The following is a 57,671-nucleotide window of genomic DNA, read 5'->3' as shown; positions in this document are numbered from 1 at the left end:
CAGGTCATGCCATGGTCACGGAGCGATTGATCGCAGCCACCCCACGGGCGCGCTGACGACCATCAAACCGTCACAGTCCCATTTTCATCCATTGCGCGATCGGGCGCCACGGGAGACGCATGCCATGCGCTTACCAGATACCAGTTTCATGGTCGCGGCGGCAGTCCTGCCGCTGTTGGGCAACAGCCCCTTATTGGCCAAGGCAGCCGGAAGCGCGGCGCCAGCCCATGCGAGTAGCACTGCGGCGTCCAATATCATCATCCAGGGCAGCACCGGCTTCGTCATCCAGAAGGCGACTACCGATGCGGAGATCGCTCCTGTGATCGGCCTCGGTCGGACGATCAAGCTCGATAGCCGACTGGTTCGCCGTTCGGCCCCCATTATCGCAGGAGGCGAACATGCGCTGGGCCAGTGAATTTATCGCAACGTCCCTCGCCTGTGTGGCCATTCCAGCGATCGCGCAGGCACCGAAGGTTGAACCCCTCGCCAGCGCCGCAGCTTTGGCTGAGCAGGAACTCAAACAGAGCTTCACGAACCTTCAATTTGAGGATTTCGGCCCTTCCCCCGTCAAGGGTCCGATCTACCAGGCTCTGGCAGGCGGGCGCGTCATCTATTTCGCACCGGAAAGCGAGCATCTGCTGTTCGCCGCAGTCTATGACAGGAACGGGACCAACCTTACCGCCCTCGCCCAGGATGCAGGTGCCCGCAAGCGTCTTGCCGCGATCGATCCCGCCGACGCGTTGGTGATCGGCCCAGTGGGTGCGCCCAAGGTCATCGAATTCACCGATCCTGATTGTCCCTATTGCAGGGCGCTCGATCGCTTCTGGATGACCAAGGCGGCGGAAGGGAAGCCGGTCCAGCGGCTCATCTATTTCGTGAGCGGCATCCATCCCGAGGCGGCCGCGAAGGCCGAGCATATTCTCTGCTCCCCCGACAGGGAAGCGACCTTCAAGGCCATCTATGCAGGCGCGAAGCCCGCCAATTTAAGAAAATGCGATGCGGGCGCGAAGAAGATCGGGCGCGACGCCGAAGCGGTTCGCAAAATGGGCGTTTCCGGCACGCCGACGCTCATCGTCGATGGCAAGCTGGTGTCGGGCTTCCAGCAAGCCGAGCTCGAGGCATTCCTCGATAGCGCGCCCAAGCGCCCACCCTCCTGATCCGATCTACGGCACGGGCGCCGCAGCCGGGCTGGCGAGCGCGCCTGATATCGAATGCCGGCGGACGCGCCATCCGAGCCGTCCAGCACGCCCGTCGGCCGGGACGATCCTGAAAAGTCGCCACCGGCAAGCATCGGATGGCTCCATTCACGAAGGAGACTGCACATGATGACATTGCTCCGGGGAAGGACGTTCCGCACGATCGACGCGGCTGTCCTTTTCCTCCTGGCCGCGATCGCCGCGACCGGGATCGCCCACGCCTTCCAGGCGCCGGCTGCCGGCGATCTCGGCTACGACATTTACGACATCGTCGTAAACCAGGGCGTCAAAGGCCCGTTGGGTTTCGTCGGCGGGGTCGCGGCCTTTCTGTTCGGCGTCTCGCGCCTGTTCTCGAACATCATGATCGGCATCCCGACGATCGTGGCGGCGGTCTGCCTCATCAAGGCGGACTCGATCCTCCAGACCTTCGGCATGGTCATCTGAACCTCGGCGTCACCGGCGCCGGCCCTCCCGGCGCCGGTGACGCCAACCAAGACCGAGGGCGATGGTCGCCTTTGGGAGTTCACGCGAACGCGTGACGAAGCAAGGGAGAAGAGCGTTGGACGAACGTCTGCCCCAGTTCCTGCATCGGCCGGTCCAGATTCTCTGGTTCGACAGTCAGGAGTTCATCATGGTGATGAGCACGATCTTCGTCGCCGTCATCGTCGGCGGGATCATCGGATGGGCGTTCATCGGCGCTCTTCTCCTCTTCATTCCCTGGAAGCGCACCAAACCGAGAGGGTTCATCCAGCACCTTGCCTGGCGCTGGGGCCTCGTCCGCTTCCCTCATTATCCGGGTCCGACCCAGACCCGCTTTTTCGAGTAGGTCCGATGCCCTCCATCTTCCGGCGCAAATCCGACGTGGACATGATCGGCGACGTAAGGCCGAGCTGGCATCTCCACCGCTACCTTCAAGGGTCGGCCAATCTCTTCGAGGAGAACCGCCTGCTCAAGGTCGCGATCGGCGGCATGTTCGGGATCACCGCCATTCTCGGCACGGTCCTCTACACCTCGAACCAGAACCAGCGAACCGTCATTGTCCCCTTCGGCGCAGGCGGAGACCTCTATGTCACCGGCAACAAGCCATCGCCGACCTATTTGCGGACCATCACCTTCAACATTGTCAGCCTGGCGGGCACCTATTCCGCCTATTCGGCCGACCGGCAGTTCCAGGAGCTGCTCAGCATCGTGCATCCCAGCGCCTATAATGCGCTGCGCGACAGCCTGAACCGGCTTCTCGATGAACTGGGCAACAACCCGACCCTGTCGATCGCCACCTATATTCGGAGCGATCAGCCCGTCACTTACACCGGCTCCGAGATCGTCGTTCCGGTCGAAAAGGTCCGCGTCATCGGCGGCGTCATCCGCAAGTTCCGGGGCAATCTCCGCATTCGCTACGCGCTGGAAAATGGCCGCTTCTGGCTGACCGCGCTCCAGGAGGAAAATTTCAATGCCGATCTCTGACAAGCGAGTCTGGCGCCTCGGCGTCGCGGCCTTCCTCTCGATCGCAGCCCCCGCGTTCGGGCAGTCGGTCACCGCCCTCCCCGACCAGACAAGCCGCATCCGGCTATCCAATCGCGACGTCAATCATGTGGTCTGCGTCGGCGGCGACATTGAGGACGTCAAATTCTCCGCCGAAAAGGGCCTCGCGGTCGAACGGGGCGGCTCGGACGCCTGGATCAAGTTCCTGGTTCAGGAGACCGAGGATCAGGGCACGAAGACGCGCAGCTATGTGACGGCGCCTTCGGAATTCTTCGTCTCCTGCAACGGCGCCATCTATCCGCTTTACGCCGAGCCGTCCGACATCCCGGCACAGACGGTCTCACTCGTACCGGGCGCCACGCAGCGCGCCAAAGCCAATGAAGCGCTGCTAGGGCCACTCGTGGAAGAAGAACGTGCGGTCGGCATTGCGCTTGCGATCCTGCAGGACCGCGTTCCGGCATCCTTCATCGAGGTCGCGCCTTCGCGGGAGGCCGTGCCGATCGCCGACGCACCCGGCCTCCTCGTGCGGGAACGGCGACGCCTGGAGATCGACGGCGCCGGCCTCTCGGTCAGCGAATATCTGGTCAGCAGCGGTGCCGCCGCATCGCTCGATGAGCGCCGCTTCCTCGACCGCAGCCTTGGGGCCGACATTTTCGCCGTAACCCTCGATCGTCTGACCGTGGGGCCTCGCGAGACGGCCCGGCTGATCATCGTGCGCAGGAGCATTCAGCCATGACCGCGTCAAATCCCGGCGATGCCGGCCACCCCGCTCCCCCTCCGGTGGACGCTCCTCATGGCGGGCAGCCCGACGAAGCGCCGGAATATCGCCCGGCCCTTCTCGACCTGCGCGCCCAATGGTCGCGGCTGACATCGGACCAGAAGCTGCGCGCAAAGCAGCTGGCGGTGGTGTCCACCGTGGGGCTGCTGGGCCTCGGGCTCTACACGGCGAGTTCGAGCGGCGACAAGGAGGTCGCCAAGGCACCCGAAGCCTCCAAGCTCGACATGGGCGCGGGCCTTCGCGGCGACAGTCTGGAGGTGAAGCTCCGGGGTGACCTGCAGAAGATCCTCGACGGGCAGAATCTCCTGGGCGATCGCGTCACCGCGATCGAAGAGGGAAAGGTCGTGCCCCATGACGGAGCCGGCACTGACCCGCTCCCGCAGACTGGTGGAGATGGTCTGCCACCGGCGCTTCCGGGCGACGTCCCGGCCTATCCGCCCGCGCCGCCCGAAGCCCAGACGGCGGCCAGCGAGATACCGCCGCCGCCGATCGCGCCGGCACCCGCGGCCCCTCCCGCCCCGCCTACCGAGCGCCAGGTCGGTGCCATCGGCGCCGCGGTCACCGCCGCGGCCGAGGGAGGCGCGGCCGGCGGGGCGCGGTCAAAAAAAGCCAATCGGACGATATATTTGCCGCCTGGTTTCATGAAGGCACGTCTCCTGACCGGGATCGACGCGCTGGCGAGCCGGGACGCCACGACCAACCCTGAGCCGATCATCGCCCGGGTGCAGGCACCAGCGGTGCTGCCCAATGATGTCAAGGCCAACCTCGCCGGCTGCTTCGTCATCGGCAATGCGACGGGCAGCCTCGCCAAGGAGCGCGTCGAGGTGCAGCTCGTCTCGATCTCCTGCGTCGATTTCGACGAGCATGCCGTGGTCGATCAGGCGATCAAAGGCTTCTTCGTCGATGCCGACGGCAAGAAGGGCCTGTCGGGCAAGGTCGTGACCCGCGCCGGCGCCACACTCGCCCGCTCCTTCATCGCCGGCACCATCGCCGGGATTTCCCAGTCGGTAGAAGGCTCGTTCGGAAGTCTCTCGACCTCCGCGCTCGGCAGCATCCGATCGCTCGATGCCGATGACGCGGTCAAATCCGGCGTGGCGGGCGGTCTCTCCAAATCGTCCGACAAGCTCACCGACTTCTATCTCGACCTAGCCCGCCAGGCCGGCCCGGTCGTCGAAGTCGGCGCCGCCAAGGAAGTGGTCGTGGTCATCCAGGAAGGCCTCGCCCTCGAAATCAAGCCTTCGGTCGGAGCCAAATTCTGATGCTCCCCCGCAAGTCCATCACAGGAAAGACCGTCATGCTTCTCCCCTTCCCCGGCATGCCTCGCTGCCGCCTGCTCCTTTCTCCCACCATCCTGCTCCTCGGTGGATGCACCACCATCGGCTCGATGATGTCGCCCTATTCGGAGAAATTCTCCTGCAAGAATGACGATCATGGCCAGTGCATCCATCCCGAGCGGGCCTATGAAGAGGCCGTCGCCGGGGTCAATTCCAAGTCCGACCCCCGCGTGACGAACGACAAGGCCCTGCTGCGCGATACCCATCGGGGCATGCGGACCAAGGCTGGCCGCCGGCAGACGCCCGAGGCCTGGGGCAGCTATCGCGACAGCGTCTATCAGGAATTGAAGGGCCTCATCGACGCGCCGACGACGCCGATGCTGAAACCCGCACAGACGGTCCGCACGCTCATCCTGCCTTATGCGGATCGCCAGCGGCCCGATCGCCTTTACATGCCGCGCTATGTCTATTCGGTGGTCGACCGGCCCGTCTGGGTGGTGGGCGGAACCTTGATCGGCGCGCCGCCCCAGCCATCGCGCGAGCCGGTGCTCGGCCAGCGGAAAGAGATGGGCGCCAGCAATGGCGATGCTTCCGTCCCCGCCTCGGCTTTGCCGCAGGGGGCCCGGCCATGACCCGAGCGTCAAGCAATCTGAGCTATGCGCGCCTGCGCAATGCGGTCCGGCGCGACAGCTATTCCAACCATTTGCCCCTCGTAGCCTGGAATCCAGACACAGAGGCTTTTCTCTGCATCGACGACAGCTGGGGCCATGCCTGGGAGCTGATTCCCACCGCCTATATGTTCAGCCATGTTCACGCGGCGCTGCTGGGGCTTCTCAACATCCAGTTCCCGGATGGAACGGTCCTTCAGATCCACACCTTCGCCGACCCGCTGATCGACGAGGCGCTCGATGCCTTTCTCGATCTCAAGACCCGCGACGATCCTCTCATCCAGGCATCGGCTCGGCGGACCCGCGATTATCTCAGCCGGGGTCGTCATGGCCTTGAGGCCCTGCATGACATTCCGGTGCGCAATTTCCGCACGCTGCTGTCGATCAAGACACGACGGCCGCTCGGCGAGGATTTGCGCCGGCAGGTCGAGGAGCAGCTTTCCAAGCTCGGCATCAGGCGGATGCCGCCTGAAGAGATGGTCGCCTTCTATCGCCGCATCTTCAATGGCGTGGCCCATGCTGCGCCGGGGGTGTTCGCGGACGGCGGCACGGTCGGCGCGCCGCCGATCGCCAAGCAGATCATCGATGCCGGCCCCGATCTTCTGTTCGAGGGACCGGAAGTCTTCCTCGGCAACCAGGTCGCGCGCTGCCTCACCCCCAAGGCCCCTTCACGCAGGATCACGGCCGAACGCGCCAACCGGCTGATGGGCGGCATGCGCGGCTCGTCGGAAGACAGCGACCAGATTGGCGGGCCTTTCCTCTACACGCTCAACATCCTCTTCGATCATAGCCAGTTCGAGATCCACAAACGGGCGCAGATCCTCTCGGCGCAGAAAGCGGCGGGAAGCTTTGCGATCGAGGTCGGCAAGCAGATCGACGAGATTGGCTGGATCCTCGACGAGGCCAGCAATTCCCGCTTCGTCCGCGTCATTCCCTGCCTCTGGGTGTTCGGGCGCGACCGCGCCCACGCCCGCGAGCTCGCCGCGCGCGCCAAGCGTCTCTGGGAAAGCGAGCCCCTGCCCTTCTCGATGCAGGAGGAAAGCTATCTCAACTCGACGCTGCTGGTGATGGCGCTCCCGTTCGGCCTCTATCCCGACCGGTCGACTCTCCGAATGCTGGAGCGCGATTTCCGCATGCCAGTAAAGGCGGCGGTGCTGATGGCGCCGGTGCAGACCGATTTTCGCGGCGGCGGGCGACCGGCGCTCCTCTATACCGGGCGCAAGGGCCAGCTCATCACGCTCGATCTCTTCGATCCGCGCATCAACAATTATAATTTCATCGTCTCGGCCGAAAGCGGCGCGGGCAAGAGCTTCCTCCTCAACAATCTCTGCCAGCAATATTATGCCTGCGGCGCGCTCATCCGCATCATCGACATTGGCGGCAGCTACCGCAAGCTCTGCACCCTCTGCTCGGGCCGCTATATCGACATCGGGGAGGAGCAGCTCGTCCTCAATCCCTTCGACATGGGCCTCGCGCTCGACGGCGACGACAAGCAGTCGGCGATCACCATGGCGGTGGCCATCGTCGCGGAAATGGCGAACGCCTCGACGCGCAAGGGCGTCTCGACCTCCGAATGGAACCTCCTCAAATCCGCCGTGCAGTGGACGATCGACGGAGGCCGGGCCGATCGCGGCATCGATGCCGTGCGGGACTGGCTCGGCACCTATCCCGCTCATGCCGGCAGCGACCTCGACCGGGTCGAGCATTTGATCCCGGTCGCCCGCGAACTGGCCTTCAACCTGCGGGATTTCGGGTCGGACGGCGCCTATGGTCATTATTTCAACGGGCCTTCCACCCTCGACATCCGCTCGGACGAATTTGTGGTGCTCGAACTTGAGCGCCTCAAATCCATGCCCGACCTCTTCAACGTCATCGTGATGGTGGTGGTGAATGCGGTGACGCAGGAACTCTACCTCTCCGCGCGCGACCGCCCGCGCTTTGTCCTCTGCGATGAAGCCGCCCAGTTCATGACCCGGACCGACGGCCAGGATCTCTCGCGGCTCGCCGAAGCCTTCGGCCAGGGCTACAGGCGGGCGCGCAAATATCGCGGTTCCTTCGGCATCGTGCTCCAGAGCCTCAACGACCTGATGCTGTTCGGGGGAACGGGCCAGGTGATTTTGGAAAATGCAGCGACGCGCTTCCTTCTCCAGGGTTCGACCTACAACAAGGCAGTCGACAACAAGATTCTCGAATATTCGGGCTTCGTTCTCGACCTCTTGAAATCAGTCCGCAACTCCAAGCCCAATTACAGCGAAGTCTTCATCGACTCCCCACTTGGTCTCGGCATTGCCCGGCTTGTCGTCGATCCCTTTTCCTACTGGATCAACACGTCTGCGCCCGATGAGGTCGCGGCTTTCGAGGGGCTGATGCGCCAGGGCCTTTCACCGCTCGAGGCGGTCTGCCGGCTGGCCGGCGTGGATCCTGCCGAAGTAACGGGAGGTCTCGCATGACAATGCCCACACACATGCTCGCGCAGCAAGCCGAACGCGCCATCAGCCCGGCACCCGATGACGATCTCATCGAGCGGCTCGTGCGGGAGCGGATGGCGGAACGCTTCGAGAATGAGGCCTTCCAATGGCGCTTTCGGCTGATCGCCGTCGAGACCGTCCTCATGGGGCTTCTGGTGCTGACCGTCGGGCTGGTGCTGCGGCAGCCCACCCCGCTCGTCCTGCGCGCCAGTATCCTTGTCTCGGCATCCTGCCTGATCAGCGGCATCTGCCTCCTCGAACTGTCGAAATGGACCACGCGCCTTGTCGACCGCATCAAGAGGCGCTGGCGGCCATGAACGGACTTGTCTCGGCCACGCCCTCCCCATCGGCGGTCCGCCTGGCGCTCGGCGGCTTCCTGTTGCTGCTGGCCCAAAGCGCGATGCTCCTCCTCAGTCCTACGCTCGACACCAGCGGACGCCTGTTGATCGGGGTCTTTGGCCTGATCGCACTGGCGGCGCTGGTCCTGGCACTGGTGGGGCCGCCAGAACCTCCTGCCCAGCCCTGGAGGTGTCGCCATGACCGTTGATCCCCTGCTCCTTCGCGACGCCACCCGACCGGCGCTCATCGCGTGCGCGCTGATGATCGCCTGTTCCTGTTCGGAGACCGCGGTCGCATCGGTCAGCACCATCGGACGGACCTGGCCGATCGCCGAACTCGATGCGCTGGCCGAGATCGAGGCCAAGGCCGCGTCCCTCCCTAAAGACATGAGCAAGGCGTTCGGGCCGCGCGAGGCATGGAGCGCGCTCAAGGCCGCGTCGCTTGGGACAACCACCGCCGATCGCGTCCGCAGCATCGTCCCCTTCTATACGCTCGATTGCGACATCAAGCTGCCGGACGGGAAATTGCTTTACCCCAAAGGCTTCAGCTTCAATCCGCTCACCTATGTGAAAATGCCGCAGCGACTGGTGATCGTGCATCCCAGGGACATGAGCTTCGCGCTGCGGACGGCACGGCCCAGCGACTTCATCCTGCTCGCCTCGCTCGGCAAGGAGAATGGCGACCCGATCGCGCTCAGCGAAAAGACTGGGCGGGCCGTCTTCATTCTCGAGGAGCGGGTGAAGGAGAGGCTGGGCCTCACCGTCGCGCCGGTTGTCGTCGCCCAGGCGGGCACCAGGCTCATCCTCACCGAATATGGCCCGAAAAGCCGATCGGCGCCGGCGGGAACTGTCCGATGAGCCGGCGGACCGCGCCCTTGGCGGCCTCCATATTGCTCGGCCTTGCCGCACTGCTGCTCTGGCCGGCAGACGCCATGGCGTCCAAATGCGAAGCGGGCTCGGTCTTCAATCCGATCACAAAGGTTCGCTGGACCTGCATCTTCCCGATCACGATCGGCGGTGTGCGCGTCGGGAGCTTCGACAAGCTCGACAAGGCATTGGACGCGCAGTCCGCTTCCAAGCCGCTGTGCGCCTGTCGCAAGGGAGCGCAATTCTGGTTCGGCGTCAAGGTCTCCTACTGGTCCCCGAACCGCATGATCGACGTCGTGACCGAGCCGGGCTGCATGATGGCACTGGGCGCGGACCTGATGCCGACCGGCGGCAAGCTCCAGGGAAGCCAGTCCTCGATCGCAGACGGCACCAACACGCGCAAGATGTTCGCGCAGATGCATTATTATATCTCGCCGGTCTGGGCGATGCTCGACATGTTCACCGACCTCCCCTGCCTCGAAAATGACGGCTTCGATGTCGCCATGATCACCGAGGTTCTGCCGACCTGGCAATCGGGAACATTGGGCGCCATCATCCAGCCCGAGGGCATTCTCTTCGGCAATCCCGCCGCCGGCCTTGCCTGCATGGGCGACAGCGCGGCCGCTGCCGCCGGCAAGGTCATCGACCCGCTCTTCTGGTGCATGGGGAGCTGGGGGGCGACCTATCCGATCGCGGGCGACATTCATTTCGATGACAGCGCCGAGGCCTGGGCGGGCCTTGCCGCGCGCGGCACCTTCATGATGGGGCGGCTTGGCGCCTTGACGGTGAGCTCGTCCGACGGCTGCGCCTTCATCCCCCAGCCCATCTGGACCAAGTCCCGCTACAAGCTCCAGATCATGGAGCCGGTCAAGGGCGGCAAATGCGTCAATATCGGCCGCCCCGGCGCGCTCTGGTCGAGCGGCAAACATGCGCCCGGCAAGGACAATGCCCAGTTCATGCTCTTCGAAAAGGTGATCTGCTGCGCCGGGATCGCGGTGCCATGATGATCACTCTCCTTCCCCCTTATCCCGCACTGTCCGGTCCCCTTAGCCGGAAGGTCGCCCGCCAAGGCCCTTACGGACGGTGGCCGGCGTGCGGGACCGGAGCGGTATCGCCTTGCCTCCCCCGCGATACCGCTCCACCTATGGTCAGCGCGGCCGCGATAACCCCTGGATGGCACAGGCACCCCCTCTCAGCCTGCTGCCTCTTCACGACCGCGCTGGCCACCCTTCTGATCCCCACCGCTTCGGCCCAGACGATGGAGGACCGCGCGCGGGCGGCGGCACATGCGTCCCGCGCCAAGTCCAGCGACAGCGATGCGATCCAGCGCAATTATCTGACACCCGGCCTTGCCGGAGAGCCGATTGCCACCATCGACAACAGCCAGACCTTCAATCCCAATATCGCCTGCCAGAAGACCGCGACATTGCTGGAACTGCTGGCCCAGCCGTCCTCGGCGGGGGACATCGGCTCGCTCAGCATAGCGCGGGACAAGAATCTCGACGGGACATTCGACGAAAGCCTGACGGTTCCGGTCCCGGTGTCGGGGGTGTGCGTCAATGGCATCATCTCCTGCCAGCCTGGAAGCTGGAATCAGTGCCGCCCGTTTCAATGGGCGCTCACCGACAGCGGCAACCTCAAGCTCAGCGAGGTCGACCTGACGGCGCTTTCGGGCTGCTACTGCGTCAACAACAGCTGCGGCGCCAATCTTGTCTGGGGCAATATGAGCGCGATCCTCAAGGATCTGGGCGGTGGCGTCATCGGCGCGCTCACCACCGCCGATCCCAGGATCGGCGTCGCGCAGGCCATGATCGACGGGCCGGTCATCCACTATACCGGCGCGCAGACCACCGCCTGCACCGCGAACCCTTCGGTCACGGCCACCAGCTATCGCGCCAACCCGACCGCGATCACGGGCGACGCCGACGCAGCTGCCCAGGCGAGTAGCGTGTTCCAGGCGCTTGCGGGTTCGGCGGCCGGCAGCGGCAAGGCGGAGGAAAGCCGAAGCTGCACGATCACCCGGGAGATCATGGTCAAAAGCTGGGACTATGACGACATCATCGCCGTTCGCGGCTCGATCGCATCGATAACCAGTTGCGGGACGGGCTGCCGCCGCTACCAGATCCGGGGCGCGGGAAGCTGTAGCAGCAGCCCGCCCATCTACAGCGCGACCTTCGATCCGATCGCGCCTGCACGCATCGTCTCGTCCCGCATCGTCGAGATGGGCGCGGATGACTGGGTCCAGGCACGAGTGAACGGCCAGATCGTCGGCTATGCCGGAAAGCGGCCATGGCTCACAGAGGCGCTGCCATCGGGCGACTGCCGCATCAGCGATGATCCCTGGTACAACCGGAGCGCCATCGACATCCTGCCGCAATTGAAAGCCGGCACGACGATCGTGGGTGCGCGCGTGCGGGGCGGTGGCGGCGGCAATTGGGGCTATGTCACGGTCGAGATCCAGGTCGATACCGCCTGCGAGGTCAGCGAACAGCTGATGGACCTGTGCGCGGGCTATGCCGCCGATCCCGCCTGTCGGCTCGACAGCGAAAGTGTCGATAGCGTCGTCACCTTCAGGAACGGCGTCAACACCGGCCTCAAGCCCCTCCCCCAAACCCGGCTGTTCGGCAGCGGCAATTGCACCGTCCAATATAGCCGCGACTTCTTCGAGCGTGATCGCCGCTACAAATGCGCGGTCGATCTTGGCGGCGCGACCGAGCCGGATTTGAGCCGCGGCGCCTATATCATCGACCATTCGACAGAAACGATGCTCGCCGATCGCACGCTCGCGTCCGACGGCACCGTTACGACCACCACGCGGCCCTTCGCTTTGCCCGATCGCGGTTCGGTGCCCGCCTGCGAGCCGATCTGCAAGACCCGCGCGCCCAAGGCCAACAGCGAGGTCGCGATCGATGGCGTGGTCGGCGCCAAGCAGAATGATCCGGCCGGATGGGACATTTTCTACCACGCCTGCACAGGGGACAAACAGTGCCCGACGGGGCCCAGTGAAGAGATCGTTTCGGCCTGCGGCTGCCTCGACGATTTCCCCGAAGCCGTGGCGATGATGCAGACGGTCCGCCTCGCCGGCGCCGACCTTGTTTGCACGAGCGCTGCGCAATGAACCGGCGCGCATCCCGGAGACGCTGGTCGTCCCCCACGCTGTCTATTGCCGCAGCCGTCCTTCTGTCCGCGCTGCTGGTTCCCGCAGAGGCCCAAGCCCAGCAATTTTGCGCGGCCGACCTCAATGGCAATGGCGATGCGGCAGATGCGGGCGAGCAGGCAAGCTGCCTCGCCACCACCTCTGGTGCCTGGCTTTGCCCGATCCAGGCGGTGGACTGCGTCGCCGAGGCAACCGGCGCCTATAGCTGCCCCGCCGGCCCGCAATTTGCCTGCGTCACCCGCACGGTCGGCGGGGTGCCTGCCTGCTCACCCAACGCATGCGCTGATCTTGCTGCCAATCCGATCGTAGAAGAGCCGCCGATCGACGATCCGGGCGCAGGGCCTGATGGCGTGGTCGATGCCGGCGGCAATTGCCTCGGCACGATCGCGATCTTCTCCGGGCGAGGGATGCGCTGTCGACCGGCGGGACTTTCGACGACCTTTGCCGATTGCTGCAAGGACAAGGGCAAGATCGTGAAGGATGGGATGGGATCGTCCATCTCCTCCATCGGCACCAAGATCGCGGTGGCGAAGGGCGTGTTCACCGGCATGAAGGCCGCCTATATCGCGTTCAAGGCCGGTGCGACCGCCAGCCAGGCCGCGAGCGCGGGCGCCAATGCGCTGATCGTCGGCCTTGATCCCACCTCGATCGCGATCAGCCTCGCCATCAATTTCATGATGGAATTCCTCTTCTCTGGCTGTGACCAGCAGGACATGGAGACGGCAATGCTGCGCTCATCGGGCATGTGCCATGAGGTCGGCAGCTACTGCACATCGAGCTTCCTCGGGATCTGCCTGCAAAAGGCCCGTGGCCAATGCTGCTTCAACACCAAGCTCGGGCGGATCATCCAGGAACAGGGGCGGCCGCAGCTTAAAAGCTTCAACGGCGATCTTTGGGGAACGGCCAAAAAGCCCATGTGCCGCGGCTTTACGCCCGAGGAATTCCAGGCTCTCGATTTCAGCAAGATGGACCTCTCCGAATATTATGCGGACATCGAGGCCCGCGCCCAATCGGACATTCAGATCGACATGGAGGATCGCGTCGATGCGTATCTCAAAGCGGTCAAGCCGTAGCGCTTGTCTTCTTCTGTTGCTGGCTCACCCCGGCGCCGCATCCGCGCAGAAGGGTGGAGGCCAGGCCATCAAGGAGCAGGGATCGGCGTCCATGGATCGTCTGGCCGACGCCATCGCGCGGAGCCGAACGAAGCCGGACGGCGGCCTCGGGCCGATCCTCCCCGATGTGAAGGCGGCACCCGAAGGGCGCCGCGCTTTCGAAGGGCTGCGCAGGCGGCGCCCGGATGCCAAGATGGAGGCGCGCGCCCGCACGGCCCATGACGGGGCCGAGAAGGAGCTTGCCGCCCAGCGGGAAGAACAGGCCAAGGCTCTACGGCAGGCCTTGGGCCTCGAAGCCCCGGACGCTGAGGCCCTGGCCGGGACCATGACCAAGGCCGGAGCGGCGACACAGGCCTGGGTGCCGGTCCTCTTCGCCTCTTCCTCGATGCCGATCGGCACGCTCCGCTCCTATGCCGCGCAGCTCGAGCGCGTACAGGGCGTCATGGCGTTCCGCGGGATGCCCGGCGGCCTGCACAAGGTTGGCCCCATGGCGAAGCTCAGCGCGGAGATATTGCGGCTCGATCCGGGCTGCGAGGGCCCCGCCTGCGCCATGCGGAACGTTCAGCTGATCGTCGATCCGATCGTCTTCCGCCAACATGGCGTCGACCATGTGCCCGCGCTCGCGATGGTGCCGGGCGACCCGGTGCAAGCCTATTGCGAACGCGACGACGACAGTCTGCGGGCAAGCCATATCGTCTATGGCGACAGCGCGCTCCCCGGTTTGCTCGAAGAAATTGCCCGTCTGGGTGGAAAAGAGGAGGTGCGACATGCTCAGGCTCTTCTTGGCTCTCGTTGAACTCCTTCGCCAAGTCTGGCGATCGCTAAAAAAGGTCCCGCGTGAAGCCGCCATTGCACTCGGCGCGCCCGAGCCATTAGGTACGCCCCGCCCGGAACGGCTTTGGCGATGCTTCGCACTTGCCCTTCCCATCGCCCTGTTCGCGGCAGTCCTCGTCCCGCAACTGACACTGGTCATGTCGCCGTCGATCGAGGCCTGGATCGTCCGAAAGGCCCCCGGCCCGATCGAACGCGGCGACTATGTGATGTTCACGCTGCGGCATCCGATCGCCGGTCCCACGCCCATCCTTGTGACGAAACATGCGCTCTGCATGCCGGGCGATCGGCTGACCATGGTCGAAACGCCCTCGCTTCAGGCCGTCCGCACCCTTGATGGCCGCTATTTTTGCAACGGGACGCTGCTCGGAGTCAGCCTGCCATCCGCGCACAACGGCATGACGCTTGAGCATATGCATTGGAGCGGCATCATCCCCAAGGGCATGATCTATGTCGGCTCGCCGCATCCGCGCGGCTTTGACAGTCGCTATTTTGGATTACTGCCGACCAGCCGCCTCACCCGTATGGAGCGCGTCCTGTGAGCGCGCGGCTGGTCCTGGCCGCCGTCGCTGCCGCGCTCGCCATGCCGAACCTCGCGATGGCGGAGGCAAACCCGTCCGCCGCGCAACCACGGCAAGGATATTGGTGGTATGAAGCGCCTTCCCCGAAGGAGGACAGCGAGGCCGAGGAGGCGGTCCGGAAGCCCGTCATTCCGCCCATGGCTGAACTCGCACGCTGGACACCGCCGCGCATCCGCAAGCTCATCGAGGAGCAGCGCGATTATGCGGCGACGGTTCTGACAGTCGATGCCGTCGCAGACTTCTGGCGGCTCCAGGACTTTGCCCGGCGCAAGGCCCGCGCCTTTGCCGGCGTGACGCAGATCGCGATGCTCCAGCATCCTGAACTCAACTCAAAATCCGCCAACCCCATGGTCGGCGACGCCCGGTCGGAGATGACCGCCGAGAAGGATCTGATCCGCCGATCCTATCTTCGCGCGCAGGCGCGGGATTTCGCGCTGGTCATGTTCTCGCGCTCGAGCTGCGGCTATTGCCGGGTGCAGTGGCCGATCATCCAGCGCTTCCAGGAAGAGATGGGCTGGCAGGTGACGTTGCTCGATCTCGATCGCCGGCCTGATGTGAAGGAACGCTTCGGCGTCGAGGTCACGCCGACCACGATGGTGATCCGCCGGGGCAGCGCGCAGCGCATGACGATCGCCACCGGCGTTGAGGCTTATCCGAGCCTCGCGCAAATGGCCTATCAGGCGGTTCGCCTGCTGCGCGGCGACATCAGGCCCGAACAGTTCATGACCGGCGCGGGTGAGGAAGCCGGTTTCTTCGATGCCCTCGCCAATGGTCCTGTGTCGGCCACGGACCCGCGCGCGCTTGGCGGCGATCTCCTGGACAACGGCATTGGGGAGCAACCATGATGCGCGCGCTGTTCCTGCTCGGCATTCCCGGCCTCGTCGTTGGAACAGGATCAGCCGCCGCGCAGCCTGTGACCCGAGAGCAAGCGATGCGCGCAGCCATCCATCCGGTCGGTGACGCAAGGACCATGCAGGCCTGGCTGTCACGGGTGCCGGTCACGCGCAGTTTCCCCGATGATTTTGCCGCGACGCTCAAGGGCCATGGCCCGGCCTTCGTCGTTGAGATGAGTACGACAGAAGGCTGCGTCGCGTGCGGCGATCTCTGGACCAAGCTCTCAGCGCTCGGGCGCCAATATGGCTGGCGTGTGCGGGTGATCAGCGGCCAGGAGGCGATGATCCGGTCCGGCCGGCTTGGGCTTCCCTGGGTCGGACATCCGGTCGCCTGGGCGCGCCCGCTGGCCGATGACCAGCGCATCGTGCCGATCGCGATCGGCACGGATCATGCCCCCAATCTCACGCGCAACATCTATCTCGCCGCCAAGATGCTGACCGGGGTGCGACCGGATGTCGGCGTGCGCGCCATGGCGAAATTCACCGGCATTGTGGGGCAGCCGGTGGTCCGAGTGGGCAGGCGCTGACGATGCCGTGCCCAGCCTCCCCTTCCCCATATCCTGTGGAGCCTCCTATGTTTGGCCCTCTTCGCCGCGCCCTTCGCTCGCTGATCGTCCTGCCAGCGATGGCCCTGCTGCCGTCGGCGCCGGCCCGTGCGCAAAGCTGGGCCGAGAGCTGGTTTGACAATGTCACCTACACCTCGCCCGGCAGCTTCGAGGATCAGACGCGCGGCTATATTACCGCCGGCGGCATGTCCGGCCGGGTCGATGTGCATAATGACTATCTAATGTCGGTCAGCCTGCCCAAGGTGAGAGCCGGTTGCGGCGGCATCGACATGTTTTTAGGCGGCATGTCATTCCTCGACCCCGACTATCTCGTCCAGAAGCTGGAGAGCATTCTCCAGGCGGCGCCGGCGGTCGCTTTTCAATATCTGCTCGAAACGCTCGATGAAAAAATGGGAAATATCATCAGCAAGATGGAAGCCGCGACCAATTTCCTGAATTCCATCCAGGTCAATGACTGCCGCCTCGCCAACCGGATGGTCCAGATCGCCAAGGGCGACGACAATATGTCCGGCATCATCGAGGAGATGACGGGGTATCGCTCGGTGAAGCAGGGCTTCGCCAAAAGCTACCAGCAGAGCCGGGAGAAGATCGAGGCCAACAGCAACAACCCGACCGAGGATCTGAAGGACGCGCTGGCAAACTGCCCCGCCGAGGTGACGGATATCTTCAGGACCGGCTCGCTGCTGTCGCATGCCGCCGCCCGCGTCGGTGCCGGCGACTGGGCGAGCGTCATGCGCGCCCGGGTTGGCGACGTCTATATGCGCTGGGATGCGAACGACAAGGTGCCGCTGTTCACCGCCATCCCGCAATGCCCCGCGCAGGATACCGAAAGCGCGCAGGATTTCCTGACCGGCCGCGTCCAGCGGCGATCACTCAACATTCCTCCGAGCAGCGCGGACTGCGGGCAGGATGGCGCCGGTCGGGGCGCGCTGGTTCTGGCGCGCGAGCGGATGCAGTCCATTGCAACCAAGATCCGCACCCGCTCGGCCCTGTCGGCGGAAGAACGGCAATTTGTCGCCAATGTGCGGACGTTGCCAATCTACCGGATGCTCGAATGGGGTGTCCGGCAGGGTGTCGTGGACTCCGTCATCGGCGATACCGATGAGCTGGTTGCCCTGACGCTCGCCTATCAGATGCTGAACGATCTCACCCGCACGATCGATTTCACGGTCAGCAATGCCGAGCGCGGAACGACGGCGGCGGGTGCCGCCGACGGGGCATCCGCCAACATCTGCCAGACCCGCATCCTCACCAAAGGCATCGAGCAGCTGCGCGACCTGCGTGACGAAGTGCTGCGCCAGCGGGCGCAGATGCGCCAGAGCTATATGGCCGCCCTGTCCGCGGCGAACCTCTCCGCCAACTATGCCGGCTTGCTGCGGGTCCGCGACCGCGACGCGCGCGACGCCGCCGGCACCGCCGCGCGCAATCAATAGGAGCATTTTCAATGCGCCGCCCTTTTCGGCTAATCCCCGCCCTGCCCGCTTTGGCGTTCGCCCCGCCCGCTTTGGCCATCGATGCGAGCTTCCACACCTATGACGGCTTCGCCGAGACGGTCGATGCCTTCAGGCAGGTATCGATGATCTTCGGCGATCCGCGCTATGAGACGCTGGTGCTGATCATCGCGACCGCCGGGATCGCGCTCGGCGCGGTCGTCGCCAGCATCCGCGGCTCGGGCATGGGGATAGTCGGGTTCGGTTTCCAGATCCTGTTAGGGATCGGCCTCTTCACTGGCCTCATCGCGACGACGGGAACGGTCCATGTCTATGATCGCGTCCGCAACGCCTATCAGCCGGTGGGCGATGTCCCGAACCTCCTTGTCCTCGTGGCGGGCGCGACCAACATGATGGAGCGCGCGCTGGTCGAGACGATCGACGACAACACCATCGATCCCGACGCCAAGATCGAGTTTGGCGCGGGCGGGCACAGCTTCGACCTGTTCCTCAATGCCGTGAGCCCGCGTGGCCCGATGACCGACACCTTCCTTGATGCGACGATCAAGGATTATGTTCGCCAATGCTATCCGGTCGCGCGGGTCTCGTCGGCCTATGGCGTGGATGATGATCAGCTCTTCCGCACCTCGACCGACCTGCCGGGCGCCTTTGCCGCCATGGCGGGACCGGCGACCTTCTCGACCGTCTATACCGAGACTGACAAGGGTGGCACCACCGTCAGCTGCACTGACGCCTGGACGCATATCTCGGACCGCCTCTCCGATCCCAACCTCTTCGAAGGCTATACGCGCCAGGTTTGCGCGCGGACCGGCTTCGACGTCACGAACGCCGCGCAACTGGCGCGCTGCCGCGAGCAGCTTGGCGAAATGGGGCAGATGATGCTTGGCCACCCGCTGAGCGCCCAGGCATTCATGACCCATATTCTGCTGGGCAACAGCGTGGGCGATGTCCTGTTCGAGGACTCCCCCGCCACGGCGGCGCGGGTGATGGCCAACCGGGCGGTCGTGTCGAACGGACTTGCCGCCATGTCTGTCGCGAATGAATGGATGCCGACGATGAGGGCCACCGTGTTCGGTATCATGCTGTTCATGGTGCCGATCGCCCTCCTCTTCATCCTGACGCCCATCAATCTGCGCGTCGCGAGCTTCGCGCTCGGAATGTTCGTGTTCGTCGCCCTGTGGGGCGTGATCGATGCAGGGATTTACCAGCTGACGCTCGGACGGGCGATGGCGACGCTGGAGGAACTGCGGTCCAATGCCGTTGCGGCCAATGCCTGGCTGCTGGCGCCTTCCGCGTCGATGAAGGCGCTCGCGATTTTCGGCAGCTATCGAACGGCTGCTGCTGGCCTAGCGGGGGCATTCGTGTTCACGGTGTTCCGGTTCAGCGGCAATGTCTTTACCTCGTTCACCTCCGGATCGCTCGGGATCGCCAGTCAGGCGACCTCGGCGGCAGCACCCATGGCGACGAGCGAGGGGCAGGCCTCGGCCCTTGAAGCGCAGGCGTCCGCCATGGGCACCCGATCGCGCGCGGCGGCGGCATCGAGCTTCGGCGATTTCGGGGAGAGGACAACATTTGGATCGAACCGGACCTACGGCGAGGCGGGCCATATCCTTAGCGAGCGGCCCGGCACTGCCGGCGGTACGGCATTCGCGCTGGGTGGCATTGAAGGCGCCCGTCAGCTCGGCGCTCTCTCCCCTGCCCTGGGCGGCCGTGATCTCTCTGACCCGCAGGTCGCGCGCGCCGTGCAGGCGAACGTGGCGACGACTGCCATCCACCAGTTTGCCGAAAAGGACGCTCTGCGTGATCTCGGCACGACCTATTTCGGACAGGGCGAAGCCGGCGAGAAATCCTTCGCGACCTTCTCCCAGAATCTCGTCCAGTGGCGCGCCTTCGGAGATAGCCGTGCCTATGGCACGTTGATGGACGGCACCACGCGGCATTTCGAGCGCGCGGGCTATTCGGCGCAGGATGCGCGTCTCAAGGCGTCCGGCGTCATCGGCGAAGCGCAGGCCGATCCGACATTCGGGAAGCTCATCGCCAATGCGTTCGACCAGCAGCAAATGCTCGTCAATGACCTGACCGCCGCGCAGGTTCAGGTCGGCGCGATGCAAGGCCGCCGCGATTATGCGGGCTACAATGTCACGGGCGTCGAGCGCGCCAATGTCGCGACCGAGCAGGCTTGGCGGACTGGCGGCAATCAAGGCCACCGGGAAGCCGCGAATATGCTCGGCCTCCCCCTCGACACGACGTCGAAGCGTGTCGGCTTTATCAACGCGCTCACCGGCGAGGCGCGAAGCTCCGCTATTTCCCAACTCTCCCGCGCAACCGGCCGCAATGAGGCCCAGGTGATGGCCGCGCTGGAACGCTACAATGCCTCTGTCCAGGTCGGGACGGCCGATGGCGCGACAGCGGAGGCGGCGCGTGAGGGCACGAGCGTCTACGGACGGACAAAGGAGGCCGCAGGTTATGACTTTGCGGAGCGTTCCGGCAAGCTCGACACGCAGCGGGAGGTCGGTACCAGCGGCACGCGTGCTGCCGCCCACATTGGCGAGCAGCGGCGCCAGTCGGAGAATTTCGGATTCGCCGAAGGTGCGGCGTCCGCAGGCGTGTCAACACGCGAAGCAGCGCGTCTGGACAGCTTCATCCAGGCGCTGAGCCGAACCGCGGGCAATCAGGTCGATATGGCGGAGGGCGGAGCAGCGGGCATTGCCGATCGAGCACGGAACGAACGAATGACCGCCATTGTCGACCGGGAGCGTTTGACCCGCATGCAAGGGTTGCTCGCCGAGAATGGCATCCGCTTGAGCAAACGCCAGATCGCCATGGATCAGAATGGCGACCTCAATCTCAATCTGACGCCAGATACGGCAGCGGCCATGTGGAAGGCCGGGCTCATCAACGAAAGCCAGCTCGGTGCTGTCGTCAATGGCGGCCGTGCCCGGTTCAACTTCGCCCATAATGATCTCCTCGTCTCCAGCGGCACGGCATTCAGCCGCTCTGCGCGCAGCGATACCAGCACCCGGTTCGAGGCCGGTAAGCAGGCTGGCCCTGACACCATCGAACATTTCATGGGCGGCGGTGCCGAAGGACAGGCGATGATGGCCAATTGGCTGCGCGGCGGGTTCGAGATGGACCGAAAGGGCGAGTGGCGGCTGAAACCGCAGGTTGCCGACACGCTCCAGCGGGACGTGCAGGCGGTGATGACACAAACTGGCTGGACACGGTCAATCTCCCGCAGCGCCACGCATCAAGTGTCCCAAGGCACAGAGGTCGGCGGTCAAATTGGAGGAAGCGCCTCACGTACCGAAGTATCTGACAGATCCAACCATGGACGGTCGAACGCCTCCCATAGTGGAAGAACATCTGTCCAGCTCAGTGCATCCAGCCGTGATTTCGGTTCGGCGACCAGCGAGGCGAGTGCGCGCATTGACATTGTGAATTATGATGTCCGTGAGGCGATTTCGCATGCCGAACGAGCCGCTTCGCGTGCCGCCGATCCTGCCCGCGCGTTCTCCGTCGAACTTGGGCAACAAATCCTCGGCGGTGACGGACTGCGCAATCGATATCTAGAACAGGCAGATTCGGGCCGGGGAATGCGCGACTGGTCTGCTCCTTTAACGAGCGCAGAGCAGCGCCAGATTCTCGATACTGGCAGGTTCAGCGGCGATCTCGATCACGGCCGAAGCGATGGAGACTCCGAATTCAAGAAACGCTAATGATTTTCGAGCCTTCCGATGTACGCAGGGTTAGCCGGGTTCATTGGTGACCTAAAATCGGTCGGATCCGCCAGATACGACATGGGAACGCGGTCATCGAAGCCGAAAACTTCTTCAGCTTCTAATGCAGCCAAATCACTATCAGACGCCTTGTTGCTGTCCCTGTTTGGCTTCGATGGAAAAGCCAGTTTCTGCCGCCTCACCCAAAAGTAACGGCCTGCTAGATACCACATCGGAGCGAAGGGGTGGAGAAAGAGCGAAAGGGCAAAGACAGAGCCGCCGTCGATTGCCCTTGCTGCCCCAGGTACAAATACCATCGCACTCCAGAAGACCGCCGCGCTCGCCCACCAAGCTTTCGCATACCACGGCTGCCACAGCATCGACAGTTTCAAAGCCGAAAAAGGCGCCTCACCATCATCGTAAGTTGCCGTATCCATGGCATATTCCTTTCTCCGCGAGAGTATATTGAAAAGCCAGCCAAGTCACGCGCATTTGAGCCCCATGGTTGTCCATTCCGTCAAATTGATGTATATTGAGACAGAAAGGACGAATATGGCAAGCTCTGTTCCCATCACCGGATCCGGCTCAGGTCGCGGAAAGGCAATTTCCCCCAGCGACACACTGCGCCGCAAAGCCCTCGAAAAGCTCACGCTTGCGATCGCCAAGGCGGTTGAATCGGCAAGTGACGACACGCTGGCCGATATCGTCGGTTCAAACGACTTGCGCCATGCGCTGACCGTAGCGCCTCGCGACATCGCCCCTGAATCTCCAGCCGATATTGCAGCCATCAAGGCGGCGCGCGAAAAAACCACGCAATTCCGCGAAGAAATGGCCAACCGATCAGGGGGCATGTATGATCGCGCCCAGGTCGCAGCGATGCTCGGCGTTTCCACGGCTGCAATAGAGAAGCAACGCCAGCGGCGGCAAATTCTGGGTGTGCCTTATGGTTCGGAGCTCCGGTATCCGGCGGCCCAGTTCGTGAATGGCGAGACCTTGGGGCATCTCAAGCGCGTTCTTGAAGCATTCGATGATACCAATCCATGGCAGCAGCTGATGCTCCTCACTACCCCATTGGAGGGATTTGGCGCTGAGCCAATGACGCTTTTCGAATTGCTGGCGCGCAGACCCAATAACGAAACCCTCCGCCAGCTCACGGCTCTCGTCTCAGGCTGGGCAAACTGAGCGACCATGGCCGAAGCTGCATTGCGCCGTATTGCCGCCGGAACCTCATTGCACCGTATTCATCGCGCCCATCATCCGGCCATATTTTTCGGCCCGAATGGGCCAGAACCGCAAGGCCGCTTCGATGCGCCGGATGGCAGCTTCAAGATCCTCTATGCGGCGCGATCTTTGGAGACCGCCTTTGGCGAAACGCTCGTGCGGTTTCCGCAAAATCCGTTCGTACTGTCATCAGCGGTCGCGGCTCGGGTTCGCAGCGAATTGCTCGTGACCAACAGCCTGCGCCTCTATCCCCTTGTCGATGGCGGCGTGTCCAAGCTCGGGCTTTCGTTCACCGAACTTCACGGCGATGCCTATGCAAAGACCTGGGCCGTGAGCGCGCATATCCATGGCGCCACGAACGCGGATGGCATCCTTTATACGTCTCGCTTCGACAATCAGCGCTGCGTCGCCATTTTCGATCGCGCTGCCCCATCGATCACCGAAAGCTCAAAAATCAACCTCCCCTTCTCACCCTCGGAAGCCGCCAAATTGTCTGAAAAATTTGGCAAAATCTACGTTGAGCCATAGTTGACAATAGGCCATGGTTGCCCCCACTGAATCGATGAAGACTTATGAAAACGGATCTCGATCATCTTCCCGCAAATAAGCGCCGCGAACTTGATCGCGTTGTTCAGATTCTTTTCGAGGAATTCGAGGACGCTCACGGAGAACCAACGGGACCGCGCAAGCTTGGTCGTATCCTCAAGATTATTCTCTATGGTTCATATGCGACGGGCCGTTGGGTGCATGAGCCTCACACGAAGAGAGGTTATCGTTCCGATTTTGACCTCCTCATCATTGTCAACCAGAAGGAATTGACGGACTGGATCGACTATTGGGAGAAGGCTTCCGAGCGCATAGATCGCGAAACAATGATCCTGAATCGCCTACGCACACCAGTCAATTTCATCGTCCACACTCTACAAGAGGTCAACGACGGGCTAGCGCACGGCCGCTACTTCTTCATGGATATCGCGCGCGACGGCATCGCGCTTTACCAGTCTGACAACAGCGAGCTTCATAAACCCAAGCCGAAAACGCCGCAGCAAGCCTATGACATGGCTCAGGCGTATTTCGACCAATGGTTTAACCTTGCCGTGGCTTCGCGCATGGGCTATCATTTCTTCCACGATAGCGGGCAGTTTCCAGATGCAGCCTACAATCTCCAACAGGCGTGCGAACGACTTTATTACTGTATTCTTCTCGTTTTCACTTTCTACACGCCATATAGCCACAATCTAAAATATTTGCGTTCCTTGGCAGAACGACTTTCACCACGCCTAATTGATGTTTGGCCACGAGAAACTCGAAGGGTCGAAGCGCGCTTTCTGAAGCTCAAGAATGCCTATGTGAAGGCCCGGCACTCGGATCAGTTTACGATGACGGAAGAGGAGTTCACCTATCTTTCTGAACGTGTCGAGCTTCTCGGTACAATCGTAAATCAACTCTGCCGGGAAAAGCTGGCTGAACTGCACGCACAGCTGCAATTCAAATAAACCCGGTAGATATCTTTGAGACGGCGATCTCAAGATTCTTTGTAAGCGGCGACGGAAGCTTGTAATTACCCACAATAGACTGACTTGACATAGAAAAGGCTTGCACGGAGGGAATCGGCCACGATTCATTTCCAGGCACTGAATCGCATGAGCGAGGTGCGTCTTGGAGAATTCGACGTCGGACCCAGTTTCGCGTGCCGATCAGTAGTTGGAAACCTCGAAAAACCGTTGGCGTCTGACGGCTTGAGGTGATTCATGTGTGGACGACCCCCGGTGGGCAAGAGCGATTTTCGGCAGATGAAGCTTTTCCTGGTCAGGTTCATTCATGTGTCCGGCCTATTCGCGCGGCGCGAGAGGCCGCTGGCCATGATGGTGTCAGTGGATCGGATCCTCATCACTGTGTCGCGCTCGCGGCGCGGTGAATCACGCAGGTTGTTCCGATCCCCGGCTTGACCGAGTTGGCATCATTCGTTTCGTTCTCTCCTGCCCAGACTTTGTTCCGTGCGTGCTTCAGGTGATGGCCGGAGCCGCGCGGTAATCCTCCTCTCGCGTCATGACCGCCCAGGCGATCCTCGCCGTCTTGTTAGCGACAGCGACGCTCACCAGTCTCGCCGGCTTGCGCTCCAGCAGCCGGTCCGCCCAGATGCTGACGGCCGTCGTCTTGCGGCGGGTGTAGCGTAGGACAGCAGTGGCGCCGACAACGAGGAGATGGCGCAGATAGCGATCGCCCATCTTCGATATCCCACCCATGCGCTCCTTGCCGCCCGAGGAGTGTTGTTTGGGTACGAGCCCGAGCCATGCGGCGAACTGGCGACCCGAGCGGAAGACGCGGGCGTCGCCGACGGTTGCCGCGAGCGCGGTGGCGGTGATGAACCCGATCCCGGGGATCGTCTCCAGCCTACGGGAAGCAATGGTGGCGCGATGCCATCTCATCAACTCGATCTCAATCGCGCGGATCTGCCCGCTCAGCCCCTCGATCATGTCAGCGATCAGCAGCAGGGTCTGGCGTGCGAGCTCCGGTACCAGCGCCGTGCCACTGGCAAGCGCTTCGACCAGCTCGCGAACATGCGCGCGACCCTTGGGCGCGATGACCCCATACTCCGCCAGGTGCGCCCGCATCGCGCTGACTTGTGCGGTCCGCTGCCGGACCAGCAGATGGCGGGCACGATGCAACATCAACACGCTCTGAGCGTCGGCGGATTTGATCGGTACGAACCGCATCGTCGGCCGCCGCACCGCCTCGCAGATCGCCTCGGCGTCGGCTGCGTCATTCTTGTTCCGCTTCACATACGCCTTCACATAGGCTGGCGGCATCAGCCTTACCTCGTGACCAAGTGCCTGGAGCTGACGCGCCCAATGATGCGCCGTCGCGCACGCCTCGATGCCGATCAGGCATGGCTGCAGCTCGCCGAGCAGCGTGAGCAGCTGGTCCCGCTTGACCTTGCGCCGTAGCACCACCTTACCTTCGCAATCTACGCCATGGACCTGGAAAACGTTTTTCGCGATATCCAGTCCGATCGTGGTAATCTCCATGTGGGCGGCTCCTTCCTACTGATGGTCGATGACAGCACCATCATGGCACGACTCGATGCCGTTTGGGTGGGGGCCGTCCACCTCATCACTGCCCGTATGCGAGAGCGGGTAACTGCTCACGGGGTTCGCCTTCCGGGGTAAGCTCAGGGAACGGAGAATTTGCCGTCGACCAGTTCGCGCACGGCGGCCAGAGCTGATTTCCCGCTGAGGCGGGCGGTGCCGGTGATGGATGGATATCCGGCATGGATTTGTATCGCTCCGGTGAGGGCCGCCTTGCGGTGACCGGCTGATATTTCGAGATGGCACCGGTGCAAGCACTGATGTTTGCACCGGTACTAGGAACGGTGCGATGAGTCAGATCACGGTAATTTCAGGTCCGGAGCGGCGGCGAGTATGGACCGACCAGCAGAAGCGCGAGTTGGTTACGGCAGTCTCGGCGCCGGGCGCTAACGTGGCGGAGATTGCCCGCCGTACCGATCTTCGGCCGAACCAGATCTACAGGTGGCGGCAACAGATGGAGCAGGCAGCGCAGGGCTTTGCAGAGGTGAAGGTGCACCCTGATCCGGCGCCGGCCATCGGAACAGCGATCATCGTGGAGTTCGAGCGGGCGATCGTGCGTATTCCTGCAGGCGCCTCGCCGGGGCTGGTGTCGGCAGTGCTGCGGTTGGTCAAGCCGTGTGCGCGAAGATCTCGATGATGCGGAACTCCTCGGGATGACCGAGCCTTTGCTCAGGGCATATGAGCAGGGGCTGGTCATGATGGCCGATCTCGACGCACAGTTGCTCTCCGCCGCACGCGCAGATGGTATCTGCCGCCTCCTGATGAGCGTGCCGGGCGTCGGCGCCATGACGGCGCTCGCATTCCGGACCGGTGTCGACATTGTCTCAAGGGTAAGCATTCGGTGAAGGCCGCAGATCAGGCGGCTTTGCGCTGATCTTCTGCGGCGCGCCAATTCCATGGCAGTAGTTCGTGAAGACGGTTCTGGGGGATGTCAGCGATGCGGCTGAGCACATCGGCAAGCCAGGCTTGCGGGTCGATGTCGTTGAGCTTTGCCGTGCCAATGAGGCTCAGCATGAAGGCGGTGCGCTGGCCGCCGCGATCTGAACCAGCGAAGAGCCATGATTTTCTGCCCAGGGCTATGCCCCTTAGCGCCCGCTCCGCCGCGTTGTTCGAGAGGCAGATGCGGCCGTCATCGAGGAACGCGGCGAAGGCCGACCATGCCTTGAGCATGTAATCCATGGCCTCGGCCACATCGCTGTTCTTCGATAGCTTGGACCGGTTGTCGCGCAGCCATTCTTCCAGATCGGCTACCAGCGGTGCGCTGAGTTCCCGACGGAAGGCAAGACGCTCCTGGGCCGGTCTGCCGTTGATGGCGCGCTCGATGTCGAAGATCGCGTCGATGCGGCGGACCGCTTCTACGGCCAGCGGCGAGATGACGGCCTTTTTGCGGCGCTTCTTGAGCTGCGCGGCGACATCGGCCAGCTCGAAGAAGTAACGGCGCGCATGGCTCCAGCACAGGGCGCGGGTCAGCGGCGCCGGGAGTCTGTCGGCGTGGAACAACGCATTATATCCGGCATAGGCATCGGCCTGAAGAACGCCTCTCCAACCGCGCAGATGGCCGACGGGATGCTCGCCCCGCCGGTCGCGGGAATAATGGAAGATCACCGCGGGCGGCGCCGGCCCGCCAAAAGGTCGGTCGTCCCGGACATAGGTCCAGATCCGGCCGGTATCGGTCTTGGTCTTGGCCAGCACCGGCACCGTCGTATCGTCGCCATGCAGCCGCTCGGCGGCCAGGACGTGGGCTTCGATCAGCAGGTAGAGCGGCATCAGCGCGGCGGTGCAGGTGCCCACCTGATCGGCCAGTGTGGAAAGGCTCAGGTCCACGCCCTCGCGGGCATAGCGATCCCGCTGGCGGTTGAGCGGCTGATGCGCGCCGAACTTCTCGAACAGCAGCATGGCCAGGAAGCTGGGACCGAAGAGCCCACGAGGCGTCACATGGAAAGGCGCCAGCGGTTGGGTGATCTTCTCGCAATCGCGGCAGGAGAACTTCTCCCGCAGCGTAGGTGAGGAGACTGCCGGGGGCAGTCTGCGAGCCAAGCCTGGACCACCTTCCACTGGCGCGGCACGACCTCGAGCGTCTCGGTGATATCCTCGCCCAGCTTGCACAGCCGTTCCGAGCCGCAGCAGGGACAGGCATCAGGTGCAGCGATGACGACGCGTTCGCGCGGCAGATGCTCGGGCAAGGGCTTGCGGGCAGGCCGCTTGCGCTCAAACGGCGCGACGTTGGTCTTCGCCGCCGCCAGGGCAGCCAGAAGCTCATCTTCGCTAGCAGCGGTCTCGTACTCCTCGAAGGTCAGTTCCATCTGGTCGAGCAGATGGCGCGTGCGTTCGGATCGCTGGCCAAAAAGGGTACGACGCATCTTCTCGTTCTGCAGTTCGAGAAGGGCGTTGCGGGCTTCCAGGTCAGCGTTGATGGCCTTGATGCGAGCGACTTCAGCGGCAACAGCCTCGGCAGCGGCAAGCCGCTCGCGAAGGCTGTCGATCTCTGCTTGTGCCTCGCCCCCATGCCCGGACATATAGCAGAAAAGCGCCGGAATCCCTAGCTTCTTAGGTCATGCCGGGGCTTTTATCCGGCCAATGTTGGACGCCAGGTGGCCTGCGGATTACGCCAGTCTATCGCCTCCAGCATGCAAGCCATCTGCGAGGGGGAAATGGCAATCACGCCGTCCTCTGCGGAGGGCCAGATATACTTCCCGCGCTCGAGGCGCTTGGCATAAAGCGACATGCCCACGCCGTCGTGCCAGATGATCTTGCAGAGGTCGCCGCGGCGCCCTCTGAAAATGTAGAGATCGCCCACGAAGGGATCACGCCCGAAACTCTGCTGCACCTGCAGGGCCAGGCTGCGCATGCCGCGCCGCATGTCCGTGTGCCCCGTTGCGATCCATATCCGAACGCCGGAGGGGACTGGGATCACGGCTTGACCGACCGTAGCACCGCCGACACCAGTCCGGGCGAGGCGCCAGCAGTTATGCGCACGATCGCCCGCTCGAACTCCACGGTGATCGCCGTCCCAATGGCCGGTGCCGGGTCAGGGTGGACCTGCACCTCGGCAAAGCCCTGCGCTGCCTGCTCCATCTGCCGCCGCCATCTGTAAATCTGGTTCGGCCGCAGATCAGCACGGCGGGCAATCTCCGCCACGTTCGCGCCGGGCGCCGAAACCGCCGCGACCAACTCGCGCTTCTGCTGGTCGGTCCATACCCGCCGCCGCTCCGGCCCCGAAATTACAGTGATCTGGCTCATCGCACCGTCCTTAGAACCAGTGCAAACACCGGCGCTTGCACCGGTGCCATCTCAAAACATCAGCCGATCACCGCAAGGCGGCCCTCACCGGAGGTAAGCGTGTTGTGTAGGCCGCGCAGGCCGCGCCCGTTCGGTTGAGCATGCCTCAATGTTGGCCGTATTTGCGCTCCAAGTCCCGCAGCTTGGGTTCGAAATCCTTGAATGCCTGCCGTTGGCTGTAGTTGGGGCCTGGCCGGTTGCATGAAGTGGTGTAGATAAAATCGGGATCTGGGCCATATAGGGCTTCATGGGTTTCTCTGAGTGCGCGTATGCGATCGCCGAAGCGCTGATCGAACTTCTTGCCCAACCGCGCTGCTCGCTTTCTGTCACATAGTCTGCTCCCGCTAGCCGCTGCGCTGGCATAATAGAGCTCCTCTCCAAGATTGCCGGGAGACAGTTTTGCTGTTGGAGATCCAACCCCGGGCGAGGTCAACAGTGCGGCAAGAATGAGAGACAGCATGAAATGCGTTCCTATTTTGGTAAGTGCTTAAGCGGCCTGAGAAATTTGCGGCTCTGGGCCTGATCGCCAGTTCCACGGCATGAGTTCATCCCACTTGGCAGCGGGCCAGTTGCCAGCGATCCTGGCCATGACATCAGCGATATAGGCCTGTGGTTCGAGGCCATTGAGCTTGGCGGTCTCGATGACGGAGTAGATGGTAGCGGCCCGGTCGCCTCCAGCCTTGGATCCGGCAAATAACCAATTTTTGCGGCCCAGGGCCACACATCGCATGGCACGCTCGGCGATATTGTTATCGATCTCCAGGCGGCCATCGTCGAGAAAGCGTGTCAGCGCGACCCATCGCTTGCGACCATAGGCGATGGCCTTGGCCATCTCGGACTTGGGCGAGAGACGGCGCGTTGCATCGTCGAGCGATTGGCACAACTCGTCAATCAATGGCTGAGTTCGGCCCTGTCGGCTTTGTCGTCGGATATCAGCTGGCTGCCCTTGAACCTCCGCCTCGATCTCGTAGAGCTGTCCGATGCGCTCCAGCAGGTCGGTGGTGAGCGGCGTCGGCTTGGTGGCGTGGATATCGAATATCTTGCGCCGGAAATGCGCCCAGCAGGCGACCTCGGTGACGCGGTTGGTATCGTAGAGCTTGTCATAGCCAGCATATCCATCCGCCTGTAGGTAGCCGGTGAAGCCGGCCAGCTGCCGTTGAGGATGTGCTCCGGTCCGGTCGGTGGTGAACTCATACCAGACCAGTGGCGGCGTCGTGGCCCCAGAACCCCGATCATCGACCGCATAGGCCCAGAGCCTGCCAGTCGCCGTCTTGCCCCGTCCCGGATCAAGCATGGGCACCGGCGTATCGTCGGTGTGGATCTTCGCGGCGGTCAGGCCAACCTCCCGGATACGACTGATGATCGGGTCAAGGAGCACAGATGCCTGGCCGTCCCAGCCTGCCAGCGTCGATCGGTCGATCTCAATGCCCTGGGCAGCCATGATCTCAGCCTGGCGGTAAAGTGGCAGATGATGGTCGAACTTGGAGACGACGACATGGGCTAGGGTGCCGAAGGTCGCCTTGCCTCGCGCTATCGCCTTTGCCGGCGCAGGCGCCTGCACGATCTTCTCACAGGCCCGGCAGCTATACTTGGGGCGGACGGTCCGAACGACGCGCCACTGCACCGGCACGGCATCGAGCATCTCGTCGCTGTCCTGCCCCAGCGACCGCAGCGCGCCGCCGCAGTTGGGACAGGTGCAGTTACCCTGCTCAGGCTCGATCCACTGTTCCTCGCGCGGCAGATGGGCGGGCAGCGCCCGAACCGACGACGGCCGATCGACGGTTGCCGGATCGCCTCGACGCACGGCGGCGACAATGGCCTCACCCTCCAGTTCTTCAAGCGCCAGCTCAAGCTGGGCGATCTGGGTGTCGAGCTTCTCGGACGACTTGCCGAACTGCATCCGCTTGAGGCGCGCAATCTGCACGCGCAGCGTATCGATCAGGATATCGCGGGCGGATATATCGGCGTGGGCAACCGCCAATGCGGCTTCAAGCTCGGCGATGCGAGCGTCTTTATCGGGTGTGGAAAGGCCTGCGTCCGACACCGCGATTATATAACAGATCGATGGCTGAAACGCCAATGAAAGCGCCAGAAACCGGGTGTTTTATCCCGCCAGTGTAGGGGCGAAAGTGCGTTCCGGTCGCCGCCAGTCAATGCCTTCCAATAGCATCGAAAGCTGGGCCGCAGTCATCACCACCGATCCCGTCTTGGTCGACGGCCACACGAAGCGGCCACGGTCCATCCGCTTCGAAAACAGGCACATGCCTTGACCGTCATACCAAAGCAGCTTCACCAGATCGCCGCGCTTGCCACGGAAAGCGAACAGCGCACCGGAATGCGGGCTTTGCTCCAGGACCTGCTGCGTCATCACCGCCAGCCCGTCGAACCCCTTGCGCATGTCCGTCGAACCGCAAGCCAGGAATATCCGCGTCGATGGCGGCAGCGGGATCATCGTGTCAGCGCGCCGATCACCCGCGACAAGGCATCGGCATCAACTGCGGCATCCACAGTCACCCTAATGCCTGACGGCAGCTCGATCCCGATCAAGCCGGGGACGAGCGGTGCAATGGGAGCAGGCAACGCGGACGGCTCGCTAATCTGGACCTCGGCGAACGCTGGCTCGGCCAGCTTGCGAACGCCGGCAAGCTCACCGGACATCGCTTGCCGCCGCCAGGTGTAGATCGAGCCGCTGCCGACATCGTGGCGCTCACAGGCCGTCCGCACGCAACCGTCGGGACCGAATGCATCGCGCAGCACCACCAGCTTCTGCTCCACTGTCCAGCGCCGCCGACCCGATACCCGGGCGACAACCTCCATCCGACTACTCATACGATTACTTGTATGAGTGCTCGATGCGCTGCTCGTTGAATCCTCGATCTTGCTCGACACCGGCCACTCCGTTCAGAGAGCGGCAATCATCCCGGCGATCAGCCGGCGTGCAAGGCGGCCGTCAGACCTCGCTTACCACCGGAGCGATACCCTCAAGGTTCGAAAAATCCCAGACCGTCGGCGCCATCTTCGGCCTCACGCCACGAATATATGCGTCCGGTGAGGTCGAACAGAGAGGACGGATTACCAAATGCGGCGACGGCAGCGTCCGCTGGCTGCTCTATGAAGCCGCCAACTCGGTTCTTACCCGCTGCAAAAGCCAGAATTGGCTCAGAGACTGGGCCCTCAATGTCGCGCGACGGCGCGGGATGCGCAAGGCACGCATCGCTCTTGCTCGCAGGCTCGCCGTCGTCATGCATCGCATGTGGGTCAATCACGCGCCGTTCTCAGCCCTGAGGCCAGCATGACCTGATCGGATACGACCTGCCGTGGAATACGGGATCGTGTGGAGGTGGATGACCGCGTTGGACGACTTGTGATCATCGATCACGGCTTCGAGCTTGCGGCACCCGACCCACCCTTCGCCTCTCTCAGCCAGCGGCCAACCAGGATCGCGTACAGAAGCATGAGGCCCGTCTAGCCGTCACGACACCTTGACCGATTACAGAAGGTGTCCAACCGATAGACAGCCAATAGCGACCAATCCTCGCATAAAATCGATGGCCAACTCAATAAAATCATCTTACTGAGAATTTCTCTCATCCCAATACATAAGAGCATCTTCCGAATTTAACAGTTCTGCAACTTCTTCGTCGCTCATACTAGAGATCTGCGCACGAATTCGATCTTCTACGTCTGCCCTAGTAAGATCATTGTTCTCTTCACCCTCAAGCATTATTCTATCAATTTTCTCAGCCAATTGAGCAATAGTTGGCGCCTCAAATATGAACCGAAGAGGAACATCTCGCCTAAGATCTTGCGAAAGTATCCCAATAACTCTTGTAGCCATCAAAGAATGCCCACCAAGATCAAAGAAATTTTGATATATTCCGAATCCTCCATGCTTGAATACTTTTTCCCAAGCAACGAAGATCAATTCCTCTATCTCATTTCTAGCTCCGATAATTTCGATTGAGAATCTCTCGACTGAAGGTGGTGGGAATGCTCCACGATTCACCTTGCCGTTTGGAGTCAACGGGAATTCATTAAGGGTTACAAAATCCTGTACGCTCGGAACCATATGCTCAGGTAGCCTATTGAGCAAAAATTCACGCAATCCCCGCGCATCGCCCCGCGGCCGAACCGCTGCCTTTCCGTCAGGAAATAAGCGCTGATAAAATTCATCCCCACGAAACTGACGGCTTATATGTGGGCTATGAGCAATGGCTGACTCATTGCTCCCATCCCCTCGCACAATAGCGCCATCAACTGTAAAATCAGGATTCAAACCATTTGCACTTAAGTGTCGATGAACCTTAGCAATAAAGCGGTCTCCTACCCGTACGGAAATTTTCTCAGGACGGACCGGAATATAAACTGGGAGCCAACTAGACTCGTCTGTCCGTACATCTATAATATTGTCGCCATCGACGTGAAGCTGTAGCCAGGCAACCATTCCAGAAAAGTATCCAGATTGAGTGAACATCAACTCTATATCGTGAGAAGATTCTAAATCACATTCACTTGTAAAGTCGACAATCTCTAATTCGCTTTCAGTAGACATGAACCAGCTCTCAGGCATTTTACTTATACATACCCTGAGATCGAACGATCTCCCCACTTGATCAAATATCTTGCTGACGTAATGAGACCCCACTTCATCAAAAGAGTAATTCATACCCTCAGGCATTGATACTGCAGCTAATTTCGTAACGGATTTTTGCGGAATGAAATTACGCGAATCTTTCAACAAAGGTCTGACACGATTCATTATCGCTGCAGCCCCTTCCGTCCCACCAATATTCCCTACAATTTCAGAGATACAAAAATCGATGGGATCGTTGAACTTGACTTCGGATGCATCTCCATGAATTATGGTAATTCTATCCTGAAGCCCTAGTCGCGCGATTTCTGCCGCTGCGCTATCGTATGATTCTTTCAAAAGTTCAACGCTGTATACGTGCTTAGCGCCCGCCTCGACTGCAAGCCTTGAAAGAATCGCTGTTTTCCCAGGGCCCACCTCAAGAACTATTTTACCTTCCAATACAGACTTGAACGCCTGAAAATATGCATGATTTCGCCGTTCATGGCTCGCCATCGTGTGATAGGCAAGGTCGTCGTAGACATAAAACTCCGCAATCGATGGCCAGATTTCAGGCATGGCTGTTTTGGGGACGACATAGCCGACCAGACGCTTGTCGCCAGGTTCATCTTCCCGCACCATGACCGCGGCCTGCGCCACGGCCGGATGGGACAGCAGCGCCGCCTCGATCTCCGCCGGCTCAATCCGGAAGCCACGGATCTTCACCTGCCGGTCGACCCGGCCCAGAAACTCCAGGCCACCATCCGCGCGCCAGCGCGCCAGGTCTCCTGTCCGATACATCCGTTCGCCCGCACCACCAAACGGACAGGCGACAAAACGCTCCGCCGTCAGCCCGGCCCGGTTCACATAGCCCCGCGCCAATCCTTCACCGGCAATGTACAACTCACCGGCCACCCCAACCGGAACAGGCTCAAACCGACCATCCAGAATATAAACCTGCGTGCTCGCAATCGGACGCCCCAAAGGAACCTTGTCCGCCAGCCCGTCTGCATCGACTTGACCGTTACAAAGGCTGAAGGTCGAACCCTCCGTTGGCCCATAGCAATGCGTGAAGCGTGTCTCCGGCGCCCCCCTCAACAGCCGCTCCACATGCCGTGACGAGAGCGCATCTCCGCCTGCCAGGACATGGCGAAGCTGCGACAACGTCGCCATGTCCTGTTCCACAACCTCATGGAACAGACCAGCGGTCAGGTGTAGTACCGTCACGTCCTGCGCCCGAACCAGTTCCCCGATCTGCGCAATGTCGATCAGCCGCCCGGGATAAAGCACCAGCCTCGCTCCCTTCAGGAGAGATGACCAGATTTCGAAAACGGACGCGTCGAAGGCCAACGGAGCCAGTTGCAGCAACACATCGGCAGAAGACAGTTCCAGGTAATCGGCTCCCCCGACCAGGCGAACCACGCTTTTATGCGTGACCCCCACCCCCTTAGGCTTGCCTGTAGAACCCGAGGTGTAGATCACATAGGCCAGATTGGCAGGCACCGACCCGCTGACCGGCGCTTCCGTCGGTCGCTCCGCGAGACGGGCCGCATCCACATCCAGCAGGACGAGCCCGGCCACATCGGGCAACCGCTCGACCAGGCTCGAGGTCGTCACCAGAACCTGCGCCGCCATGTCCTGGAGCATGAACGAGAGCCGCTCGGAAGGATGATCCGGATCAAGAGGCAAATAGGCCCCGCCCGCCTTCAGGACACCCAGCATCCCCACTATCGCCTCGGGCGACCGTTCCAGGCACAATCCCACCACCACGTCGGGACCAACGCCCAGAGATCGCAGATGATGCGCCAACTGATTGGCGCGAACGTCAAGCTCGCCGTAGCTCAGTTCACGTCCCTCATGAACCACAGCTACCGCCGAACGATCCCGGTCCACCTGGGCCGCGAACATATCGTGCAGGCACAACTCAGGAACACAGGACGCTCCCGCCCCACTCCAATCATCCAATAAACGCCGACGATCCTCCGCCCCCAGCAAATCAAACTCGTCCAGCCGACGATCCGGAAATGCTGCGGCTTGCTCAACCAGATATTGAAAGCGGTCTATGAAGCGCTGTATCGTATCCGCGTCAAACAAGTCGGCAGCATATTCTACCGCACCAGCGAGCCCCGTCGAAGTTTCGCTCAGATACATCGAAAGGTCGAACTTGGACGTTACACGTTCCTGAAGGATGACATCCGACACAAGGCCCGGGAGGATATCAACCTGCGGCGGCGCGTCCTGCAAAACAAACATAACTTGGAACAGAGGCTGCCGCCCTAGATCACGGACAGGTGAGAGTTCCGCCACAAGGCGCTCAAAAGGTAAATCCTGATGCGCATAGGCTCCTAGTGCCACCTCCCTGGCGCGGTGCACCAGATCAATAAAGGTGGGATTACCAGACATATCCAGCCGAAGCGCCAACGTGTTGACAAAAAAGCCTATAAGATTTTCAAGCTTGCGGTGGGTCCGACCGGCAATCACTGATCCCACTACTATGTCGTCCTGCCCGCTCCAACGGGCTAACGATGCGTGGAACGCAGCAAGCAACACCATGTACAGCGTTGCGCCTTGTTGGCGGCCGATCCGAGCAAGCTGTTGCGTTAGTTCACTTGATAAAGTGAAAGATAGCATCCCGCCCTTGAAGCTGGCCGTTGCGGGGCGCGGCCGATCGGTCGGCAAATCCACCCCCCCCGGAATATCCGCGAGTTGGTGGCGCCAATAATCCAATTGCTGGTCGAATTCTCTGCCTTGAAACCGTTCGCGTTGCCAGAGCGTGAAATCCGCATATTGTAGCTCAGGTTCACCAAGCGGCGACAATAGACCTTGGGCGTAGGCGCCATAAAGCGTGCCCAATTCACGCATCTGGATATTTGTAGACCATCCGTCAGAAATGATGTGATGCAGATTCAGCAAAAGAACGTGATCTTCAACTGATAGATGGATGAGCATGGCACGAAATAGAGGACCTTCCGCAAGATCGAATGCCCATTCTCCCTCAGCTTGAACAAGCTTTGCCAGTTCAACTTCACGGTCCGCACAATCCCGATCACTCAGGTCAATTTGCAGCAGGGCTGAGGCATGAGGAGAATCAATGATCTGAACTGGAGAACCAGCTACGCTCCTGAATCTCGTTCTCAAGCTTTCATGGCGGCGCAGCAGTTCCACTATCGCCTGTTTGAGCGCATCGACATTCAGCCGCCCTGATAAGCGCAACGCGAACGCCATATTATAGGCCGAACCCGCCAGCCCCATCTGATCCAGAAACCACAGCCGCTCTTGCGCATAAGAGAGCGGCAAATCCTCAGGTCTCGACTGAATTTTAATTAGCGGCGGCTGATGCCCGGCGAGTTGATCACGCTGCTCCACCAATCGTGAACTCAGATCCCGGACGGTCGGAGCTTCAAACACCATTCGTAACGGGACCTCGGCTTGCATCGCATCACGAAGCAGCGCCACCGCTCGAATGGCGAGGAGTGAATGACCTCCTATGTCAAAAAAGCTGTCATTGACCCCTACACGTTCAAGCCCCAGAACTTGCGCCCAAACTGCCGCGATCATTTCCTCCATGCTGTCGCGCGGCGCGACATAGTCCAGATCCGACTTCCGGCTCGGCACTGGCAATGCCGCACGATCGATCTTGCCATTGGAAGTCAGCGGCAGCGCGTCCATCTGCACGAAGGCTGCCGGCACCATATAATCGGGAAGGCCTGCTTTCAGATGCTCGCGCAAATGTCCAGCCTCAGGCATGGCTGTTTTGGGGACGACATAGCCGACCAGACGCTTGTCGCCAGGTTCATCTTCCCGCACCATGACCGCGGTCTGCGCCACGGCCGGATGGGACAGCAGCGCCGCCTCGATCTCCGCCGGCTCAATCCGGAAGCCACGGATCTTCACCTGCCGGTCGACCCGGCCCAGAAACTCCAGGCCACCATCCGCGCGCCAGCGCGCCAGGTCTCCTGTCCGATACATCCGTTCGCCCGCACCACCAAACGGACAGGCGACAAAACGCTCCGCCGTCAGCCCGGCCCGGTTCACATAGCCCCGCGCCAATCCCTCACCGGCAATGTACAACTCGCCGGCCACTCCAACCGGAACAGGTTCAAACCGACCATCCAGAATGTAAGCCCGGAGGCTCTCAATGGGGGTGCCGATAGGCGTTCCGATCGACCTGACAGCGACATCTCGCTGACGAAGCGCTTTCAAGGTTACATGTACCGTTGTCTCCGTGATCCCATACATGTTGACGAGTTGAGGATCATTGTCCCCACAAAGGTCAAACCAACTATCAACATCAGGGACGTTTAATGCCTCACCCCCAAAGATAATCGTACGCACTCTCATCTTTTCAGCCGCTTCCGTGCGTTGATGAAGAATGCCGCGAAATGCCGCGGGGGTTTGATTGAGAACCGTTATTCCTTCATCGACGAGCAAGCGAAAGAAATTATCCGGCGAACGGCTGGTTTCGTATGAAACCACCACCAATCGGCCTCCATGGAGGAGTGCCCCCCATAATTCCCATACCGCAAAGTCAAACGCATAAGAGTGGAATAAAGCCCATACGTCATTCGAGGTAAAATTGAAGAAGGACTGCGTCGCACCGAACAGTTCAACCACGCTTTTATGCGTGACCCCCACCCCCTTAGGCTTGCCTGTAGAACCCGAGGTGTAGATCACATAGGCCAGATTGGCAGGCACCGACCCGCTGACCGGCGCTTCCGTCGGTCGCTCCGCGAGACGGGCCGCATCCACATCCAGCAGGACGAGCCCGGCCACATCGGGCAACCGCTCGACCAGGCTCGAGGTCGTCACCAGAACCTGCGCCGCCATGTCCTGGAGCATGAACGAGAGCCGCTCGGAAGGATGATCCGGATCAAGAGGCAAATAGGCCCCGCCCGCCTTCAGGACACCCAGCATCCCCACTATCGCCTCGGGCGACCGTTCCAGGCACAATCCCACCACCACGTCGGGACCAACGCCCAGAGATCGCAGATGATGCGCCAACTGATTGGCGCGAACGTCAAGCTCGCCGTAGCTCAGTTCACGTCCCTCATGAACCACAGCTACCGCCGAACGATCCCGGTCCACCTGGGCCGCGAACATATCGTGCAGGCACAACTCAGGAACACAGGACGCTCCCGCCCCACTCCAATCATCCAATAAACGCCGACGATCCTCCGCCCCCAGCAAATCAAACTCGTCCAGCCGACGATCCGGAAATGCTGCGGCTTGCTCAACCAGATATTGAAAGCGGTCTATGAAGCGCTGTATCGTATCCGCGTCAAACAAGTCGGCAGCATATTCTACCGCACCAGCGAGCCCCGTCGAAGTTTCGCTCAGATACATCGAAAGGTCGAACTTGGACGTTACACGTTCCTGAAGGATGACATCCGACACAAGGCCCGGGAGGATATCAACCTGCGGCGGCGCGTCCTGCAAAACAAACATAACTTGGAACAGAGGCTGCCGCCCTAGATCACGGACAGGTGAGAGTTCCGCCACAAGGCGCTCAAAAGGTAAATCCTGATGCGCATAGGCTCCTAGTGCCACCTCCCTGGCGCGGTGCACCAGATCAATAAAGGTGGGATTACCAGACATATCCAGCCGAAGCGCCAACGTGTTGACAAAAAAGCCTATAAGATTTTCAAGCTTGCGGTGGGTCCGACCGGCAATCACTGATCCCACTACTATGTCGTCCTGCCCGCTCCAACGGGCTAACGATGCGTGGAACGCAGCAAGCAACACCATGTACAGCGTTGCGCCTTGTTGGCGGCCGATCCGAGCAAGCTGTTGCGTTAGTTCACTTGATAAAGTGAAAGATAGCATCCCGCCCTTGAAGCTGGCCGTTGCGGGGCGCGGCCGATCGGTCGGCAAATCCACCCCCCCCGGAATATCCGCGAGTTGGTGGCGCCAATAATCCAATTGCTGGTCGAATTCTCTGCCTTGAAACCGTTCGCGTTGCCAGAGCGTGAAATCCGCATATTGTAGCTCAGGTTCACCAAGCGGCGACAATAGACCTTGGGCGTAGGCGCCATAAAGCGTGCCCAATTCACGCATCTGGATATTTGTAGACCATCCGTCAGAAATGATGTGATGCAGATTCAGCAAAAGAACGTGATCTTCAACTGATAGATGGATGAGCATGGCACGAAATAGAGGACCTTCCGCAAGATCGAATGCCCATTCTCCCTCAGCTTGAACAAGCTTTGCCAGTTCAACTTCACGGTCCGCACAATCCCGATCACTCAGGTCAATTTGCAGCAGGGCTGAGGCATGAGGAGAATCAATGATCTGAACTGGAGAACCAGCTACGCTCCTGAATCTCGTTCTCAAGCTTTCATGGCGGCGCAGCAGTTCCACTATCGCCTGTTTGAGCGCATCGACATTCAGCCGCCCTGATAAGCGCAACGCGAACGCCATATTATAGGCCGAACCCGCCAGCCCCATCTGATCCAGAAACCACAGCCGCTCTTGCGCATAAGAGAGCGGCAAATCCTCAGGTCTCGACTGAATTTTAATTAGCGGCGGCTGATGCCCGGCGAGTTGATCACGCTGCTCCACCAATCGTGAACTCAGATCCCGGACGGTCGGAGCTTCAAACACCATTCGTAACGGGACCTCGGCTTGCATCGCATCACGAAGCAGCGCCACCGCTCGAATGGCGAGGAGTGAATGACCTCCTATGTCAAAAAAGCTGTCATTGACCCCTACACGTTCAAGCCCCAGAACTTGCGCCCAAACTGCCGCGATCATTTCCTCCATGCTGTCGCGCGGCGCGACATAGTCCAGATCCGACTTCCGGCTCGGCACTGGCAATGCCGCACGATCGATCTTGCCATTGGAAGTCAGCGGCAGCGCGTCCATCTGCACGAAGGCTGCCGGCACCATATAATCGGGAAGGCCTGCTTTCAGATGCTCGCGCAAATGTCCAGCCTCAGGCATGGCTGTTTTGGGGACGACATAGCCGACCAGACGCTTGTCGCCAGGTTCATCTTCCCGCACCATGACCGCGGTCTGCGCCACGGCCGGATGGGACAGCAGCGCCGCCTCGATCTCCGCCGGCTCAATCCGGAAGCCACGGATCTTCACCTGCCGGTCGACCCGGCCCAGAAACTCCAGGCCACCATCCGCGCGCCAGCGCGCCAGGTCTCCTGTCCGATACATCCGTTCGCCCGCACCACCAAACGGACAGGCGACAAAACGCTCCGCCGTCAGCCCGGCCCGGTTCACATAGCCCCGCGCCAATCCTTCACCGGCAATGTACAACTCACCGGCCACCCCAACCGGAACAGGCTCAAACCGACCATCCAGAATATAAACCTGCGTGCTCGCAATCGGACGCCCCAAAGGAACCTTGTCCGCCAGCCCGTCTGCATCGACTTGACCGTTACAAAGGCTGAAGGTCGAACCCTCCGTTGGCCCATAGCAATGCGTGAAGCGTGTCTCCGGCGCCCCCCTCAACAGCCGCTCCACATGCCGTGACGAGAGCGCATCTCCGCCTGCCAGGACATGGCGAAGCTGCGACAACGTCGCCATGTCCTGTTCCACAACCTCATGGAACAGACCAGCGGTCAGGTGTAGTACCGTCACGTCCTGCGCCCGAACCAGTTCCCCGATCTGCGCAATGTCGATCAGCCGCCCGGGATAAAGCACCAGCCTCGCTCCCTTCAGGAGAGATGACCAGATTTCGAAAACGGACGCGTCGAAGGCCAACGGAGCCAGTTGCAGCAACACATCGGCAGAAGACAGTTCCAGGTAATCGGCTCCCCCGACCAGGCGAACCACGCTTTTATGCGTGACCCCCACCCCCTTAGGCTTGCCTGTAGAACCCGAGGTGTAGATCACATAGGCCAGATTGGCAGGCACCGACCCGCTGACCGGCGCTTCCGTCGGTCGCTCCGCGAGACGGGCCGCATCCACATCCAGCAGGACGAGCCCGGCCACATCGGGCAACCGCTCGACCAGGCTCGAGGTCGTCACCAGAACCTGCGCCGCCATGTCCTGGAGCATGAACGAGAGCCGCTCGGAAGGATGATCCGGATCAAGAGGCAAATAGGCCCCGCCCGCCTTCAGGACACCCAGCATCCCCACTATCGCCTCGGGCGACCGTTCCAGGCACAATCCCACCACCACGTCGGGACCAACGCCCAGAGATCGCAGATGATGCGCCAACTGATTGGCGCGAACGTCAAGCTCGCCGTAGCTCAGTTCACGTCCCTCATGAACCACAGCTACCGCCGAACGATCCCGGTCCACCTGGGCCGCGAACATATCGTGCAGGCACAACTCAGGAACACAGGACGCTCCCGCCCCACTCCAATCATCCAATAAACGCCGACGATCCTCCGCCCCCAGCAAATCAAACTCGTCCAGCCGACGATCCGGAAATGCTGCTATCGCCTCCAGCAATAACCCGAACGAACCGGCCAGGCGGTCAATCGTCGCGACATCGAACAGGTCCGTTGCATATTCAAAGCCTCCCTCAAGCCCTGATGCCGTCTCACGAAGATGCAATGTGATATCGAATAGCGAAGCTTCCTGGATCGTCGCAAAATCGTCAACGACCAGCCCCTCCCAAGCCCCCTCTTGGGCAGGGGTGTTGAACAATGCAAAAGTTGCCTGGAACAGCGGTTGCCGCGAAAGATCCCGCCTGGGCCGCAACTCGGCAACAAGTTGCTCAAACGGCAAGTCCTGGTGCGAGAAGGCTCCTAAAGCTACCCCTCGCGCCTGTAACAACAAATCACGGAAACTTTCTGCGCCCCTGACTTCCACGCGCAAGGTCAGCATGTTCACGAAAAAGCCTATCAGGTCTTCCGTCGCCTGGTGCGTTCGCCCCGCGACAGGCGTCCCGACCACAATATCGGTCTCGCCACTCCAACGCGACAAAAGAAGCTGAAAAGCAGATAGCAGTACCATGAACAGCGTCGCGCCCTCGCTCCGGCCAAGTTCAACCAGCGCTGCGGACAGGTCCGCCGGAACCGTCAATGGATGGTATGCCCCTTCAAAGCTGGCCACCGATGGCCGCGGTCGATCCGTGGGCAAACCAAGTAGTTCTGGCAGTCCGCCAAGTTGCTCCCGCCAGTAAAACAATTGTTCCTCCAGCACCGGACCTGAAAGCCAGCCGCGCTGCCAGGCTGCGTAATCGGCATACTGCACTTCCAGCTCGGCATAGGGAGAAGGACGACCAGCGACAAACGCACTATAGATTTCGCTTAGTTCGCGCGTCAGCACTCCAAGCGACCAGCCATCTGCCACTATGTGATGCATCGTTGTCAAAAGAACATGATCCTGCGGCCCCAATCGCAACAGCTTGGCGCGGATAAGAGAATCGCAGACGAGATCGAACGGAAGGGCCGCCTCCTCCTGCGCCAGTTGGCGGGCTCGCGCCTCTGTGTCGGCACATCCTTCGATATCCACAACGGGAAGAACAAAAGGCGCTGGCGGCTGCACTAACTGCACCGGCTGCCCGTTCCGCGACACAAAACGCACGCGTAAGCTCTCATGCCGGCGTACGACCTCGTCCAAACTGCGCTGGAGAGCGGATTGATCGAGCATGCCTGTCATCCGAAGACTGATCGGAATGTTATAAGCAGCCCCGACCAGACCCAACTGGTCGAGAAACCACAGCCGCTCCTGGGCGTGGGACAAAGCCATTATCTCCGCTCGGGGCTGTTGCACCAACGGCGGCACTCGCATCTGGCCATCGACATTGCCCTGGGCTTCCAGGCGACTGGCCAAACCCCTCAGGACAGGGGCTTCAAAAACAGCCCTCAAAGGCAGCTCAATCCCGAGCCGCTCTCGAATCGCGGCAACAAGCCTGACCACCAGAAGCGAATGTCCTCCCAAATCGAAGAAATTATCATCAGCCCCCACAACATCGATCCGGAGAATTTCTGACCAAATCAAGGCGATATCTCGTTCCATCGGGGTATTCGGCGCGACATAGGCTTGATCGATCAGCCGTCCTTGGGGCGCTGGCAATGCCGCACGATCGATCTTGCCATTGGAAGTCAGCGGCAGCGCGTCAAGAACAATGAGATTGGATGGAAGCATGTAGGTGGGCAGCGTACCTTTTAGGCGCGTCTGCAGATCACTGCTAAAATCTTGCTGGCTTTCAGCAAAGGGTTTATTGGTAAGATTAAGATGAATTAAATTCAACTCCGAAAACTCGGGATTTTTCTGGATATTGTTTGCATAATAAATATTATTTTCTTCTACACTATGGAATATTACATCAAATTCACTGTTTTTAGAATTTTTTGTCCAAACTAATTTGGTCACTCGCCCAATTTTTTTTCCTAATTTAATAAAATCAGATGGGTTTATACCCAGTAATTTGTAGTCCTTTAAGCGATTCCTGAGATACTTTACTGTTTCTTTTCCGGACATTGCCGAAATCATGTCATGAATATAAATATCCTTGCACAAATTTTTATTGTACACGCACTCTATTCTGACAACGCTATCTTCATTTCGTAATATATCTTCTATCAAATTTAAATCAAATTCATCATTCCACTTGAATATTTTTTCTTTATATTTTCTATTTTCATAAACGATCTCAACATCATATCGGAATTTGTTTAATTCATTTTCGTAAACGCCGCATTTCAAAAGGGCGTTGACCGTATAGCCATTATCAATGTGATCGGCCTGCTCTTGAAAGAACATTGGATGAACTAGTAGCTCTCTCTCATGAAAAATCGCGTGAGCAATCCGGCCTCGCAGCGTCGAGATGGTCATCTCATCAGGAGCCCGTGCGAACTGAACTGAAGTATGAAATATGTCAAGCAGTCCATAATGCCTGATATCACCGACGAATATCGATCCAAATAATCCAACGATCTTTCTGGCTTCGTTCAATGAATTAATCAAATATTCAACATCAGGGAAATATTGTATAACAGAATTCAAAATGGCTAGATCGAATGAAATATCAGAAACTTGAGAAACATTACGAGCCTCTGATCTTATCAAGTCAATATGGCGTAAATCTAATCGAGAATCCTTCCATTTCGACAATCGCTCCAAAGCGCTTCGAGAGATATCACATCCCACATAACGATCAGATGATGGGGCGAGGTGCTGCATGATAAGCCCCGAACCACAACCAATCTCGATAATATTCGAAGCAGAAAATGCCTTTAGACGTTCGATGGTATCGCCCAACCACTCTTCCATATGGCGACCAGATATTGGCTTATCATCATAACTGCTCGTCCAACCGACGAACGAAGGCTCATAGGCATCCTCACTGTCGTAAGTATCGGTAAACACAGCCTCCCACTGAGCTACCACCTCAGAAGAATTCATTTTCACTATCGAATTTTGTTGCGAGCTAGCCGCTTTAGGGACGACATAGCCGACCAGACGCTTGTCGCCAGGTTCATCTTCCCGCACCATGACCGCGGCCTGCGCCACGGCCGGATGGGACAGCAGCGCCGCCTCGATCTCCGCCGGCTCAATCCGGAAGCCACGGATCTTCACCTGCCGGTCGACCCGGCCCAGAAACTCCAGGCCGCCATCCGCGCGCCAGCGCGCCAGGTCTCCTGTCCGATACATCCGTTCGCCCGCACCACCAAACGGACAGGCGACAAAACGCTCCGCCGTCAGCCCGGCCCGGTTCACATAGCCCCGCGCCAATCCCTCACCGGCAATGTACAACTCGCCGGCCACTCCAACCGGAACAGGTTCAAACCGACCATCCAGAATGTAAGCCCGGAGGCTCTCAATGGGGGTGCCGATAGGCGTTCCGATCGACCTGACAGCGACATCTCGCTGACGAAGCGCTTTCAAGGTTACATGTACCGTTGTCTCCGTGATCCCATACATGTTGACGAGTTGAGGATCATTGTCCCCACAAAGGTCAAACCAACTATCAACATCAGGGACGTTTAATGCCTCACCCCCAAAGATAATCGTACGCACTCTCATCTTTTCAGCCGCTTCCGTGCGTTGATGAAGAATGCCGCGAAATGCCGCGGGGGTTTGATTGAGAACCGTTATTCCTTCATCGACGAGCAAGCGAAAGAAATTATCCGGCGAACGGCTGGTTTCGTATGAAACCACCACCAATCGGCCTCCATGGAGGAGTGCCCCCCATAATTCCCATACCGCAAAGTCAAACGCATAAGAGTGGAATAAAGCCCATACGTCATTCGAGGTAAAATTGAAGAAGGACTGCGTCGCACCGAACAGTTCAACCACGCTTTTATGCGTGACCCCCACCCCCTTAGGCTTGCCTGTAGAACCCGAGGTGTAGATCACATAGGCCAGATTGGCAGGCACCGACCCGCTGACCGGCGCTTCCGTCGGTCGCTCCGCGAGACGGGCCGCATCCACATCCAGCAGGACGAGCCCGGCCACATCGGGCAACCGCTCGACCAGGCTCGAGGTCGTCACCAGAACCTGCGCCGCCATGTCCTGGAGCATGAACGAGAGCCGCTCGGAAGGATGATCCGGATCAAGAGGCAAATAGGCCCCGCCCGCCTTCAGGACACCCAGCATCCCCACTATCGCCTCGGGCGACCGTTCCAGGCACAATCCCACCACCACGTCGGGACCAACGCCCAGAGATCGCAGATGATGCGCCAACTGATTGGCGCGAACGTCAAGCTCGCCGTAGCTCAGTTCACGTCCCTCATGAACCACAGCTACCGCCGAACGATCCCGGTCCACCTGGGCCGCGAACATATCGTGCAGGCACAACTCAGGAACACAGGACGCTCCCGCCCCGCTCCAATCATCCAATAAACGCCGACGATCCTCCGCCCCCAGCAAATCAAACTCGTCCAGCCGACGATCCGGAAATGCTGCTATCGCCTCCAGCAATAACCCGAACGAACCGGCCAGGCGGTCAATCGTCGCGACATCGAACAGGTCCGTTGCATATTCAAAGCCTCCCTCAAGCCCTGATGCCGTCTCACGAAGATGCAATGTGATATCGAATATTGCCGTCCGGCGAGCGGTTATGGTGTCATCAACGACCAGCCCCTCCCAAGCCCCCTCTTGGGCAGGGGTGTTGAACAATGCAAAAGCCGCTTGGAACAGCGGTTGCCGCGAAAGATCCCGCCTGGGCCGCAACTCGGCAACAAGTTGCTCAAACGGCAAGTCCTGGTGCGAGAAGGCTCCTAAAGCTACCCCTCGCGCCTGTAACAACAAATCACGGAAACTTTCTGCGCCCCTGACTTCCACGCGCAAGGTCAGCATGTTCACGAAAAAGCCTATCAGGTCTTCCGTCGCCTGGTGCGTTCGCCCCGCGACAGGCGTCCCGACCACAATATCGGTCTCGCCACTCCAACGCGACAAAAGAAGCTGAAAAGCAGATAGCAGTACCATGAACAGCGTCGCGCCCTCGCTCCGGCCAAGTTCAACCAGCGCTGCGGACAGGTCCGCCGGAACCGTCAATGGATGGTATGCCCCTTCAAAGCTGGCCACCGATGGCCGCGGTCGATCCGTGGGCAAACCAAGTAGTTCTGGCAGTCCGCCAAGTTGCTCCCGCCAGTAAAACAATTGTTCCTCCAGCACCGGACCTGAAAGCCAGCCGCGCTGCCAGGCTGCGTAATCGGCATACTGCACTTCCAGCTCGGCATAGGGAGAAGGACGACCAGCGACAAACGCACTATAGATTTCGCTTAGTTCGCGCGTCAGCACTCCAAGCGACCAGCCATCTGCCACTATGTGATGCATCGTTGTCAAAAGAACATGATCCTGCGGCCCCAATCGCAACAGCTTGGCGCGGATAAGAGAATCGCAGACGAGATCGAACGGAAGGGCCGCCTCCTCCTGCGCCAGTTGGCGGGCTCGCGCCTCTGTGTCGGCACATCCTTCGATATCCACAACGGGAAGAACAAAAGGCGCTGGCGGCTGCACTAACTGCACCGGCTGCCCGTTCCGCGACACAAAACGCACGCGTAAGCTCTCATGCCGGCGTACGACCTCGTCCAAACTGCGCTGGAGAGCGGATTGATCGAGCATGCCTGTCATCCGAAGACTGATCGGAATGTTATAAGCAGCCCCGACCAGACCCAACTGGTCGAGAAACCACAGCCGCTCCTGGGCGTGGGACAAAGCCATTATCTCCGCTCGGGGCTGTTGCACCAACGGCGGCACTCGCATCTGGCCATCGACATTGCCCTGGGCTTCCAGGCGACTGGCCAAACCCCTCAGGACAGGGGCTTCAAAAACAGCCCTCAAAGGCAGCTCAATCCCGAGCCGCTCTCTCAAGCTTACGAGGAACCGCATCGCCAGAAGCGAATGTCCTCCCAAATCGAAGAAATTATCATCAGCCCCCACAACATCGATCCGGAGAATTTCTGACCAAATCAAGGCGATATCTCGTTCCATCGGGGTATTCGGCGCGACATAGGCTTGATCGATCAGCCGTCCTTGGGGCACTGGCAATGCCGCACGATCGATCTTGCCATTGGAAGTCAGCGGCAGCGCGTCCATCTGCACGAAGGCTGCCGGCACCATATAATCGGGAAGGCCTGCTTTCAGATGCTCGCGCAAATGTCCAGCCTCAGGCATGGCTGTTTTGGGGACGACATAGCCGACCAGACGCTTGTCGCCAGGTTCATCTTCCCGCACCATGACCGCGGTCTGCGCCACGGCCGGATGGGACAGCAGCGCCGCCTCGATCTCCGCCGGCTCAATCCGGAAGCCACGGATCTTCACCTGCCGGTCGACCCGGCCCAGAAACTCCAGGCCACCATCCGCGCGCCAGCGCGCCAGGTCTCCTGTCCGATACATCCGTTCGCCCGCACCACCAAACGGACAGGCGACAAAACGCTCCGCCGTCAGCCCGGCCCGGTTCACATAGCCCCGCGCCAATCCTTCACCGGCAATGTACAACTCACCGGCCACCCCAACCGGAACAGGCTCAAACCGACCATCCAGAATATAAACCTGCGTGCTCGCAATCGGACGCCCCAAAGGAACCTTGTCCGCCAGCCCGTCTGCATCGACTTGACCGTTACAAAGGCTGAAGGTCGAACCCTCCGTTGGCCCATAGCAATGCGTGAAGCGTGTCTCCGGCGCCCCCCTCAACAGCCGCTCCACATGCCGTGACGAGAGCGCATCTCCGCCTGCCAGGACATGGCGAAGCTGCGACAACGTCGCCATGTCCTGTTCCACAACCTCATGGAACAGACCAGCGGTCAGGTGTAGTACCGTCACGTCCTGCGCCCGAACCAGTTCCCCGATCTGCGCAATGTCGATCAGCCGCCCGGGATAAAGCACCAGCCTCGCTCCCTTCAGGAGAGATGACCAGATTTCGAAAACGGACGCGTCGAAGGCCAACGGAGCCAGTTGCAGCAACACATCGGCAGAAGACAGTTCCAGGTAATCGGCTCCCCCGACCAGGCGAACCACGCTTTTATGCGTGACCCCCACCCCCTTAGGCTTGCCTGTAGAACCCGAGGTGTAGATCACATAGGCCAGATTGGCAGGCACCGACCCGCTGACCGGCGCTTCCGTCGGTCGCTCCGCGAGACGGGCCGCATCCACATCCAGCAGGACGAGCCCGGCCACATCGGGCAACCGCTCGACCAGGCTCGAGGTCGTCACCAGAACCTGCGCCGCCATGTCCTGGAGCATGAACGAGAGCCGCTCGGAAGGATGATCCGGATCAAGAGGCAAATAGGCCCCGCCCGCCTTCAGGACACCCAGCATCCCCACTATCGCCTCGGGCGACCGTTCCAGGCACAATCCCACCACCACGTCGGGACCAACGCCCAGAGATCGCAGATGATGCGCCAACTGATTGGCGCGAACGTCAAGCTCGCCGTAGCTCAGTTCACGTCCCTCATGAACCACAGCTACCGCCGAACGATCCCGGTCCACCTGGGCCGCGAACATATCGTGCAGGCACAACTCAGGAACACAGGACGCTCCCGCCCCACTCCAATCATCCAATAAACGCCGACGATCCTCCGCCCCCAGCAGCGATACCGAAGAGACAGAAGATTCCGCATCCTCAGGCGGTTCAAGCATGACACGTTGGAGATATGAAACCCAGAGCTCAACAAGCTCGGTATCGAATAACTCAGATGAATATCCTAGTCGCGCTTGACGGCCGTCGTAGCTCACCCAAAGGGTAAGCCCATTGTCGATCAGCGACCGCAACTCCAACGACACATCTTGCGTTTCCCAAACAGCGCCAAAATCTACCCTCGGAAGGACCACGAACCCTAAGGCATACTCGGGTTTCAGTGGAGCCCCTCCTCCCGCAGATACTGCCCTGTCGACCTCGAGCCAATCGATCTGTGTAGCAATATTCGACCAAGAAAAGTCAACTTCTTCCAGCAAACGGATCAGAGGCTGGTCTTCCCGAATCCTTACAGTCAACCAAAAAATTTCTGAGTTTGGAGAAGGATCTGGATCAAAAAGAATTGATCCGCTCACGCATGCATAATTCAAATCATCGCAATCCATAACCCTATGAAGGACTATCGACCATAATGAAATTAAAACAGATACCGATTCAAAATTTTGCAAATCAAATTCTGGAAAATCGACATCTATAAATTCCAATATTCGACGAACTCCATGGGAAATCGTGGGCAACGAGTGATTTATCAGATCAGATTCTTCAAAATGAAATTCAGATTCACTCGCCACTTCGCACCTCATAATCTAAATACTGCGATGATAGCTTTCACATTCACTCTCGGTCCTATCGACGCCTGCACCAGACCAAGTCCCAAGCATGCCTTCAGCGAAACAAAACGCCACCTGCTACTCCATGACACCCACCAGCAGACGAAGATCTCATCAAAGAAGCAATTGTATGACTGACCACGAATCGCTCCTGACCGTGCTGAAATTCCCTCAGCCGAGGGGAATGAACATAGACTCAGCTTCAACCATGCCAAGTTGAATCGATCAAAATAACCGATTTTCGTCGTATTTTTCGTATGTTAAGGCTGATCTGTGCGAACAAACCGAAATGCAGCCATTCCGAACCGCCGCGGCGCAACACCTTCTCAATAACGCAATCTGAAACGAATAACCAAGTCTCACTTATCTCAATTTTATCAATACAATCTCGACCAGGAAGATTGAACAAATATCCTTCATCAATAACATCGATAAATATCTTACATATTAAATATAAAGGACAATAAAATGTCGGATATATCATGAAGAGATCGTACGATCTAACTAAGGGATCGATAGTAGCGACCCTATTTTATTTTTCCTTGCCAGTTCTTGGCGCGAATATTGCTCAATCCATTAAAAGCACAGTCAATGCCATTTGGACCGGGCGCCTTCTCGGCGAGGCGGCGTTAGCAGCTATGGCAAGCGCTAACGAAATTATTTTCCTAATGTTTGCCTTAGGCTTCGGCTTCGCAATGGCCACGGCGATCCAAATTGGTCAAAAGGCTGGCGCAGGAGACATGGCAGCATCGCGCCGCATATTCGGGACCGGACTAACACTCCTCTCCCTCGGTTCAACCCTCATCGCGATACTTGGCTGGCTCTTTACGGACACCCTCTTAAACTCGATAGGGACGCCGCCTGAGGCCCGTGCGTTTGCTGAGAATTATTTACGGATTGTCTTTCTAGCCCTACCGCCCACATTCTCCATTGTGCTCATCATATCAGCTCTACAAGCCATAGGAGATACAGTAACGCCATTACGTTTCATGGCATTGGATGCAATCTTAGATGCAAGTTTATCACCTATACTAATGCAAGGTTTGGGACCATTGCCACGAATGGGCATTACAGGTGCAGCGATAGCAACGGTGATCGCCAATTACGCAGTGCTCACCTTGCTCATTACCCATATCTACAGAAACGACATTCCAATACGGCTACGGCGATCCGAACTTCAGTTTCTCGTACCCAACGCAGTCTTCTTAAGAAGCATTCTTTTCAAGGGGTTTCCGCTCGGACTGCAAATGCTGATATCAACCCTTTCAAGTCTTGTTATGATTGTCTTGATAAATCAGCGAGGAGTTGACGTCGCAGCGGCCTATGGAACTTCAAACCTGCTTTGGAGCTACATTCAAATGCCAGTAATCGCAATTGGCGCTGGCGTTTCAGCCATGGTCGCCCAAAGCATCGGAGCCAATAATTGGCCGAGGGTCGGCCAAATTACAAAATCAGGCCTTCTTATCGCCCTCTTTGTAACCTGCATCGGAACCTCAATCCTTTTAATCTCCGGAAAACAACTCTCAGCAATCATTCTAGGACAAAATATCCAAACCATTGAAATTGCCCATCATATAAATACAATTTCATGTTGGAGCTTTTTCTTCTCCAGCTTTACCGTAATACTCTTTTCCACGATGCGTGCGAACGGCGTCGTATCCGCACCCCTTCTGATTTTGATAGCAGGCACCCTTGTAGGTCGCTTCGCTTTCGCTTGGTGGCTTCTCTCTGTTGGCAAGGACACTCTTTGGTGGAGCTTCCCGTTTGGCTCGGGAATGACCGCTGTAATTGCATGGTTCTATTACCGCCATGGAACATGGCGGACGCGAACCGAGCACACAACTCAATCGAGCTAATATATTCAACTTTCAAAATACTACTCTTCGGCTGACTGCCCCTGCTCCATCTTACGCACTAGAGACAAAGGCCTCATATCGGTCCATTCCGAATTTACATAATCCAAACACCCTGCCTTAGGCGCAGGACCAAAGCGCTGGAACCAACCTTCAGGTATACTTGCGAATACCGGCCATATCGAATACTGTCCTTCATCATTCACAAGAACCAAAAATTCTGCGTCTTCATTATCAAACGGATTTGACATATCAAATAATTCCTTTAAATATTGCAAATATAAGCAGATTGCATATTATGAATAACGACTATTCAATTATATTTGATAAAATAATTTATGACACAACTTCTGAAAATCTTCCTAATATTGACTGGAATAATTGATCCGACACAGTATTAAGCTCTCTTCTTCCAATGCGCGTAACACCGCGCATTTCCATCAGCGTCGAGCATAAAAATGCTCCAGACATCCCATCAACTTCGGACGCATGAATTTCTAATTCTTCGACTTCAATGTCAATTTCTCGACATAAATCGAGAATAAATGATCGTGTAATCCCAGGAAATATATCGGACGTCAATTTGGGTGTAATAATTTTTTCATCCTTAATAAAGAAAATATTCGCAGCAGATGCCTCGGTTATAAACCCTGACCTATCTAACATAATGCCATCATCGAAACCCGATCGAGAAGCATTTAAGCGAGCGTTAAAACTATTCACATAAACGCCGCAGACCTTCGTTTGAGGCGGCACAGCCAGACTCGAAATGCGTTCGATCGGTGATATTTGGCAAGCTAAAGGCGCCCCTATCTCTCGTTGATCACCCATCTTGACGGTGAAGATAGTCACGTCAGCCGGCTGATCCATACCACCCGTCACCCATAATTCTGGTGCGCGGCGATAGGCAATGGGGCGCACATATTGGGTCGATCCCTCAACCGATTTGAGGAGCTCCTCTATACCCTGCAATAAATCGGAAGCCGTCCATGTGAATTTAAGATCTATCTTCTTTGCACCTGCGATAAATCTCTCAACATGCTCAACTCCTTTATGCAGATAGAAATTATTTCCCTTCCAATACGCCATCATTCCATCAAATATACCAAGTCCAAGATGGAGTGACAGGCTAGCAATAGATGGTGCGGCGGTTTCGCGTTCAACACACTTCCCGTTGACCCACGCCAAACGACTAACGTCAGTCACCCCGTGAGATGATGGAGTATAATCAAATATTTCTGCATTTTTTTCTCTATTCATAATTATCTCCTCGGAAAGAATTTCCTAATGACAAATAATCCTGAATAAATGATGATGCCTCCTCCGCCCCAGATAAGCTTAACATATCCATATGTTCTTTTTCAGAATACTTTACGATCATCGAGCCAATTCTGTCTCCCCAAATAAATATAGGGTTTTTATCATGATCAGATGCCCGAATAAAGAGAACTTCACCTGAAAAAATATCTGTCGGATCCTCTTCTACCAATAGCATATTTTCCTTTATCTTTTGATAAACATGGGATCGCTTCATCACTGCTGGCCCCAATGAGTGGACGTAGTCAGTCATCGCGTTACAGCGCCAATCCTGCTCCTCATCGAAGACTGGCAGCTGGCGCGGCGCTGGATAAGCATCCAACATTACCAATGAAAACACATTTTCAGGTCCAAGGCGACAGGCGACTTTATGTGCGATCGTCCCTCCTAGAGACCAACCAAGCAGACGGTAAGGGCCTTCAGGTTGCAGCTTTCGAATATTGACCAAATGTAGATCGGCGAGTTCCTCTAGAGTGGTGTATGGCGGCAATCTTAGAGATTGCAGGCCACACATTCGCCGGAATTCGAAGCTGCTGGCCAAGGGAATATAGCTCCATGAGACCCCACCTATGGGATGAAAACAGAAAATGTTCTCATCCATCTCCCTGCCTTCCCCCATTATCGCCACTTCGGAAAATGGATCCTCAGGTGCTGCCGTAATTATTGCGTCGCTAAGACCTCTGATCGTCGACTTCTTCTGCAAATCCTGGTGAACAAACTGCAAACCAAGGCGTGCCTCAATTTGTCGGCGAATGACTGCGAGCTTTTGCGACCCTACGGGCAACGCCAATATGTCGTCATCTATGCCCAAATCTGGAATCTCTAAAAGGCCTCTCGCTGCTTCCGCAACCAATGCCAAATGCGGGTTATTTTGCTCAACATTGGTAATGAATGGCTGCTCGAATTTGCTAACTTCACCAACTTCAGGATCCGGGAAGATATTCGAAGCATGAAGCGCAATAGCCTCCAGAGCCTCCATCCAAAGATTTGACAGCCCTTCGATCTCTGAATGCTCAAATAAATCAGACGCCCATGTCCAAGTGCTGGAAACGTTAGGAGCTCCTTCGTGAAGACTTATTACAGCCGTAACTTCAATCGAATGTCCAAGTGACGTACTTGCGCCGATGCTGCCACCAATAGGAGATACATCGCTTTCAAGCAGTAATTTAGAGGGTAGAGCAGTATCGAACCGCCCTAAATAATTAAATGCAATTTGTGGACTGGGAGCCGTCTTCAAAGAGTTGGCACTCTCGGTATTAAGGTAGCGCAATTGCCCATATCCTATCCCTTGTCGCGGGACCTCGCTTAATTGCTCTCGAACACGCCTGAACGCTCTCACAATATCCGCCTTATTGGAAAGCATATCTTCAGACACGGCCAAGCCAGGATCGATAGAAATGGGATAAAGGCTTGTAAACCAACCGACTGTATGTGAAAGATCGATCTCTGGCTCGATCTGCTCTCGACCGTGCCCTTCAACGTCGAGGAGAAGATTGCTGGTAAATGCGACGCCACGATGCGAGCGCCATTGCAAGACTGCGATGGCCAAGGCCGTCAAAAGAACTACGTTTATGTCTGCCTCAAAATCATCCCGTGCCGCCACGATTAATCGATCACTGGCACCATGCGTAAGGCGCTTAGTAAATGATTTTGACGTTTCAAAGGTGTCACTCTCCGGAGAAAGAGCTCGTGAAGAGAGCGGCGGATCATCGGACATCACTATGCGCTGCCAAAACGGCAATTCCGACATTGTTTCAGGCTTATGAGCATTCTCTAGCAATACAGATGCCCAAAGGGCGAACGGAGTACCCGAAAATGAGAGCTGCGGTGGATGATCGTTCAAAAGTGCTTCTAGAATACTTTCGAAATCAGATACAATTATCCTCCAAGAAACGCCATCAACGGCAAGGTGATGAATTATAAAAACCACCTGTCCTTCGCCTCGACCACCGCCTTGACTCCATACGATCCTGACAAGGTCCCCATCGGTTGGGGAGAGAGCCGCAGCCGCGACTTGGCAAGCTTCCGTCAGTTGAATATCGAGTGCCTTACCTAATCGAGGTGACTTTAGTTCAACTAAAATATCAGACACACGAACACTACCAACAGGCTTTACTTGGAGATTCCCATTACCAATGATCTTAATTCTCAACGCATCATGATGATCAATCAAGAATTGAGCTGCGGCTTCAATGTGCTGTCTAGAAACTCTTCCTGGTAGTCGAACAGAAAAGGACTGAGTAAAGTGAGCGTCCGGTGATCTTTCGAAGAACCACGCCATGATCGGTGTCACCGGTATAATCTTTGGAAGGATAACCTCGCGCTTCATAGGAACAATCGATGACACCGCCGATAGTGACGCGAGATCGCGAGGAGTCGGAAATCTAAATACATCCCCTGCTGTTATAATTAAGCCCGCCTTTCGCGCCCGCCCCACCAACTGGATAGAGAGAATGCTATCACCACCCATGCGAAAGAAGTTGTCAGTTACGCCGACTTCCGCAAGCCCGAGAACCTCACAAAAAAGCGTGACAAAAAGTGCCTCACTTTCGCTTGCGGGAGCAGATTTATCTTTTGACTGAAAATTGGGCAGAGGTAATGACGCTACATCCAATTTTCCGCTTCTTGTTTTAGGAAACTTCGTTACAAATATTAGTGAGGATGGTAGAAGATGTGGAGGAAGTTTATCCGCTAGGCGCTTAAGGAAATAGTTTTCATTGAGGGTTACGCCTTGAGCGGCGAGGACATAGGCGAGGAGAAGACCCCTTCCTGATGCATCCATATGGACAACGACTGCCGCATCCGAAATACCTTCTTCACAACGCAATACTTCTTCGATCTCACCCAGTTCTATCCGAAATCCCCGAAGCTTGACCTGTCGATCTCGGCGTCCGCGAAACTCAATCGTTCCGTTGGGCAACCAACGCGCAAGATCCCCTGTTCTATACATTCGGTTTCCTCGTTGAGAAAACGGGCTTGCAACAAAGCGATCCGCAGTAAGATCGGGACGCCGCCAGTACCCTCGAGCCAACGGCAAGCCCCCAAGATACAAGTCTCCGGTAACACCCTCTGCAACCGGCCTCAGCGCGTCGTCGAGAATATAAATTTCGGCATTCCAAATGGGTCCGCCAATAGGGATGGATGCCCCAACTTCTGTCCCTTCGCGCCAAGCTGTAACGTCGATTGCTGCTTCAGTGGGACCATAGAGGTTACTAAGCCGTAATCGATCAAACTTGATCATGGTATCGTACAGATCAAGCGGCAGCACTTCACCGCTACAAATAACCTCGCGCACCTGCAGACCCTCGAATGTCGATTGCGACAAATATGCCCGCAACATCGACGGGACGAAATGGACTACCGTCACACCACGTTTCTCCATCACTTTCGCGAGATATTCGGGATCTTTATGACCTTCCGGACGACATATTATTACGGATCCGCCACTGATGAGAGAACAGAATAATTCCCACACTGACACATCAAATGTAATGGGAGTCTTCTGCAATATTCGATCCTGACTGCAGAATTTGTAGGCACTCTGCATCCAAAGAAGACGGTTTACACAAGCTTCGTGCGTAACCGCGACCCCCTTTGGCTTCCCCGTCGAGCCAGATGTATAAATTAAATACGCCACATTTTGTGGTGTGACCCTATATTCTTGATCGGATTTAGAGAATTCGTAATATCCGATAACCTCAAATTCTTCGTCCGATAAGAATTTGTCGAGGGATATTTTAGGAATATCGCTCTTGATCTCTAATAGTTTTTCTTCAAAACCAACGATGCACACCGGCGACGCATCAATTAGCATTTCGGTGACGCGCGCCGCCGGAGAGTCAAGATCTAGCGGAAGGTAGGCCGCACCAGCCTTCATTATAGCTAGCAGCGAAGCAATGAGTTCTGCTGAACGCGGGAATGCCACAGCCACAATGGTTTCTGGTCCAACTCCAACATTTTTGAGGATATCGGCGAGCCGCCCGACAGCTTGTGCCAGATCCCCGTAATTCAGCACGCGATCTTCATCATAAATGGCCACCGAAATGGGTGATTCCGCCGCCTGTATCTCAAACAGCTCGTGAACACATCCACTAGATGGTGGATGCTCCTCCCCTCTCCCCTGACTTAAAATTTCCGAATGCTCAATTTCTGATAAAATCCGAAAATCTTGAAGCCTAAGCTCCGGAGATTGGGATATTTCTTCAAGAGTAAATATGAGCTTCTTCAAAATTTCTTCCGCTTTACCTTTCACGATGATATCTGGGTTATAGGATAATGTAATTGATATCTTTCGTCCCGGAACAACTA

General features: G+C 58.7%; 40 protein-coding genes and 1 pseudogene (1 of these 41 only partly in view). 28 read left to right on the top strand and 13 right to left on the bottom strand.

Features of this window, described 5'->3' with window-relative positions; translation table 11 throughout:
* The first annotated feature begins 124 nt into the window (after positions 1 to 124).
* The 21 genes from ACN9MX_RS18380 to ACN9MX_RS18280 all read left to right on the top strand — a co-directional run bounded on the left by ACN9MX_RS18380 (position 125) and on the right by ACN9MX_RS18280 (position 21,378).
* Positions 125 to 415, top strand: coding sequence for a hypothetical protein (locus tag ACN9MX_RS18380; RefSeq protein WP_426387565.1), 291 nt, complete (start codon positions 125 to 127; stop codon positions 413 to 415).
* A complete protein-coding gene (locus tag ACN9MX_RS18375) occupies positions 399 to 1,157 on the top strand; it encodes a DsbC family protein (RefSeq protein WP_426387564.1) in 759 nt (252 codons plus the stop codon). The genes ACN9MX_RS18380 and ACN9MX_RS18375 overlap by 17 nt, the downstream gene beginning before the upstream one ends.
* A gap of 165 nt (positions 1,158 to 1,322) precedes the next feature.
* On the top strand, positions 1,323 to 1,640 hold the full coding sequence (locus ACN9MX_RS18370; protein WP_426387563.1) for a hypothetical protein: 318 nt from the start codon (positions 1,323 to 1,325) through the stop codon (positions 1,638 to 1,640).
* 115 nt (positions 1,641 to 1,755) lie between these two features.
* The gene (locus tag ACN9MX_RS18365; protein ID WP_426387562.1) at positions 1,756 to 2,022 is read left to right on the top strand and encodes a hypothetical protein; all 267 of its coding nucleotides are present in this window, start codon (positions 1,756 to 1,758) and stop codon (positions 2,020 to 2,022) included.
* Between the two features lie 5 nt (positions 2,023 to 2,027).
* Complete coding sequence (locus tag ACN9MX_RS18360; protein ID WP_426387561.1) at positions 2,028 to 2,660, top strand: TraE/TraK family type IV conjugative transfer system protein; 633 nt, start codon at positions 2,028 to 2,030, stop codon at positions 2,658 to 2,660.
* Positions 2,647 to 3,414 carry a type-F conjugative transfer system secretin TraK gene (locus tag ACN9MX_RS18355; RefSeq protein ID WP_426387560.1) on the top strand — a complete coding sequence of 256 codons (768 nt, stop codon included), beginning with the start codon at positions 2,647 to 2,649 and terminating at the stop codon, positions 3,412 to 3,414. Before ACN9MX_RS18360 ends, ACN9MX_RS18355 begins: the two co-directional genes overlap by 14 nt.
* Positions 3,411 to 4,715, top strand: a complete 1,305-nt coding sequence (locus tag ACN9MX_RS18350) for a TraB/VirB10 family protein (RefSeq protein ID WP_426387559.1) — start codon at positions 3,411 to 3,413, stop codon at positions 4,713 to 4,715. The genes ACN9MX_RS18355 and ACN9MX_RS18350 overlap by 4 nt, the downstream gene beginning before the upstream one ends.
* A gap of 35 nt (positions 4,716 to 4,750) precedes the next feature.
* Positions 4,751 to 5,362, top strand: coding sequence for a TraV family lipoprotein (locus tag ACN9MX_RS18345; protein ID WP_426387558.1), 612 nt, complete (start codon positions 4,751 to 4,753; stop codon positions 5,360 to 5,362).
* Complete coding sequence (locus ACN9MX_RS18340; protein WP_426387556.1) at positions 5,359 to 7,848, top strand: TraC family protein; 2,490 nt, start codon at positions 5,359 to 5,361, stop codon at positions 7,846 to 7,848. Before ACN9MX_RS18345 ends, ACN9MX_RS18340 begins: the two co-directional genes overlap by 4 nt.
* Positions 7,845 to 8,183 (top strand): hypothetical protein, encoded by a 339-nt coding sequence (locus ACN9MX_RS18335; RefSeq protein ID WP_426387555.1) that lies wholly within the window; start codon positions 7,845 to 7,847, stop codon positions 8,181 to 8,183. The genes ACN9MX_RS18340 and ACN9MX_RS18335 overlap by 4 nt, the downstream gene beginning before the upstream one ends.
* Positions 8,180 to 8,413 (top strand): hypothetical protein, encoded by a 234-nt coding sequence (locus ACN9MX_RS18330; protein ID WP_426387554.1) that lies wholly within the window; start codon positions 8,180 to 8,182, stop codon positions 8,411 to 8,413. The genes ACN9MX_RS18335 and ACN9MX_RS18330 overlap by 4 nt, the downstream gene beginning before the upstream one ends.
* 52 nt (positions 8,414 to 8,465) lie before the next feature.
* Entirely contained in the window at positions 8,466 to 9,062 is a 597-nt protein-coding gene (locus ACN9MX_RS18325; protein WP_426387735.1) for a conjugal transfer protein TraW, read from the top strand.
* Positions 9,059 to 10,075, top strand: coding sequence for a TraU family protein (locus tag ACN9MX_RS18320; RefSeq protein WP_426387553.1), 1,017 nt, complete (start codon positions 9,059 to 9,061; stop codon positions 10,073 to 10,075). The genes ACN9MX_RS18325 and ACN9MX_RS18320 overlap by 4 nt, the downstream gene beginning before the upstream one ends.
* Positions 10,076 to 10,329: 254 nt before the next feature.
* Positions 10,330 to 12,189 carry a hypothetical protein gene (locus tag ACN9MX_RS18315; RefSeq protein WP_426387734.1) on the top strand — a complete coding sequence of 620 codons (1,860 nt, stop codon included), beginning with the start codon at positions 10,330 to 10,332 and terminating at the stop codon, positions 12,187 to 12,189.
* Positions 12,186 to 13,301: a conjugal transfer protein TraN gene (gene traN / locus ACN9MX_RS18310; protein WP_426387552.1), complete on the top strand. Its 1,116-nt coding sequence runs from the start codon at positions 12,186 to 12,188 to the stop codon at positions 13,299 to 13,301. Before ACN9MX_RS18315 ends, traN begins: the two co-directional genes overlap by 4 nt.
* A 91-nt stretch (positions 13,302 to 13,392) precedes the next feature.
* Complete coding sequence (locus ACN9MX_RS18305; protein WP_426387551.1) at positions 13,393 to 14,136, top strand: type-F conjugative transfer system pilin assembly protein TrbC; 744 nt, start codon at positions 13,393 to 13,395, stop codon at positions 14,134 to 14,136.
* Entirely contained in the window at positions 14,108 to 14,713 is a 606-nt protein-coding gene (locus ACN9MX_RS18300) for a S26 family signal peptidase (RefSeq protein WP_426387550.1), read from the top strand. The genes ACN9MX_RS18305 and ACN9MX_RS18300 overlap by 29 nt, the downstream gene beginning before the upstream one ends.
* 41 nt (positions 14,714 to 14,754) lie before the next feature.
* The gene (locus ACN9MX_RS18295) at positions 14,755 to 15,597 is read left to right on the top strand and encodes a conjugal transfer protein TraF (RefSeq protein WP_426387733.1); all 843 of its coding nucleotides are present in this window, start codon (positions 14,755 to 14,757) and stop codon (positions 15,595 to 15,597) included.
* Entirely contained in the window at positions 15,597 to 16,172 is a 576-nt protein-coding gene (locus ACN9MX_RS18290; protein WP_426387732.1) for a hypothetical protein, read from the top strand. Before ACN9MX_RS18295 ends, ACN9MX_RS18290 begins: the two co-directional genes overlap by 1 nt.
* Before the next feature lie 47 nt (positions 16,173 to 16,219).
* A complete protein-coding gene (locus ACN9MX_RS18285) occupies positions 16,220 to 17,644 on the top strand; it encodes a conjugal transfer protein TraH (protein ID WP_426387549.1) in 1,425 nt (474 codons plus the stop codon).
* A gap of 11 nt (positions 17,645 to 17,655) precedes the next feature.
* Positions 17,656 to 21,378, top strand: a complete 3,723-nt coding sequence (locus ACN9MX_RS18280; RefSeq protein ID WP_426387548.1) for a conjugal transfer protein TraG N-terminal domain-containing protein — start codon at positions 17,656 to 17,658, stop codon at positions 21,376 to 21,378.
* Here ACN9MX_RS18280 and ACN9MX_RS18275 read toward each other — a convergent pair.
* On the bottom strand, positions 21,375 to 21,815 hold the full coding sequence (locus tag ACN9MX_RS18275; RefSeq protein WP_426387547.1) for a hypothetical protein: 441 nt from the start codon (positions 21,813 to 21,815) through the stop codon (positions 21,375 to 21,377). The two genes, ACN9MX_RS18280 and ACN9MX_RS18275, sit on opposite strands and share 4 nt — an antisense overlap.
* 115 nt (positions 21,816 to 21,930) lie before the next feature.
* On the opposite strand from ACN9MX_RS18275, the gene ACN9MX_RS18270 reads away from it, so the two are divergent.
* Genes ACN9MX_RS18270 through ACN9MX_RS18260 form a run of 3 tightly spaced genes read left to right on the top strand, consistent with a single transcriptional unit; the run spans position 21,931 to position 24,095 of the window.
* Positions 21,931 to 22,560 carry a hypothetical protein gene (locus ACN9MX_RS18270; RefSeq protein WP_426387546.1) on the top strand — a complete coding sequence of 210 codons (630 nt, stop codon included), beginning with the start codon at positions 21,931 to 21,933 and terminating at the stop codon, positions 22,558 to 22,560.
* Between the two features lie 6 nt (positions 22,561 to 22,566).
* Complete coding sequence (locus ACN9MX_RS18265; protein WP_426387545.1) at positions 22,567 to 23,127, top strand: RES family NAD+ phosphorylase; 561 nt, start codon at positions 22,567 to 22,569, stop codon at positions 23,125 to 23,127.
* A gap of 44 nt (positions 23,128 to 23,171) precedes the next feature.
* Entirely contained in the window at positions 23,172 to 24,095 is a 924-nt protein-coding gene (locus tag ACN9MX_RS18260) for a nucleotidyltransferase (RefSeq protein ID WP_426387544.1), read from the top strand.
* A gap of 510 nt (positions 24,096 to 24,605) precedes the next feature.
* Here the strand turns inward: ACN9MX_RS18260 and ACN9MX_RS18255 are convergent.
* On the bottom strand, positions 24,606 to 25,628 hold the full coding sequence (locus ACN9MX_RS18255) for an IS110 family transposase (protein WP_426387543.1): 1,023 nt from the start codon (positions 25,626 to 25,628) through the stop codon (positions 24,606 to 24,608).
* A gap of 349 nt (positions 25,629 to 25,977) precedes the next feature.
* Between ACN9MX_RS18255 and ACN9MX_RS18250 the strand changes: the two genes are divergently transcribed.
* Complete coding sequence (locus ACN9MX_RS18250) at positions 25,978 to 26,325, top strand: transposase (RefSeq protein WP_426387542.1); 348 nt, start codon at positions 25,978 to 25,980, stop codon at positions 26,323 to 26,325.
* A gap of 58 nt (positions 26,326 to 26,383) precedes the next feature.
* Positions 26,384 to 26,533, top strand: a complete 150-nt coding sequence (locus ACN9MX_RS18245) for a hypothetical protein (RefSeq protein ID WP_426387541.1) — start codon at positions 26,384 to 26,386, stop codon at positions 26,531 to 26,533.
* Between the two features lie 10 nt (positions 26,534 to 26,543).
* Here the strand turns inward: ACN9MX_RS18245 and tnpC (ACN9MX_RS18240) are convergent.
* From tnpC (ACN9MX_RS18240) to tnpA, 7 genes and pseudogenes are all read right to left on the bottom strand, one after another.
* A pseudogene (gene tnpC / locus ACN9MX_RS18240) lies at positions 26,544 to 28,204 on the bottom strand (IS66 family transposase).
* A 50-nt stretch (positions 28,205 to 28,254) separates the two neighbouring features.
* The gene (tnpB, locus tag ACN9MX_RS18235; RefSeq protein ID WP_426387540.1) at positions 28,255 to 28,602 is read right to left on the bottom strand and encodes an IS66 family insertion sequence element accessory protein TnpB; all 348 of its coding nucleotides are present in this window, start codon (positions 28,600 to 28,602) and stop codon (positions 28,255 to 28,257) included.
* Positions 28,599 to 28,928, bottom strand: coding sequence for a transposase (locus ACN9MX_RS18230; protein ID WP_426387539.1), 330 nt, complete (start codon positions 28,926 to 28,928; stop codon positions 28,599 to 28,601). Before ACN9MX_RS18230 ends, tnpB (ACN9MX_RS18235) begins: the two co-directional genes overlap by 4 nt.
* A gap of 145 nt (positions 28,929 to 29,073) precedes the next feature.
* Complete coding sequence (locus ACN9MX_RS18225) at positions 29,074 to 29,427, bottom strand: hypothetical protein (RefSeq protein WP_426387538.1); 354 nt, start codon at positions 29,425 to 29,427, stop codon at positions 29,074 to 29,076.
* 27 nt (positions 29,428 to 29,454) lie between these two features.
* Positions 29,455 to 31,020, bottom strand: a complete 1,566-nt coding sequence (gene tnpC, locus ACN9MX_RS18220) for an IS66 family transposase (protein ID WP_426387731.1) — start codon at positions 31,018 to 31,020, stop codon at positions 29,455 to 29,457.
* A 51-nt stretch (positions 31,021 to 31,071) separates the two neighbouring features.
* Positions 31,072 to 31,419, bottom strand: a complete 348-nt coding sequence (gene tnpB / locus ACN9MX_RS18215) for an IS66 family insertion sequence element accessory protein TnpB (RefSeq protein ID WP_426387537.1) — start codon at positions 31,417 to 31,419, stop codon at positions 31,072 to 31,074.
* A complete protein-coding gene (gene tnpA, locus ACN9MX_RS18210; protein ID WP_426387536.1) occupies positions 31,416 to 31,796 on the bottom strand; it encodes an IS66-like element accessory protein TnpA in 381 nt (126 codons plus the stop codon). The genes tnpB (ACN9MX_RS18215) and tnpA overlap by 4 nt, the downstream gene beginning before the upstream one ends.
* Between tnpA and ACN9MX_RS18205 the strand changes: the two genes are divergently transcribed.
* On the top strand, positions 31,709 to 32,263 hold the full coding sequence (locus ACN9MX_RS18205; RefSeq protein ID WP_426387535.1) for a transposase: 555 nt from the start codon (positions 31,709 to 31,711) through the stop codon (positions 32,261 to 32,263). The two genes, tnpA and ACN9MX_RS18205, sit on opposite strands and share 88 nt — an antisense overlap.
* A 275-nt stretch (positions 32,264 to 32,538) precedes the next feature.
* Here ACN9MX_RS18205 and ACN9MX_RS18200 read toward each other — a convergent pair whose 3' ends face one another.
* A complete protein-coding gene (locus ACN9MX_RS18200) occupies positions 32,539 to 50,154 on the bottom strand; it encodes a non-ribosomal peptide synthase/polyketide synthase (RefSeq protein WP_426387534.1) in 17,616 nt (5,871 codons plus the stop codon).
* A 521-nt stretch (positions 50,155 to 50,675) separates the two neighbouring features.
* Here ACN9MX_RS18200 and ACN9MX_RS18195 point away from each other — a divergent pair.
* The gene (locus ACN9MX_RS18195) at positions 50,676 to 52,049 is read left to right on the top strand and encodes an MATE family efflux transporter (protein WP_426387533.1); all 1,374 of its coding nucleotides are present in this window, start codon (positions 50,676 to 50,678) and stop codon (positions 52,047 to 52,049) included.
* Positions 52,050 to 52,069: 20 nt separating this feature from the next.
* Here the strand turns inward: ACN9MX_RS18195 and ACN9MX_RS18190 are convergent, their stop codons facing one another.
* From ACN9MX_RS18190 to ACN9MX_RS18180, 3 genes are all read right to left on the bottom strand, one after another.
* Positions 52,070 to 52,297 carry an MbtH family protein gene (locus ACN9MX_RS18190; protein WP_426387532.1) on the bottom strand — a complete coding sequence of 76 codons (228 nt, stop codon included), beginning with the start codon at positions 52,295 to 52,297 and terminating at the stop codon, positions 52,070 to 52,072.
* Positions 52,298 to 52,382: 85 nt separating this feature from the next.
* Complete coding sequence (locus ACN9MX_RS18185) at positions 52,383 to 53,306, bottom strand: aminotransferase class IV (protein ID WP_426387531.1); 924 nt, start codon at positions 53,304 to 53,306, stop codon at positions 52,383 to 52,385.
* A protein-coding gene (locus ACN9MX_RS18180) for an amino acid adenylation domain-containing protein (RefSeq protein WP_426387530.1) crosses the window boundary here: on the bottom strand, positions 53,299 to 57,671 show its 3' portion. It continues 1,153 nt past the right edge of the window; only the last 4,373 of its 5,526 coding nucleotides appear in the window; its start codon lies off the right edge, out of view; the stop codon is at positions 53,299 to 53,301. Before ACN9MX_RS18180 ends, ACN9MX_RS18185 begins: the two co-directional genes overlap by 8 nt.

It is taken from the genome of Sphingobium sp. R-21, from assembly GCF_049913335.1.
In the GTDB taxonomy this organism is placed as follows: Bacteria; Pseudomonadota; Alphaproteobacteria; order Sphingomonadales; family Sphingomonadaceae; genus Sphingobium.
The sequence above is the reverse complement of the archived record's forward strand: the minus strand, read 5'-3'. Positions and strand labels throughout refer to the sequence as shown.

Excerpts from the sequence above, each read along its gene's own strand:
- ACN9MX_RS18270 (WP_426387546.1), top strand. The coding sequence starts at position 21,931 with ATGGCAAGCTCTGTTCCCATCACCGGATCCGGCTCAGGTCGCGGAAAG.
- ACN9MX_RS18280 (WP_426387548.1), top strand. The coding sequence starts at position 17,656 with ATGCGCCGCCCTTTTCGGCTAATCCCCGCCCTGCCCGCTTTGGCGTTC.
- ACN9MX_RS18250 (WP_426387542.1), top strand. The coding sequence starts at position 25,978 with ATGAGTCAGATCACGGTAATTTCAGGTCCGGAGCGGCGGCGAGTATGG.
- ACN9MX_RS18260 (WP_426387544.1), top strand. The coding sequence starts at position 23,172 with ATGAAAACGGATCTCGATCATCTTCCCGCAAATAAGCGCCGCGAACTT.
- ACN9MX_RS18290 (WP_426387732.1), top strand. The coding sequence starts at position 15,597 with ATGCGCGCGCTGTTCCTGCTCGGCATTCCCGGCCTCGTCGTTGGAACA.
- ACN9MX_RS18325 (WP_426387735.1), top strand. The coding sequence starts at position 8,466 with ATGATCGCCTGTTCCTGTTCGGAGACCGCGGTCGCATCGGTCAGCACC.
- ACN9MX_RS18370 (WP_426387563.1), top strand. The coding sequence starts at position 1,323 with ATGATGACATTGCTCCGGGGAAGGACGTTCCGCACGATCGACGCGGCT.
- ACN9MX_RS18305 (WP_426387551.1), top strand. The coding sequence starts at position 13,393 with ATGGATCGTCTGGCCGACGCCATCGCGCGGAGCCGAACGAAGCCGGAC.
- ACN9MX_RS18335 (WP_426387555.1), top strand. The coding sequence starts at position 7,845 with ATGACAATGCCCACACACATGCTCGCGCAGCAAGCCGAACGCGCCATC.
- ACN9MX_RS18265 (WP_426387545.1), top strand. The coding sequence starts at position 22,567 with ATGGCCGAAGCTGCATTGCGCCGTATTGCCGCCGGAACCTCATTGCAC.
- ACN9MX_RS18185 (WP_426387531.1), bottom strand. The coding sequence starts at position 53,306 with ATGAATAGAGAAAAAAATGCAGAAATATTTGATTATACTCCATCATCT.
- ACN9MX_RS18285 (WP_426387549.1), top strand. The coding sequence starts at position 16,220 with ATGTTTGGCCCTCTTCGCCGCGCCCTTCGCTCGCTGATCGTCCTGCCA.
- ACN9MX_RS18330 (WP_426387554.1), top strand. The coding sequence starts at position 8,180 with ATGAACGGACTTGTCTCGGCCACGCCCTCCCCATCGGCGGTCCGCCTG.
- ACN9MX_RS18245 (WP_426387541.1), top strand. The coding sequence starts at position 26,384 with ATGATGGCCGATCTCGACGCACAGTTGCTCTCCGCCGCACGCGCAGAT.
- ACN9MX_RS18350 (WP_426387559.1), top strand. The coding sequence starts at position 3,411 with ATGACCGCGTCAAATCCCGGCGATGCCGGCCACCCCGCTCCCCCTCCG.
- ACN9MX_RS18345 (WP_426387558.1), top strand. The coding sequence starts at position 4,751 with ATGCTTCTCCCCTTCCCCGGCATGCCTCGCTGCCGCCTGCTCCTTTCT.
- ACN9MX_RS18300 (WP_426387550.1), top strand. The coding sequence starts at position 14,108 with ATGCTCAGGCTCTTCTTGGCTCTCGTTGAACTCCTTCGCCAAGTCTGG.
- ACN9MX_RS18355 (WP_426387560.1), top strand. The coding sequence starts at position 2,647 with ATGCCGATCTCTGACAAGCGAGTCTGGCGCCTCGGCGTCGCGGCCTTC.
- ACN9MX_RS18230 (WP_426387539.1), bottom strand. The coding sequence starts at position 28,928 with ATGAGCCAGATCACTGTAATTTCGGGGCCGGAGCGGCGGCGGGTATGG.
- ACN9MX_RS18255 (WP_426387543.1), bottom strand. The coding sequence starts at position 25,628 with ATGGAGATTACCACGATCGGACTGGATATCGCGAAAAACGTTTTCCAG.
- ACN9MX_RS18380 (WP_426387565.1), top strand. The coding sequence starts at position 125 with ATGCGCTTACCAGATACCAGTTTCATGGTCGCGGCGGCAGTCCTGCCG.
- ACN9MX_RS18205 (WP_426387535.1), top strand. The coding sequence starts at position 31,709 with ATGCATCGCGCAGCACCACCAGCTTCTGCTCCACTGTCCAGCGCCGCC.
- ACN9MX_RS18315 (WP_426387734.1), top strand. The coding sequence starts at position 10,330 with ATGGAGGACCGCGCGCGGGCGGCGGCACATGCGTCCCGCGCCAAGTCC.
- ACN9MX_RS18320 (WP_426387553.1), top strand. The coding sequence starts at position 9,059 with ATGAGCCGGCGGACCGCGCCCTTGGCGGCCTCCATATTGCTCGGCCTT.
- tnpA (WP_426387536.1), bottom strand. The coding sequence starts at position 31,796 with ATGAGTAGTCGGATGGAGGTTGTCGCCCGGGTATCGGGTCGGCGGCGC.
- traN (WP_426387552.1), top strand. The coding sequence starts at position 12,186 with ATGAACCGGCGCGCATCCCGGAGACGCTGGTCGTCCCCCACGCTGTCT.
- ACN9MX_RS18295 (WP_426387733.1), top strand. The coding sequence starts at position 14,755 with ATGCCGAACCTCGCGATGGCGGAGGCAAACCCGTCCGCCGCGCAACCA.
- ACN9MX_RS18360 (WP_426387561.1), top strand. The coding sequence starts at position 2,028 with ATGCCCTCCATCTTCCGGCGCAAATCCGACGTGGACATGATCGGCGAC.
- tnpB (WP_426387537.1), bottom strand. The coding sequence starts at position 31,419 with ATGATCCCGCTGCCGCCATCGACGCGGATATTCCTGGCTTGCGGTTCG.
- ACN9MX_RS18275 (WP_426387547.1), bottom strand. The coding sequence starts at position 21,815 with ATGGATACGGCAACTTACGATGATGGTGAGGCGCCTTTTTCGGCTTTG.
- ACN9MX_RS18340 (WP_426387556.1), top strand. The coding sequence starts at position 5,359 with ATGACCCGAGCGTCAAGCAATCTGAGCTATGCGCGCCTGCGCAATGCG.
- ACN9MX_RS18190 (WP_426387532.1), bottom strand. The coding sequence starts at position 52,297 with ATGTCAAATCCGTTTGATAATGAAGACGCAGAATTTTTGGTTCTTGTG.
- ACN9MX_RS18195 (WP_426387533.1), top strand. The coding sequence starts at position 50,676 with ATGAAGAGATCGTACGATCTAACTAAGGGATCGATAGTAGCGACCCTA.
- ACN9MX_RS18225 (WP_426387538.1), bottom strand. The coding sequence starts at position 29,427 with ATGCTGTCTCTCATTCTTGCCGCACTGTTGACCTCGCCCGGGGTTGGA.
- ACN9MX_RS18375 (WP_426387564.1), top strand. The coding sequence starts at position 399 with ATGCGCTGGGCCAGTGAATTTATCGCAACGTCCCTCGCCTGTGTGGCC.